A 44,791-nucleotide genomic window follows, 5' to 3' on the forward strand; every position below is an offset into this window, starting at 1 on the left:
GGGGTTTAACAAACTTTCACTGGTGGCCTCAAGTTCCAGTTGCTGCTTAATTATGGGTAAGCACCCGGACATGATATAACTTATCTTACTCTGTGGCGTGAAAACGGCTCCCCTGGAGAAATCCCTAACCTAGACTGGTTCAGTGGCGATGGGATAATTAAGCCCAAAGATCCAACTCCCGATGAATGGGGATGCCGTGCCTGGTGTCTGCAAGTTCTGAAATATAAAGGCTGGAAAAATCCTCTCGATTGCCCTGAGTATCCTCGAAACTGGGAAGGATACCAAACGCACAATCCTCGTCTGTGGATGCTCAACAACACCACCAGTCCTTCTCACCCATTCCAGAAAAACGGGTTTGAGCAACTAAAATCTGTGGGAATTGACGTAAATCAAGGCATCTTCCGCCCCACCAAAGAAATCAAAATCCTTGGCTTGCAACCTATTGTTGGTTGGGACTTTCCCCAAAGTGCTTAATCATTAGACCTCTTGCGAAAGTGCGATCGCTCGTCTGACTTGATAGGCTAGGCTTTATATTGGAGACAGCTCAAAAAAATTGCGTCCCAGCTCTGGCCATCTTTACCTCCTGTCGATAGACCAGGTGTTGTTTTTTATACTGATTTTTGGGAATATTATTCAAAAGTGCTACCTTTTAAAAGACATCGACCTGTAGGCAAAGAATCGGGAAAAACCAGTCATATTCAAAGACTTAATAATACTTTACGGCCGCGATTTTCTCGTTTGGTTCCTAAAATCTGGTCTTTCTCAAAAAAACTGCTTTCACCATAGGGTGGCAATGTTTAACTGTGTACCTTACTATAATTTTTGCATAAGAAAGCGATATCATGACTGTGCATAACTACCAAACCCTTTCAAGCCGAATAACTTCAGCTTGAAAAAATTTAATACTTGTGAAACCCGAGCGTTAATTAATGGGCATTTTCCTGATAATTTAGCATAATTATTCCGAGTAATTAACACAAGTTGCTATTAAAATAATTTCTGACAACCACCGTTTACCGAAACGCAGGTATTGCATATTTTTCTGCATCTTTACTACTTTGTTTTTGCTCCATAACGCGCTGCAAAATAGTCTCTACTTTCGCAGCAAATACAGCATTTCCTCTCTGCCTCGGTCGTGGGAGATCAATAGAACAGTCCATTGCAATCTGACCATTTTCTATTAAAATAACTCGATCGGCTAGCACCACTGCTTCTTCTACGTCGTGAGTGATCAGTAGCGCGGTAAACCCTTTTTCTTGCCACAAATTTTCTAACAATTGCTGCATCTCAATACGGGTCAAAGCATCTAACGCGCCGAGGGGTTCATCAAGCAGCAGCAAGTGGGGTTCGCAGGCGAGGGCTCTTGCTAAAGAAACTCTTTGCTTTTGACCGCCGGAGAGTACAGCCGGCCAATCGCTGGCGCGATCGCCAAGCCCTACAGCGTGAAGGACTTGCATCGCTTTATAGCGAGTGCTTTCTTTGGCATTGAGTAGCCCTAATTGCACGTTTGCCAGCACTTTTTGCCAAGGTAGCAGCCGTGCATCCTGAAACATCATTCTCACTTTGGAGTTAAGTTGTTTAGACGGCTTGCCGTCTAGAAAGACCGTGCCTTGACTGGGAGTTTCTAGTCCGGCGATTAAGCGCAGCAAGGTACTTTTGCCACATCCACTGCGACCCACAATTGCTACAAATTCTCCGGGATTTATTTCGAGGTTTATATCCCGCAAAATTTCAATATTTCCAAATGACTTCTGGAGTTTTACTAATTCTAAGCGGATTCCTGAGAGTGCTGATTCCATTCTAAAAAACCTCCATATATCTCACAATTCATTGCACAGGCTGATAACAATTAACAGTAAAAAGTTAAGTGTTAACTTTATTTCGCTTTCAAAAGTTGCTGTTAAGCAAATGTTAATTAGCCTGCTGCTCACCGATTCGGGTGAAGAGCAGATTAGCATCTCTAACTTTAATCTACTGTAAGTCAGTCGATTTATAGTATTTTATGATTAAACAAAAGTATGGCATAGGTATCTACAAAAAGCAAGAGAATTTTTTCCCAAAATTCGGGAACTTTGATAAATAATTGTTAAGAACAAGCAAACCCTGTTCCTGTAAAGGTTTTGCTTGTTCTAGCGACCCTCAGCGTTAACTATCCTTCCCTTACTTCTGGGTGAATTCGCATCCGGTGGCGAATCGGTTTCTGTTTTTGAGTCCGGTTAGAGTCTGCTGTCTTGGGGGGAAATAACCGGACAGTTGCTTTGGGCCGAGATTCGCGATCGCGCAAAATTTGCATAAGAGTTATCAAACTTTACATCTCAACTTACTTGCTTTTTAAAATTGACCGTGCTAGCTTACTATCTATAAAATACGCTAAATCTACAGACTTACCGTAGTTATGAGCGATTCCGTAAATCGTTCATTTTTAAATGAGTCAAAAATAGGAGGACTATTAAATGGCTAATGTTGTTGCGATCGCAGGTAGCCCGTCTCATCCATCCCGGTCTTTTGCGGTGCTGGAATACGCCCGCCGCGCTGTCGAGAAAGAGGGACTGAGTACGGCATCTATCAACGTCCGCGATCTCCCGCCAGAGGTATTAATTTACGGACAATTCGCGAACCCAGACTTAAAAGCAGTCAATGATTTAGTAGTAGAAGCCAAGGGCATCATCATCGCCACACCTGTTTACAAAGCAGCCTACACAGGCGTACTCAAGGCTTACTTAGATTTGCTCCCGCAGAAAAGTTTGGCTGGCAAAGTTATTCTCCCCATTGCTACAGGAGGTACTCTCGGTCACTTATTAGCAATTAACTACGCCCTCAAACCAGTGTTATCCGAGCTGGGCGCTAGTCATATCTTGGCTGGTGCCTATGTTTTAGACACGCAGATCCAAAGTTATGACGAAACAAGCGTACAACTTGAAGAGGAAACAGAACAAAGATTGCGATCGCAGTTGCAAGAGTTTGTTGGTGCCCTGCAAACTGGCAAACCCGAATTAGTTGGAAGTATCTGATCGGAAAGTTACCAACAAACAATATTATTGTTTATGCTCAAAAGACTGATTTCATTCCTTGCTCAATTATGGCGATCGCACCTTTCCCTAGCAGCGCTATTTCTATTGGGAATCAGCTTAAATTGGGCGATCGCCTCCTGCAATACTCCCACCCCTACGGGATCTGCAAGCCCCGCCGCTTCCTCCGCAGCAGCTCAAGCTCAGGTAGTCCGCATCGGCCATCAGAAATTAGACCCCTTCACCCTAGTCAAAGCCAGAGGCGGGTTAGAGAAACGCTTGCAGCCTCTAGGCATATCCGTTGAGTGGAAAGAATTTCAGGCAGGCCCCCCGATGTTGGAAGCGCTAAACGCCGGCAGCATCGACATCGGGCGCACCGGGGACGCTCCTCCAGTCTTTGCCCAAGCTGCTAACGCACCCCTGCTTTACATTGGCGGTAGCGCCCCCAAAGACCGCAGTTCAGGTATTTTAGTTCCTGCTAATTCGGCAATTCAAACCCTAGCAGATTTGCGGGGTAAGAAAATAGCTTTTACAAAAGGTTCAAGCGCCAATTACCTCTTAGCAAAAGCATTGAAATCCGCAGGGATAAAATGGAGTGAAATTAAGCCGGCCAACCTGACACCAGCCGATGCCAGAGCTGCCTTCCAACAAGGTAACGTAGATGCTTGGGTAATTTGGGACCCGTTTTATGCAGCAGCGGAAGCGCCAAGAGATGTTCGTGTTGTTAAAGATAGTAAAGGACTAGCAGCTAACCGAGATTTTTACTTAGCTAATCGCTCATTTGCTCAGCCGAATGTCAAAATCATTGACGCAATTAGAGAAGAAACTCAAGCAGTAGCGACTTGGGCTGATGCGAATCCCGCAGAAGTAGTCAAGATTCTCGCTCCCATTCTGAAAATTGATGTTTCTATCTTAGATGTAGTGACTCGACGGCGGAGTTATGGATTTGAACCGCTCCAAGCTGATATGGTGGCCGAGCAACAGGAAATTGCGGATACTTTTTTTGAACTCGGCTTAATTCCCAAGCAGCTCAAAGTTGAAGAAGTAGTTTGGAAACCAGGTAATTAAAAATCCCCGCTTGTGGGTAAATGTTGGATAAAGCAAAACACCTGATATCTTCTACCTTCCAAATAGCGGGGGTGAAGACGATGCTGGGGAACCGCGCTGGGATTACAGGAAAGGTCAGCCCCATTGGTTGCGTCACGCCCACGCTTCGCATTCACTAGACAGGGGCGCGCCGATTCATTTGGTGCAGCAGACGTTAGGGCATGAATCGGTAGCGACTACTTCCAGGTATCTACACGCACACGCCCAAACGACAGCAACAGCTTGTATGTGCCAGGGTAAAAGGTAACTTTCCTTGCATCTTTTTCAACATTATGGGATATTGAATTGAAAAAACTAATTCAAATAGAAACTTATGGCAACTGAGCAAGAGCTTCAATCTCTTTTTAATGCCTTGGATGGCGATCAAGATGGCAAAATATCGAGTAATGAGCTTTTTTTAAGTCCTGGGTTAAATGCAGTCATTTTAGCAGAAACAGGTACTAGCCCCGCGGAACTGCTAGCGACGTATCGAGATGAAGAGGGTAATATTACCTTTGAAGACTTGAAACAAGCTGTTAAGAAAGCAGGGAATTTAGTAGAATAAGCGCGATCGCCCAGCCAGCAGCGATTGAAATAAAATCATTTATCCAAGTGGATGAGTGTCTTCCCCTGGTAATAGTTGCAGTAGTTATAGGGCAAAAAGCGATCGCTGACTACCAAGGATAAGAACTTGCTTCTTATCCTTTCATCTGGCAGGGATTTAAGCCCCAGTTGACATTAGAGTTATAATGTCGGCAGTGGAGAACCTTTTTTCTTTGAGCTACCTCCGAAAATCCCCTTGACAACTGGCTTTGAGCCTTAACTTGTCACCAATGGGTGACTGTTTACAAAACTTGCTGGCGCAATTGGGGAAAAACCTTTGCAACTTTGTTCAGGACATAATCGCCGTAAGTGCCGCGAAACTCGTGAACGCTGGCTTTATCCCAGCGTTCGTTCAAGTTGTCATCGACGATCGCTCCCTTAACACTCATAGCTCGCCCTGTCTGTTGCGATCGAGTCTGAACTTCACTCAGGATTGATGCCATCTACACTGGATGCGTCAGCGGATAAATCACTAATCCAACGATCGCGGAGACTACAACGATGATAGGCTCTGGCAACTTTTTGCCAAATTTCCATAGCAGAGCCAGCGTCACCACAGCAATCAGAACGGTTGGAATATCTCGCAGAGATTGTCGTCCCAAAACCACAACGGCTCCAGCGATCGCGCCTGTTGCAGCAACCGTCACACCGTTGACAAAGGCAGCAATCGCGGGCTTCTTGCCATGCTTCTTAAAGTAAGGGGCGGGAATAATCGTGAGTAGATAACAGGGAATAAACGTTCCCAACGCCGCAATACAAGCGCCAGGAAAACCAGCCACCAAAAAGCCAATAAACCCAGTTGTGATTACGACAGGACCAGGCGTAATCATCGCCACTGCTACTGCATCGAGGAACTGTTGAGCATCAAGCCACTGATAATGCTTAACCACTCCACCGTAGAGGAACGGAACGATCGCTAACCCACTGCCAAACACAAATGAACCCGCCATACCAAAAAAGGTGAAGATTTGCCAAAGCAAACCAGAAGAGGCAGATGGCACAGATGCAACTATTGGTATCAGAGGTAAGCCAATGAAACTATTGAGCTTATTACCCTTGAACCAGTTTTTAGGCGGTGCTGCGATCAACCAAGTGAGAATTCCTCCTGCCAGGATGAGTTCGATTCGTTCCGATTGCGTGACGATAGTCGAGACAGCATTAACCACATAAATTGCCCAAAGTAGCCAATCTGTGCCAATGGTCTTCTTCGTCAATTTGTAGGCGCTTTGAGCAATGATGCCAATGACGCAAGCTCCAACCCCGTAGAATACTGCCTGCATCCAACTCAGCCCCCCATAATTGGTGTAAGCCCAGCCCAATGCCACAACCATAAAAAAGGAGGGCAAGACAAAGGCAATACCAACGAGGGTAGAACCAATAATGCCGTAATGGACATAGCCCATGTAGAACCCTAATTGGGCAGCCAGTGGACCAGGGGCAACCTGAGCTAAGGTTAATCCTTCTTGATAACTTGCCTCGGAAATCCACCTCCGATCTTCAACCAAGTCGCGGTGCATATAACCCACAAGGGCTATCGGTCCTCCAAATCCTAAGCTGCCTAATTTGAGGAAATACAGCGTCAGTTGCCAAAGTGAGTACGATGGTTTCGCAAGTTCGGATAAAGACGGTTCCTGTTTTTCTGTCGCATTAGTCATAGATTAAATCTCTACTCAATTCTCTAATTTGTTTGTTTCAGTTCACCAATTAATTTCTCAATGTCTTCAAGAATGACACCGCGTGCTGCCATCAAATTCTAGCTGGGAGGGCGTAGTCATCCCATCGATAGATCGCCACTTCAGGAGGAGCCAAATCACTCACATCATGGAACCTATAGCTTGCAAACCAAGCAAAACTGGACTTATTAATCTGACACTCCAACCACTAAAATTGGTCAAAAAACTTCCTGGCGCAATTGGGGAAAAACCTTTGCAACTTTGCTCAGGACATAATCGCCGTAAGTGCCAGGAAACTCGTGAACGCTGGCTTTATCCCAACGTTCGTTCTTGTTGTCATCGACGATCGCTCCCTTGATTTCGATCGGGTGGAGTTCAGCATTGAAATTGGGATCGAAGAAGAATGGAAATGAGAGGCGATCCTGTCCTGACACATTCTTGACTCGATGAGGAGTAGAGCGATAAAGTCCACCTGTGAGGCGATCGAGCATATCGCCAATGTTACAAACAAATGAATTGGCGATCGGGGGAGCATCAATCCAGCCTGATTTTGTCTTCACTTGCAACCCACCTAAGTCATCCTGCTTGAGAATCGTGAGCAAACCATAATCGGTATGCTCTCCCACTCCCCAGGATTGCCCTTGCAGATTGTTTTGTGGTGGATAGTTGAAGATGCGAAATAAAATCAGGGGATCAGTCGTATAGCGATCGCGGAAGTAAGATGCTTCTAAGTTCAAACTCAGGGCAATTCCAGCCATTACTGCGTGACCCAGTTGAGTCATCACCGCCAGATATTCTAGTATTGTTTCGCGAAAAAGAGGAATATCTGGAAACAGGTTTGCTCCGTGCATGGGAACACCTGCTTGAACAGCCGGATGGGTTTGATTTAATTGAGATCCGAAATAAATTCCTTCTTTCAAATCTGGTTTACCATTCGTCAGTTCACCTCCAACCGGAAAGTAGCCGCGCCATGCCCGACCTCCCAGCGCCATCCGAATTTGCATTTTGGTTTCTAAATCTTGAGCGAAAAACTGACGGCTCAGTTGCTCCAAACGGTTTTGCAAGCCTTTGTCTACACCATGCTCAACAATGTAAAAAAAACCTGTGTCGCGGCAAGCTTGTCGGATTTGGTTGGCAACAGTATCTAGGCGATTATCCGATACCAGCGAACTAATATCGATAACGGGAATCTGAGAAACATCTACTGTTAATTCAGTTGCCATAGAAATGGATTATAAGTGGTTGAGATTGAACGCTATTTATAATTTGAATTGTTCATCCACCGGAATTTGATAGCCATTGGCCAGTCGATTGGTAGCATTTGCGGTTGCCACGATCGCCATCAGTTCCCCAAATATGGCATCATTCATTCCCTTGGCTCGCGCTCCGGCTGTATGAGATGAAATGCAGTACGGGCAATTATTTGTAACGCTGACAGCAATGTAGATTAACTCGCGGGTGAGGGGATCGAGTTCTCCCGGCGCCGTCATCACCTCCTTCACATTCTGCCAGGTACGTTGCAGGGTAGGCGGATGGTTGGCGATCGCTTTCCAAAAGTTGTTGATGTACTCGGTTTTGCGTGTCGCACGAATGTCGTCATACACTGCGCGTACTTCATCATTTGCGTCTTCGTATTCAATCAAATGGCTCATAGTTGCAATAATGGTGAAAGCGTGAAAAGCACTAATTCATAGTTGAGAAAACCGCAAAGCATTCTGCATTTTTGCGATCGTCCATTACGATGACGCGATCGCTGGAACTGTTGCTCGACCGACTTCAGTTGCGCTGGGGACTTCAATCAATTGCCCTGTTTTCACATCGTAGATAAAGCCATAAATCGGAATGGTTGGTGGCACAAGGGGATGGTTGCGAATTCGTTTGACATCCACAAACACGCTTTCTGCCAAATCTTTGAACGTTAACCAATCGACAAATTCACCTTCCGTCGAACCCGAACCCTGCCCTACATCTCGCCAACCATTTTCGTCGATTACAGCGGTTTCCAGGCTGTTTGTCAATAGTTCTCGGATGATGCTGTCGGTAAACAGTTGCATTCCACAATCCGTATGGTGAATGACGAACCATTCACCAGTTCCCAATAGCTTGTAAGAGATTACGAGCGATCGAATTGCGTCATCGCTTGCCCGTCCTCCAGCGTTACGGATGACATGGGCATCCCCTTCTGCCACCCCAGCATATTTTGCAGGATCGAGGCGAGCATCCATGCAGGTCAGAATAGCAAAGCGACGACCCGGAGGTAGGGGCAAATTGGCTTTCTTGCCAAAGGTCGCAGCATATTCCCGGTTAGCAGACAGCACTTCTTGCAGAACTTGACTCATGCTTGAATTTTCCTCAATTGTTTGGTTGAAGGTTACTGACGCAAAAATGCAGCGATACAAACGTGCTTCCACGGTGGAACGTCGCTCGTTTCCCCAATGTTTTAACAATTGCCTCAAAAGGCTTACTCCTCCAATGGATTGAAAGAATCAATCTGGGAATTTGAAACCCGAGCAATTCATGAAGGACAGCATTTCTAGAGGAACTAAGAAAGAAAAAGGGGAGACTCTCATGTTTCTTTCTGATTGCTGGTTTTTTCTAGCTAAGCGGGCTGATAATTGGGATGCCAAGCAAGCCATTTCTCTTCTAACTTCCTGGCGATCGCATCTGCAAACTTACCCAACAAAGCATACATAATAATGCTCAACACCACAACATCAGTTTGCAAGAACTCGCGAGCATTCATTGCCATGTAACCAATACCAGAATCCGCAGCAATTGTTTCTGCGACAATCAGCGTCAGCCACATAATCCCCAATGAATATCGCAGGCCTACCAAAATTGAAGGCAAAGCCCCAGGCAAAATAATTTTCCACAAAAGAGACCTGGCACTCAAACCATAAACTTTTCCCATTTCAATCAATCCGGCATCTACGCTGCGGATGCCGTGAAATGTATTGATATACATTGGAAAAAACACACCCAAAGCTACCAAAAATAATCGAGCTGGATCGCCAATCCCAAACCACAAAATTACTAGAGGGATTAATGCGAGGTGTGGAATATTACGAATCATTTGTAGAGAAGTATCTAGGAGCTTTTCGGCGATGGGAAAAAGACCATTGAGGAAACCTAGAGTCAAACCAATTCCTCCGCCTATGATGAAACCAACCAGCGCACGCCAAGCACTAATCGCGATATGGTGAAACAGTTCTCCGCTAATTGCCAATTTAATTCCTGCACTTAAAACACCTGTTGGTGCTGGTAAAACTCTTGTGGAAAGCCAACCCACCTGCACCAATAATTGCCAGCTAACAATCAGCAGAATCGGTACAATCCAAGGAATCACCTGCTGAAAATAGGGATTTTTGAACCATTTTGTGTTCATGACGTACTTGGAGAAACAACTTGTTTTTGTTTGGGAAACTTTTCGTTGGCAACAATTTCGCCAAAAGGACTAAACATTTGTGGCTGATTTACAATCGGTTGGTTTTTTAAAGGTAAGCGGGGGAATAGCAATTCAGCCACTCGATACGCTTCTTCTAAGTGGGGATAACCGGAGAAAATGAAAGTTTCAATTCCCAATTCGGAATATTCCAACATTCGTGCAACAACGGTATCGGGATCTCCCACTAAAGCAGTACCAGCACCGCCTCTTACTAACCCTATTCCCGCCCACAAATTGGGGCTAATTTCCAGAGCTTCGCGGCTGCCTGTATGCAGTTCAGTCATACGTCGCTGTCCTTCAGAGTCCATCCTGGCATAAGCTTTTTGGGCTGCTGCAATCGCATCTTCATCGACATATTTAATCAATCGATTTGCGTCCTCCCAAGCTTCACCCTCCGTCTCCCGTACAATGACATGAAGACGAATCCCAAACCGCACAGTTCTACCCTGTTCTGCTGCTAATTTTTTCACAGCTTCAATTTTTTTTGCTACTTGTTGCGGCGGTTCTCCCCAAGTAAGATAAACATCAATATGCTTAGCCGCAATTTGTTGTGCTATTGGCGATGAACCGCCAAACCACAAGGGAGGATGGGGAGCTTGTACAGGCGGGAAGAGAACTTTACCGCCCTTAATTTGGAGATATTCACCGCTAAAATCGACTTCTTTATCTCGCACGTTAGTGGAGTTACTACCTTCAAGCATCGCTCTCCAAACTGTCAAGAATTCATCGGTCAATTCATAACGTGCGTCGTGACCCAGGTGCACTCCATCTCCTGCCAATTCCACCGGATCGCCGCCTGTCACCACATTAATCAATAAGCGTCCGTTAGATAACCGATCAAACGTTGCTGCCATCCGTGCTGCTACCCCAGGAGACATTAATCCCGGACGAATCGCAACTAGAAAACGCATTTTCTCCGTTACAGACATTAGGGATGAAGCTACTACCCATGCGTCTTCGCAAGAGCGTCCTGTCGGCAGCAGAGCACCCGTAAATCCTAAATGATCGACGGCTTGGGCGATTTGCTTTAAGTAGGAGAAACTGCAAGAGCGCCCTCCAATTCCTGAAGCTAAATAGTGTCCGTCTCCGTGAGTTGGTATAAACCAGAATAATTCCATTTTCCTTGGTCTCCATCACTATTTATTGTTTAGTTACCTGAGCCACTTCGCTAATTTTTACCGATTTGGGAAGCAGCTTCAAATCCAAGAAAGTATCAGCAACTTTTTGCTGGTAAGTAACGACTTCATCCGTAATTGGCTGCACACCGTAAGGCCGTCTCCGTGAGATTTCCTCTAAAGTGGGAACATCAATACCAAGCTCAGGAGACAGCAGTTTTGCCACTTCAGTTGGTTGAGCTGCCGCCCATTCATCTACTTTTTGAAGTTCCTCTAAAATTGCCTTAGTCCGGTCAGGATATTGCTCGTTAAAAGGTTTGGCAGCTAGATAGAATTCCCGATTAGCTACAAGCCCTTCTCCATCCTTAAGAACGCGAGCTTCTGTAGCTCGTTTCGCTACTGTAAAAAACGGGTCCCAAATTGCCCAAGCATCAGCACTACCTTGTTCAAAAACTGCCCGCGCATCTGCTGGTGGCAGATAAATAGGCTGAATGTCGCTATATTTCAATCCGGCTGCTTTTAATGCTTCTACCACGAGATATTGCACATTTGAACCTTTGTTAAATACAACTTTTTTGCCTTTCAACCCAGCCACATCCTGAATAGAAGAATCTTTCGGAACTAAGATAGCTTCACCTTTAGGATTAGGAGGCTCATTCGCAACATATACCAATGGTGCGCCAGCAGCTTGTGCAAAAATAGGGGGCGCTTCTCCTGTATGGCCAAAGTCAATAGTGCCTGCATTCAAAGCTTCTAGTAATTGAGGGCCAGCGGGAAATTGAAGCCACTGTACAGAAGTGCTTTGGGAAGCCAAACGTTTCTCTAAGCTTCCCCGTGATTTAAGGATACTTAGAGTTCCATATTTTTGATAGCCAATCCTAATTACATTGCTCTGTTGTGAGTTAGAACTAGCCACCGATGTGGCAGCAGAAGTCGGGGCAGTAGTTGTATTTGTTTGCTGAGTAGGAGTACAGGCAGAAACGGTTAAACTCAAACTGAAGCCAACTGCAAAAAGCAAAGCAAAGGTCTTGATTGAACTAGGCTTGAGTTTGCTCCCAAAATGCCTCAATTTAGCTAAAAATGGGTTTTCTCTTAATCGGGTTAACACTGTTCCTTCCTAAGCTTCAAGTATTGAAAACAAAAAAACGCAATAGCCATGTAAAAGCTGAACTAATCATTATTGATGAGTAAGCTCCGATAAACCGACCGACAAACCGTAGTTTGCGCTAACAAGCTCCTATTATTCCACAAAGGCCTTCAAAAATGCAAGCACATTGTGTAAATTTTTGCTGGTATGACTTATCTAGTTACTTGAATGATTAATATTTAGGGGTAATGTATCAGTTGCACGTGCAGAAGAAAAAGTAGCATCTAGCCCTGCTGCTATCTGCATAAAAGCCTTAGATCCCGCTGAGTGAAGATAAAACATCCTTTTTGAAGGATGTTTTTTACGTATAAAAGCTGGGATTGGGGAGCTGATCGTTGAGTACCCAGTTACCCAGATCGTGAATTTTATAGTCAACAGAATCATGTAGCGTAAACGTTCTCAGATTGCGCCAGTAGCGATCGAAACCATATTTACTGGTGGTAGCACGCGCCCCCATCACTTCAAAAATGCGAGTAGTCACATCTAAACCTATTTTTGTGGCAGCAACCTTTGCCGTTGCGATCGCGATCGCGCATTTTCCACGTTCTTCTGTTGTTAAATCTATGCCTTTTTCCCAAGCTGCTTGCAGAATGGCGGCGGCTCGATCGGTCAAACTGCTAACCGCTTGCAGATCGACCCACATTTCCCCGTAGTGTTTCAGAATGTAGGGATCTTGCGTCACACTAGGAGCATTGGAAGTCAACCAGGGTCGTCCTTCGGTGCAAGTATAGTCTTTGGCAGCAGCAAATGCTCCTTCCGCAATACCCAGATAAATATGGGCAAGATTTATTTGCGTCAAGCAAGCTCGTAAAGTACGGAAAGGAATATCAGCACGGGTGCGATCGCCAAACACTTCCGAGTCATAAACGCGCACTTGGTCGAAACTAATACTACCGCTATCGGTTTGACGTTGCCCGATGTTATCCCAATCGTCATGGATTTGTATTCCCTCTCTTTGAGTGGGAATTACAATAATTGTGAGTTCGGAGGTATCTTGACGAACCGCAGTGATGGGTAAGATATCAGAATCTTTAGAACCAGAGCAAAAGCTTTTTGTCCCGTTTAGTAAAAAGCCTGTACCATCAGGAGTTAAAGTGGCACGGCGATCGAGGGGATTGAGAGCATTGCACCAAAACCAATTGTTTGTCACCGTATCTTTGTAGAACTGCGCCTTGCGTTCCTCCGTGCCAAAAAGATGCGGGATAACAACCCCTAAATGGTGATAGGAGTAAACATGGGCTAGAGAACTATCAGTCTTTGCCAACTCGCGGGAAATTTGGAGTGCAGCGATCCATGTTTCGCCAATACCGCCATATTCTTTAGGAATAATCAAACTGAGCAAACCGCTAGAGCGAATGCGATCGCGTTCATACTTTGGCGTACCGCCAAGACGATCTCGTTCGATCGCAGTAGCAGCAAATTCTTGAGCAAGTGATTTCGCGATCGCTACATAATCTTGCTTGCTGTCTTGTTGTGCTGTGCTTTTCGAGTCTGCCAGGGATATTTTCATATTGATAATACAAAATTGAGGGAAGTAATGAGGTACAAATGATTTAGGATTCCTACAGGTTGGTCAGTCCTTAAAACCAAAGTACACAGAAATAGGTACATCTTCAACAAACTGACCTGAAGGTTCTGCACTGAGAATTGCTGCTTTAATTTCCGCCTCAAATACAGAAGTATCGCCATTAAAGTAATCGCGACGGCAGTAAGCGGTGGAGTAGAGATAACCAATAAAATTATCTATCGTCCAGTGTTTTTGAAAGTCAATCTTATGGCGTTTAATCCGAACGAATGGCGATCGATCCAAAACTTCTAAATCGGACTTGTAGAGCAAAGGAACGCTAATCGAACCCACACGCCGCTCTTCTCCTAGCCACCGTTTGATCGTAGCTAGCACATTTTGTGCCCAAACAGAGTCATTTGACCAAATATCTTTTTCAGTTTGAATAATCGCTATCCCCCTATTAGCGTTACTGGTGCGATCGAGCAGATCGTAGCTACGCTGTAGTACCAGTTCTTGATCCATCCAATGAAAAGCACGACCAATGGTGACAAGGGAAAATGTACCAATTGCCGGGGAAATATTTTCTGCTAAATCCCTTACCCAAGTGATATTTGAAGCATGAGCCAGTTTAGCTTCTTGCTTGGCAACTTCGAGCATTTCTGGATCGGGATCGATACCCAAAACAGATTGAAATCGATCGTGTAAGGCGATCGCTACCAAGCCAATCCCACAGCCGAGATCGAGAAGCTTGCCTTGCCCATCTAATTGAAATTCCTGTGAGATTAAATCGTAAAGAGCATTTGGGTAGCGCGGTCGATATTGCAGGTAATAAGAAATGGCTCCTTGAAAGAGAGTGGGATCGTAGCTTGGAAGTATTTTAGTAGTCATGATTGAAGTCAATTTTTGCTGAGTTAGGATTTAGGTTTTGAGATAAGCTGTTGGACATTTTAAAAACGATTGTCTGGTGCGTCATATCAATTCCGGTTGTATGGGAATGATTAAACCGCAGAGGGCACAGAGGACACAGAGAAAGAGAAGAGTGAGAGAATAATTCCGATGTCAACGGATTAGATATCAGCCCTTGGGTTTCGCTCAGGGCTAGAGATCGGAGTGGCGTTTCTCTTGCCTATATTTAGATGTTGATTGCGATCGCAGCCTGGGATTTAAACCTCTAAGGGAACTGTTTGCGTATTGGATAAATCCAAGGTACTCAATAATTTTTCTTTCCAATATTGCAAATCGCGATCGGTACGCCTGCGGGGACGGGGAAGATCGATATCTAGCTCAAGATGGATGCGTCCAGGGTTGCCACGCATAACAATCGCGCGATCGCTTAAAATCAGTGCTTCTTCAACATCATGGGTCACAAGAATCATGGTCTGGCGATCGGATTGCCAAATTTCTAACAGACGATCCTGTAATTGCATTCTAGTAAAGGAATCGAGAGCACTAAAGGGTTCATCTAGCAATAAAATAGAAGGATTAGTAACAAGGGCACGCGCGATCGCCACCCGTTGAGCCATTCCTCCTGATAGTTGGCGCGGCAGCAAACTAGCAAAATCTTGTAATCCAACCTTAACTAGAGCATCACTTGCCCGTGCCTTGCGTTCACCCTTCGGTAAATGATGCAAACCAAACTGCACATTTTCCCAGACGGTTAACCAAGGCATCAGCCGAGGTTCTTGAAATATTACACCAATTTCTGGATGAGGTTTGTTAATGCGAATCTCGTCAATTTGCACCTCTCCATAAGTTGGCAGATCTAATCCGGCAACGATCCGTAAAAGTGTACTTTTGCCGCAACCACTCGTACCGATTAAACTAACAATCTCGCTGCGATTAACAGTTAAATTAATAGACTCCAATCCTACAAAACCATTTTTAAATCGCTTATGCAGTCCTTCGATGAGTAGCATATATGTTTCCTCCTTGGCGCTTTGAATTAATGCTTGAAATTAATGCTTTAACTAATGGTTGGAAGCGTAAACATCCTGCCAATGGAGTAGCCAATGCGATGCAAGACCAATAATTGAGTCAGTCACTTTTCCGAAAATCGCAAACAAGAGAATGCTGGCGAGGGTGATGGCGGGTCGTCCAGTCGCTTGCCCGTCGATCAATAAGAAGCCTAAGCCCTGACTGGCTCCCATCAATTCAGCCGCCACGACAAACATCCAGCCCAAACCCAAGCCACTCCGCAAACCGACTATGTAGGCAGGCAATGTCGCGGGCAAGAACACACGGCTGATAAGCTGCCAATCATTAAGTCTATAGATTTTGCCAACCTCCACCAATTTGCGATCGACATTGTGAATGCCGCTCATGAGATTTAAGTAAACGGGGAAAAAGACTCCAACAGCAATCAGAGCAATTTTAGAAGGCTCATGAATTCCCATCCAGAGGATGAATAGCGGCACCCATGCGAGGGAAGGAATGTTGCGGAGTGACTGCAAAAGTGGGTCGAGTAAATCGCGAATTAGGCAAGAATAGCCTGTTAATCCTCCTAGAATAGTTGCAAAAAATGTACCAATCAAGAAGCCAACAAAAACCCGATAGAGTGTAATGCCGATGTGCTGCCATAGTTCCCCTGCTGCACCGAGTTGCCAAACTGTTATGACAATAGTTGAGGGAGCAGGTAACAAGTTAGGAGCAACAAAGCCAAACCTAGACAGACTTTCCCACAATATTAAGAGAAAGACTGGCAAGAGCAAGCCTTTTGCTCTGCCCAGACGACTGAGGAATTGCCAAATATTACTTCTTTGTGCGCTTGGAATCGCGATCGCCAGTCTTTGTTCCATAACTTAGTGTTTGCTGTTCTGCATAGATAGCTTTGGAGCGGAATTAAAATTTAAAAATGCAAAATTAAAAATGATGAATTTATTTTTTAATTTTCAATTTTTAAATTTTAATTTTCTGATATGCGTTGGTGAGTTAGTGTATATCCACAGGCGAGGTTTTTTACTTATGATTTGGCAACCTTTGCCACATACTGCGGATCGATTAGATTGTTAACTACTGTAATCACATCAACGGAATTCTCGATCACGCCGCTTTTTTTCAAAACATCCCCAGCAGCACTAATAACGGCTTTTTGTTCGTCACCAATCGATGAGTTTGAGAGATTGGTTCGCTCTTCTAATTGTTTAGTTGCTACCGCTTCTGTTAGCTTCGATGCTTTAATCACCACTTGCTTGAGTTCACTAGGATTTGCGATCGCCCATTTCCGTGCCTTCTCATAGGCGGTTAGCACTTGACTAACTTGTTCAGGATATTGTTTGGCAAATGCCTCGCGAACATTCAAAAAGCCTTGGCTAATTAGTTTAGTATCGCGGAAGAAAAGTTTCGAGCCTTTTTCTACTTCTGTCTGTGCCATAAATGGATCGAGACCAGCCCAGGCATCGACATCGCCTTTCTCAAGGGCAGCTTTACCGTCAGCGTGGGGCAAAGGCACAATTTCCACATCTTTGGCAGTCAAACCGACTTGATCCAAGGCACGCAACAAGAAAATAAACGGATCTGTTCCGCGCGTTGCTGCAACTTTCTTGCCTTTTAGATCGGCGACTTTTTGAATGGAAGAATTTGCAGTAGTTACTAATGCCGTCCATTCGGGTTTGGAGTAAACGTAAATAGATTTGATGGGATTGCCATTGGCTTTGGCAATCAGTGCGGAAGCACCAGAAGTCGAGCCAAAGTCAATGCTGCTGCCATTGAGAAATTCTAATGCCTTGTTACTACCTTGACTGAGAACCCATTCGACTTTGATATTGGCTTTTGCTAAGTCTTCTTCTAGCCAGCCTTTCTCTTTGAGTACGAGACTGACAGGATTGTAGTAGGCATAATCTAAACGTACTACTGTAGGCACTGCCGTAGGAGATGAGCCGGGAGATGCTGCTGTAGTGTTAGTTCCAGGAGAGGAAGAATTACAGGCATTGACTAATAGCGATAGAAACAGCCCAGAAATAAAAAATAGCAGTAACCTACGTCTGGCAATGGCAAACCACTGGCTCATGATTCGTTTCCTCAATTCCTTGGTGAATGTCTCGCTTAATTAGGACTTACGCAATTTATACGTTAAGTCAATCGATTTACCGTAGTATAGCTGAATTTTATCTTACAGCAAGGCACACTCAAGATCAATGGTCAAAGAAAAGCCGTCCTAGAAGGACGGGGCTTCAGACTCCAAATTTTGTGTGAAAGAAGGGAAAGAAGGGAATAGAATCAGCGAGTTTCAGGAACTCAGAACGTCCTAACTGCCAAGAAGGTTGCTATCAGTTCCGTTACGCTAATTGGGTAGCCGAAACAAAGGTCGTAACCGCACCCCGATCGCAGTTCCCAGGAGTGCAGCCACAATCCACAGCCAGCCGTGCAAACTGGTAGACGCGATCGCCCCAAAGAACCCACTCACATTGCAACCGTAGGCAAGAAATGCACTGTAGCCCATCAGTAAGCCACCTAATATCGCCGCCGCTAGAATCTGTTTGGAAGGCCCAAAAGTGGGAACCCATCGCCCTACTAACCCTGCCGCCAGCAGCGATCCTAGAACGATCCCACCATTCATCACCGAACTGGCATCTGCAAACACGCCATTCGCGAGAGCAGCCTGAGCGTTGGCAGTCTTCCAAAATGGGCTGCTGGTAGAGTCCCACCCCAAAAACGATGCAATCTCAGCCGCCCACAGCGCAAAGCCCCAGGTAATCCGCCAGGGTTGGCCAGACACGATCAGCGTCAGCCAGTTGAGGAGTGACAGCGCGATCGCACCTGTGAGTAGCGACCAAGGGCCGTAAATTAGCTGAGTTAGCGAGGAGGGGAAAAGCGGAGGGGAAGAAGTTAGGGGAGGAGAAGAAAGAGCTTTTGCAGAAGGGAAAATACGCTCCAGAGCAACAAACAAAGCAGCGAAAATTGTTAGTTGCAAAACCACTGCCCAAAACCAGCCAAGATTATCCGCCAAAGAAATCGCCGGCAAAGCAGGCAAATTCACCCACAACTGTCGGGTTAAGCTAGCTGCAAATGCCCCAATGCAAAATGTCACCAGCGTCACCAGCAGAGTGAGACTGCCAGAACCAACGGTATACAAAGTGCCACAGCCGCAGGCCCCCCCAAGCTGCATCCCAATCCCAAACACGAAGGCACCGATCGCCCCTTGAACGCCTACAGGAGAAACAGCACCCCGCACCTGCTGCCCAAATACCGTTCCGGCTGCCAGAGTCGGCGCAAACAGAACGGTAGCGATCGCCAGCATGATAATTTGTGCGATCGCTCCCCGCGCGTCTCTATGCACAAGTAACTTGCGGTAGGCACTGGCAAAGCCAAAGCTAGAATGGTAAAGTGTTAGCCCCAGCAACCCACCAATCAAGAACAGTAGGCTTTGCTGCCAACCATAACGATTGAGTGTAATTGCCCCAACAGTAAAAAGTGCTAAGGCGATCGCAATTATCAAGCGATCGGGACGAAAAGGAGCCCATAACGGCTCACCAGAAACTGATGAACTCATTTATTTTTACTACTTCTTAGGGGGGCTCTTCGGTTCTTCCGGTGGCGGATCGCAACTGCCTAAAGCGGGTTGACTTAGCTGTACAGAATCAAACCCAAATATTACGGCCACAGTAGCAAAAACAACAAGTGATGAAATCAAAACTTTCATACATTAGACCTTTAAATGTTGAACAGCTTAGCACCAAATAACTAAACTTTTTCCGGCCCAGTTTCAACTGGCAAATTAGACGTACTGTACTCAGTCCAAGAACCGTCGTAGATCCGAACTTTAGGATATCCTAAAAGATGTTTTAGGACGACATACTGTAATGTTGCTTCACGCCCCGTGCTGCATGACACAATCACATCATCTGAAGGCTTAATCTTCTTGTCCGCCAAGATTTTGCGAATCTCATCGAGTGACTTCAACTGATGAGGGTTTTTGAGAGCCTCCTGAGAGTTCTCGGCTTCCGTAAACGCAGGCCAGGGAATATTTTTCGCACCAGGAATGTGCCCATTGCGTACCCAGAGATCTTTCTCGCCTCGGAATAAATCACCTGGTCTAGGATCGATAAAAACAACACCTGGCTTACCAATTAATTCTCCAACCTGTTGAAGGTTAACGCGAATTGAGGGATTATCTTGAACCGCAAACTGTGTAAACTTGTATTTGGGGTATTCCTTAACAACAGGTTGTCCAGAGGCTTTGTATCCTGTATATCCCCCATCTAAAACTGCAATATCTTTTACTCCCGATCGCTCTAGTAAATAGGCAACCATTGTCGCTCCCAAAATATCTCGTGCATCGGAATAAACGAGAACGCGACTGTTACTGCTAACACCAGATCGAGAAAATATCGAAGCTAATTTCTGGGTATCCCAATACTGCACGGGCAAAAATCCGTCGGGGCCACGAAATGTAGTATCTGCAATGTGTACTGCGTTTGGAACATGCCCTCCAATATACTCCAGAGGCGCATTTCGCACATCCAAAATTCGCAAATTTGGATCTTTTGCGTTGGCTGTTACCCAATTGGGAGAAACAAATTGAATTTTGGCACTGGGGGTTGCAGTCAGCGGTGAAATCGAGAAGAGTGAAACTCCCAGAAAGGTTGCGATCGCTGCTATTACCAAAACAGAGGGCTTGAGGGATCTTTTCCAGATTCCCCGAAAAAATCTCAACTTCATAACTATAAATCTCCTGAAGAAGGGGCTAGGGGCTAGGGACTACGGGAAGAAGGGAAGAAGGAAATAGAATTAAGGATTTTAGTGATTTAGAATCGCCTAGCCACCTTGGCGGTTGCTATAAGTCCTAAAAAACTTAAAATGTGGCTTAGATCCAGAGGAAAGGTGGTACACAATCAATAAACAACACTAAACCGATAGAGATTTTGTGCTTAATTTTTAGAAGTATGACATAGCTTACGTTTTCAATCAAGCGTTTGTCATAGAAATCCAGCAAATAAGTACAGGACTTATAGCCTTTCTCAGTAACATGAGGTGCTCTCGCGGGCATCGGGCATCGGGCATCGGGCATCGGGCATCGGGCATCGGCATAGGACTCGCCCCCATACCTCACCACGCTTGAGAACCGCTATACGCACCCAACCAAAGAAACCGGGTTTTTTGACGAAAATACTTCGCCCGAACCCACAGATTCTCTCAAAAACCCGGTTTCTGGGACTCCATGCGTAAGTCCTAATGGCTAATTGCTAACTTCCCTATCTTCCTCATCTTCCCCATCTTCCCCATCTCCCCCTCTCTTTCCCTAGCCCCTAGCTCCTTCTAAATGTACATGGCAAAGTAATCCTCATAGATTTCAGTATTGGTTGATAGCGTCTGTTCCACTTTTTCGCGATCGCCATCGATCGTGGCACTCGTGTCATTATTTAGACTCGCTTCGGGGATGAAATCGCCACAGTATTCATTGGCGGGTACAGCTTCGTTCATCTTCTTGGGATAGCTAAAACCCAGATGGCTCATAATCTTGATAAATTGTTCGCCGCTGCGATCGGCAAATCGAGTATAGGGGCGCACCGTTTCCCCAATTGGGGAAACGGTGCGCCCTTTGTAATCATGGGCGGGATAAAATAGAGTCCCCTCTGGGAGGCAGGGGGTAAGTTCCGTTTCATTCCCCGATAGTCACGTTTCCATTTACAAATCCTGATTGCGGTCTCCTACACCTAGTCCGTCGCCTGCAGCGGCAATTCAGACCGCGCATCAAGCAGACGCCCAAAAGCTTCACGAGCCGGGGTCGGGTATCCCCTCGTCACGGGGCAGATTGAAAGTAATTGTCGATCGTACTCCGGTTTTAGGCTGGGGCTTTCTGAAAGCATTGAAAGCTTCAACGTGAGATCGGATTCAGAGTGGATTAACTTAACTAATTTTTCAAATTGGAAATGAATTTTAGTAAAAGGAAAGGGAGGTATCTTTGACCCCCAAGCATAAACCAATAAGCACAATCCACTCCCCACAGCCAAATCTTCGATTCTTTCAGGAAATTGGAGAAAAGCGTTATCAGTAAAAAATAAAGGGTCTTTTAGGACAGCAAAACTTTTCTGTTGGCTCGCTGTCCCATACCTCTCAAATACACTGCTAGGCTACAAAAATTGTTTGACCGTTGGTTAGACGGCTGAAGTCATAGGTTGTATTAGCAGCTATGACTTCTTCAAACGCAGAAGTATTCATGATAATGCTACCCTTAGTGAAGTTTACCGCTGTTCCCGATATTCCAACGGTATAACTTCCTGACGTTAATTCCAATGCGTCTTTACCGTTTCCGCCATCGAAATTACCGCTACCAAAACCCTTGAGATAGTCTTTACCATTTCCTAAAAATACGTTGCCGGTACCCTCAAAACCTCCCTCGGCAATAAGGGAGTCTTTACCATTACCCATATTAATAACACCCTCACTAAAAACACCCTCGTTGTAAATGACACCAGTGCTAGTGATTATGTCGTCACCATCCCCAGTATCAATGGCGCTGTAGTTGGCAAGGGCATGGTTAGGAAAGAATTTAGAGGGAGTGAGAGCAAGGGAATCGTTACCCTCTCCTAAAAATACCCCACCCGAGTTGTAAAGTCCTCCCTGTAAAATGATGGAGTCGTTACCACTACCAGTATCAATTGTACCGCCGTTGTTGCTGTTATATAGGGGCAAATTGCCATTGTCCTCGGCAATGATGGAGTCGTTACCATTGCCAGTATCAATGCTGCCGTTGTTGTAGAGGATATAATAATTGCCAGTGGCAGTTATTATGTCGTTACCATCACCAGTATCAATGCTGCCGTTGGATAGGTTTTCGATACCGCTGCCACTGCTGGTTGTACCAGTGATTAGGTCATTGCTAGCACCAGTATTTATAGGCCCGTAATTGAGGATGCCACCGAATTTGGTACCAATGCCAGTTATTATGTCGCTACCATCACCGGTATTGAAGGTATCCCAATTGTTTTCGATGCCGAAAAAACCAGTACCCGTTATTATGTCGTTGCCATTTCCAGTATTGAGGGTGCCAGACTGACCCAAAATGCCACGATCTATGCCAATACCCGTAAGTATATCGTTACCCTCACCAGTATCAATGATGCCTTCTACGTTGTAAATACCATAACCCGTAAAAGAATTGTTGGTTGGGTCATTGAAAATGCCCGTGAGTCTGTCGTTACCACCGCTGGTATTAAGCGTGCCAGTGTTGACGACGCCACCGGGGGCAGGAACCCCAACGTCGGGGATACTGTTCCCAGTCTCACCATTTATTATGTCGTCGCCACCAAGAGTATTAGCAATCCCAGTATTGAGTATTTGTTCCACCCCAGACGCGGGGACAATATCAGCCTGGTCAGTAAACGTTAGACTTGAAAGTTCGATCGCCATTGGAAGACCTCGCTATTAAGAAAAAACCGCATAAAAGAAGGTTAGATGTTACTGCTTATATTTGTATCCCAAGCCACAATATTCTATTCTCTAGTGTTTTATTTCTTAACACAGTCAAAGCTATTTTGATGAGACAGCTTGCTCCTACAGGTTTTTTGTATCAGCAACAATTAATAATTGACGACTATGATTATAATAGTGAAGGGTTTTAACAGAGAAATGAAAATTGGTGGCATCTTCAACTCCAAACAATAGTCTTAAAACTGAAGCTATGGTTTATTCGGACAACACAGATGGACAGGGTTGTTGCAAATTACAGAAACGGTTTCTCGCTCGGCAACAACTATTGGGGGATTTCCAGAAAAACTGAAACTTGCTCAGTTCGCTGTTGCTCTCTTGTAAATTAGCGGTAAAAATAGGTTACACAACGGCAATAACTGTGCCTATTAATGCCAAGGATTGTTTGCCAATTTTAATCATGTTCCCTGAGTAAAAATAATTTCACAAATGACCAATTTACTATCTCTAGACCGAGATGAAATCTTCAGAACCGATAAGATGGGGAGCAACGCCTGTCAAAGAAGCTAAAACTTCACCGCGGCCGGCTACTCTAATTAATGTGCCGTTAGTTCCAGGAGAAATTGATAGCTGTCCGAAGGTCAAGCCATTGATTAATTGCACGGTATCTTGAAAGTTGGTGAAATCAGCGATCGTATCAACTCCCAATCCGGCACCTAAAACAAATACATCATTGCCCGCGCCGCCGACTTGGATATCGTTTGCCAAACCGCCGTTTAGGGTATCAAAACCTTTGGCGACATTGAGGATATCCCTGCCGTCGCCCCCGACAAGGATATAGTTGCCCTAACCGCCTTGGCGGTTGCTGTACTATCGCCTTGGCATTGTAAATCTTAGCTTGTTAGCAATCTGGCGAATGTGTTCCTTGTCGGCAGACAGCATGAGGTGATTGTAGTTTGTCCCATTCAGGCGAATCGGTGTGGGATAGCGGACAATCAGCGTTGCCATTCTTTCCATTGTCCGATCTTGGTCAGAGGAAGGCAAAATTAAACACGCTGGGCGACCCTGGATTTGTAACCTCTGCATCTGGGGACGAGTACCGTAGGGATTTAGTCTATGATTCAGTGCATCCTTACAAACATTCTGAATCGTTGACGGTGGCGGTGACGACAACCCCGTTATCTGGAAGAATCCATCCACCCCGCTGAAACGTTCTTCATAGCCCTTTGTAGGTTGCCAATTGCTGGGGTAGCTAAAAGTAACACCATACGTCGAATTATTGTATAGCTTTGTACTGGGAGCAGGTTTACGTGAAACTTGCTTTTGACCAACTGATGGGGAAAGCTGGCTGCTACTGCTACCTGGGGAGAGTATTCCCGTTAGTGGCACGAAGATTAAAACTCCTAGGGTAAACAAGAGTGAATATCGATAAACAATGTTTTTCATGGATTTTCTTGAAATACTCTACAAGGCTTACGCAAACAGCCAGAAATCGCCCTTTTTTTAAGGACTGTTTAGTTATTCAACAATCTTTGTGAATTGGAACAATCCCGAACTGTTTTACTGATACCTTCCATTCGCATTTACCTAAATCCGGTTTTTATAACATTTCTCAGATAAATGAAGTATGTAATAAGGCTTGAAAATCTCGATATTCAGGTAATCTCGTATACCCCATCTTTTGAAGGAAGGCTATTAGGACGGTAGCCTTAGAAATTCGGTTTGCTAAACACCTACCAGATTCGAGCTGCGGTACTGCCAAATGTAAACTGAAAAACTGCCTCCTGTAACCCAAGAGGCAGTAAAAACGAGTGCGTGCAAATGCTTGAGATTAGGCAGCGAAAGCAGTCAGCACCAAGAACATCACCAACAAGACAGCACCAGCACCTTGAAGGGCGTACCGACGCTGCTGGCCGGGCGAAGGGTACTCGGCGTAAGACATTTTGGGTACGACGGCGTAGTTGTTGAGGGTTCCGTTTTCGTCGGTGGTGTACATCGCTTGTTCTTCCTTTGCTTTCTTATGTAAATCAATGTAACAAAGTGTTAAGTGATGTAACAGTGACTTGACACAAGCTCATGAGTGATGTTAGTCACCGACGATCGACAAGTGTGAAGATTGCAGGAGTCACTTGCCAAATGGCTGTCCCCACCACTGCCAGCATTCTTTGTTAAATGGCGACTTCCATTTATAGATAAGCTCTGACTCCAGTTGTAGTCGCTGTTTTCCATTAACTGGCGCTCCGTACCAAAACGCAATAGCCACAGCCACATCCAGGGAATAACGCCGATGAAGTTCGATGTAGTTGGCAACGTAGCGATGGCAATCATGGCTCATCTACCGTTGTTTGGGAGTGCGGTGCGTTTCTCCCACATATAGCAGCAAGGGAAGCAGGGTGGATTAATTGTCGAAAAAATAAACTAAGCCGATCGGGCAATTTGATGATGCTACGTGAAAGATTTAACTGGTTTGTCTGGACACTGAAAACCGAAAAGCAACTCACAAAGCTTTTCGAGCTGGGTGGCCATCAATCTTAAAGCTTGTGGAAGAGTATTTGTACCATTCATCCGAGCGAGCGATACTAAAAATTGTCTAACCGTTGCTCAATTAGCAGGTGAGTTGCCACCGCGATGAATACAGTTATCCTCATTTAAGGTCACCTCTTTAACCCAATGCAGTTGATTCTCAATTAGCCAGTGTCCCCGAATTGCGTCGGCAAATTGATGAGCCGACCAATCCAAACTACTTAAATAATAATGTGTTTCATGGAAATCAATCAATCGACGACGACTTTTTTTCCCTTACCATCTGCTGCCAGTTCTCTCGATCGCAATTATGTGTTTGGCGCCCGCCCACAGGGGTAATAATTGAGGAGCAATGGCATAAATTGTGGTGATTCGAGTTGTTGTGCGTCCATGTAGGTGTTCGTGGGTTTGATTTTTGTCGCTCTCACTCTGAAATTTGACGACGTTTTGAGCGGCTTTAAACAGATTTGATTGATTCTTTTTGGGTAGTGAAGCATAGTAATGGTAAGCTGGTAAGCGAGGATATTCAACCATTGCATTGGTAAATTTGGTAGTTTGTGCATCATTACAATGCCTCTCTTCGCTCTTGACCATTACTATTCACCACTACCAAAAAAATTAGATGTATCCTCCCCAACTTTCATATCTGCCATGTAAGGTATGCAGCCACTTCCCCGAAGATGATTTTTCAAAAGTAGAGATACGTTGCCCATAATAATGACATGAGGTTTGCTTTTTCCTGCTTTTGTATAGATTTTCCTGTGCCTGTACTCGTGTTCGATCGGATTGACTTTCTCGGTTGCTCAATAATCTTCAGAAGAGACGTAGGTGTCGCTTTTACTTGCAACCATATAATTGTGAGGTTGGTGAGGCACAATTATAGCCGTAGCTTGCGGGGCGGGACGCCATCGCCCTTTTTCAGCTTTCCCCCAAAGTTTTAACGTCGGCGCGGGGCCGGAAGCCTCGCGCTATTGCCATTGTGCGGTTGCGGTTTTTCTTGCAGCTTCATCGTCAAACTAACCCGCTTTAACTTCTCATTCACCTCCAAAACCCGCACTTTCACCACTTGTCCGACTTTGACAATCTGTTTGGGGTCATCTACGAAGCGATCGGCTAATTGAGAAACGTGAACCAAACCATCTTGGTGCACTCCCACATCAACAAAGGCTCCAAAGTTAGCTACATTCGTGATTATTCCTTCTAATTCCATCCCAACTTGCAAATCGGAGATTTCTTTGATTCCTGCTTGGAAAGTGGCATATTTAAACTCGGCTCGCGGGTCTCTTCCCGGTTTTTCTAGTTCGGAAATAATGTCTCGGAGTGTTGGTTCTCCCACTTTTTCTGTGACATATTTCTTGATGTTTACAGTCTTGATTTTTTCCGAAATTTGTGTTATTTCAGTCAGAGGCAAGTCTAAATCCTTGGCGATCGCCTGCACTACAGGATAACTTTCGGGATGAACTGCTGTATTGTCCAGGGGGTTTTCGCCGCCGCGAATGCGGAGAAACCCGGCTGCTTGTTCAAAAGCTTTTGGTCCGAGTTTGGGAACTTTCAGGAGTTGGCGACGATTTTTAAATGCGCCGTTTTCGTTGCGGTAATTGACGATATTTTTGGCAACTGTTGCCGTCATTCCCGATACAAATGTCAGCAGTTCTTTGGAGGCTGTGTTTAAGTCAACTCCGACATAATTAACGCAGCTTTCGACTGTTTCGTCGAGTTTCTTTTTGAGCAATTTTTGGTCTACGTCGTGCTGGTATTGACCGACTCCTATTGATTTCGGGTCGATTTTCACGAGTTCGGCGAGGGGGTCTTGCAAGCGCCGTCCGATGCTGACTGCGCCGCGGACGGTGATGTCGAGGTCTGGAAATTCGGCGATCGCCACTTCGCTTGCTGAATAAATCGATGCACCGGATTCATTCACCATGACTTTAATCGGTTTCCTGTCCATTTGGGCCAAAACTTCCGAAACAAATTCGTCTGTTTCCCGGGAAGCTGTACCGTTGCCGATCGCGATTAATTCAATTTTATATTTTTCAATTAAATGCTTGACAATTTTACCAGCTTGCTGTCGCTGAGCGGCCGCTTGGTGGGGAAAAATTGCTTGATATTCCAAAAATTGCCCGGTTTCATCGAGGGCGGAAACTTTGCACCCAGTGCGAAATCCCGGATCGATCGCCAATGTGGGTTTCATTCCCGCTGGCGCCGACAGCAGCAACTCGCGGAGGTTGGTTTCAAAAGTGGCGATCGACTCGATATCAGCGAGGGCTTTGTTGTGCGATCGTACTTCTGTAATTAACGAAGTCTTCATCAGTCGGTTGAAGGCATCCTTCAAAGTCGATCGATAAAACTCTTTAACTTCCGGTATCCTAGTTCTAATTTCCTGAGCTTCCAAATAAGCCATCACTGCGGATTCATCAAAAGCCAGTTCCAAATCTAAAACCCCTTCCGTTTCCCCGCGAAACAGCGCTAACATATTGTGCGACTGAACGCTTCTCGCTGCAACTTGGTAATTGCGGTACATTTCAAATTTAGTGCTTCCTTCCGGGAAATCCTCTTGAATTTTCGAGACAAAAACTCCTGTTTTCATCAAAAATTCTCGCAAATAAGCCCGCAATTCGGCTTTTTCCGAAACCGCTTCCGCCAAAATATCCGCAGCACCCTTGAGAGCTTCTTCTGCTGTTTTCACTCCCTTTTCTTCCGAAATGTATTTAGCTGCTTCCGCCTCAAAATCTGCTGGTTTAGCCGTCGGTAAGTTCAGACTTTTGATAAAATTCGCCAGCGGTTCCAAACCTTTTTCTCTAGCAATTGTCGCTCGCGTCCGCCGCTTTGGTTTGTAAGGCAGATAAAGGTCTTCGAGTTCGTTTTTTTGCAAACAGGATTCGATTTTTGCTTGCAGTTCTTCAGTGAGTTTCCCCTGAGAGCTAATTGTCTCTAAAATCGACTTTTTGCGCTCTTCAATTTCCGTCAAATAGGTGAAGCGATCGGAGATGTCGCGCAACTGAATTTCATTCAACAAATCCGTGCGTTCTTTGCGGTAGCGGGCAATAAACGGAATTGTTGCTCCCTCGGCGAAAAGTTCCAGAGCACTATTGACTTGAGACAGATTAATGGAAAGTTCTTGAGCAATCAGTTGAGGAATGTCGATCATAGTGCAGAATTTCGGATCGGTCAATTTTAGATTTTAGATTTTAGATTTTAGATTAACTTCACAGAAGAGAGGAAGAAAAGGGATCGTCCGGATTTTGTTAAAATCGTTTTCTAGGAGTGCGACCGTCGGGCACAGCAAAGCCGATATATCTCCCTTCTAGCTCTCTCGCTTGCACTCCTGTGAAAGCTCTCATTGAGATGCTCCCGTGATGTTAGCATAAATGCAGTCATTTCTCAATATTATATGTTGCCTTTTAAATATCCTGTGCCGCAAACAGAGCCGCTGCGATCGCCCAGAGAAACGCTGCCGACGATGTAGGATTTACCCAGCGAGGACCTGGACGAACCTGGTTTGCGGGATGAATTTCACGATTTGCAGCCGCAGTTGTTGAGCATGACGTTTCGGCCTCGGAATTATACAGCTTCTGACATATTTAGCGGCAGCGACATGAACCTTTATTATGACGTGCATCATACTCTCTCGCACAAGTGGCCGGATTGGTTTGCAGTTGTGGAAGTTCCCTGACTTGACGATCGCTCCGAACAGCGGATGAGTTACGTTATTTGGCAGGAAGGGGTGAATCCTTTTGTAATTGTAGAACTGCTTTCGCCGTGACCAGAAAAAGAAGATTTAGGCGACAATACGGATGATGAAAATTTGCCACCTCAGTCGGGAAACGCTGCGGGTCACGAGCCTGTTTTGGAGACAGAGACGAAGGAGGAACCGCCGATAAAATGGGCTGTTTACGAGCCAAATTTGTGGGTTTGTGTTTATGCTGTTTTCAGCCGCTATACTAACAAATTGCGAGTGTTTGAATTGAAGGGCGGACACTATCAAGAATTAGAACTGCCCGAGTCGCGAGTGTGGATGGCTGACCTAAGTTTGGGCTTGGGTTTGTGGCAGAGTTTCAGGAAATCGATCGACTGTGGTTGCGCTGGTATGATGTTGATGGCGATTGGATTCTGACTGAAGCGAAACAGCAACGGCAGCGGGCCGAGTCAGCGGAAGCTCAATTGCAGTCTTTAATTCGGCGGCTGCGGGAATCTGGCATCGACCCCGATCGCTTTTTAAACGGTTAGAGAGGACTGAAATCCTGACTACAAGCTAGTTCGCAGTCAGGACTTTAGTTTTTTTTTACTTCAACACAAGACTCAAGGCCTCACTATACACAGGCTTTAACCTTTGATCGAAACTTGATTGGTTGCGGCTTGTTTGTTTGTTGCGGGTACTCTTTGCGGTCAATTCATCCGTCTCGACAGAGTGATGCAAATAAGATTTACCGACAGAACCGAAAAGTTGCAGTTTGTCAGAAATGACCCATCGCATGGCATCGATAGCTTTTTCCATTATTTCCAACAAATCCGGATGTGCCTCAGAAATGCTACTTTTGAGCACGTCCATATAAGCTTCGCGAATTTCTGTGTTCACATTAAATTTCGATACTCCGAATTCAATACATTGATGAATCATTGATTCCGGCAAGCCGCTAGCACCGTGCATCACTAACGGCACTGAAACAGCAGCCCGGATTTTTTCCAAACGAGGAAAATCTAGTTTTGGTTCGCTGAAGTATTTGCCGTGAACGTTACCAATTGTTACGGCTAAAAAATCCACTTTAGTTTCTTTGATAAACTCTACTGCTGCCACGGGATCGGTCATCCTTGCAGCTTTCTCATCGATTGTCAAACCCTCTTCCCTGCCACTAATTCTGCCGATTTCTGCTTCAACTACTGCACCGTTAGCGTGGGCTAATTTAGTCATTTCCCGGCTAAATATTAAGTTTTGTTCGTATGGCAAAGGAGAACCGTCTGCCATAATGGATTTAATGCCGGCGGCTAGACCGATGTGAATGTCTTTTTCTGAGGTGCCGTGATCTAAGTGTACTGCGATCGGCACGAAAGATGTGCGCGCAGCTTGGAGGCACAGCGCGACTAAAGGCGATTTTCCATATAGGAGGGCGCTGGGGTGAAGTTGCAGTATAGCAGGACTGTGCAGCGCTTCAGCCGCTTTGATGACGGCTTTTACTCCTTCGAGGTTGTAGACGTTAAAAGCGCCGATCGCATAACCATTTCTCAAGGCTGTGTTCAGCAATTCGCTAGTTGAGGCGAGCATATAGTACCTACTTTAAAAACTTTTCTGAATGTCGATCATTCTATCAAATTTCTAGGGCAAGCTCAACTTAATTTGTGTTTATTTTAATTGCGAATTCTTCCGCTAGTATTTATTCTTAATGTCGATCATTCTATCAAAGTTTTAGGGCCAGATCCGCTTAATTTGTGTTTATTTTAATTGCGAATTCTTCCGCTACTATTTATGTTGTGAAGTGCATTTATTCTTGGGTAAGCTGCGCCTAGCGCACCAAACAAATAGTAGGGTACGCTAGGCGCACCCTACTAAGTGATTTACTATTTTTGAGCGTTACCTGCGTGCAAACCGCACTCTTTTACGGTCGCTTCTTCCCACCACCAGCGACCTTCGCGTTCGTGTTGGTTGGGCAATATCGGCTTCGTACAAGGTTCGCAACCAATACTTACAAAACCTCGTTCGTGCAACTTGTTGTAAGGCACATCCAAAGCGCGAATGTATTCCCAAACCTCTGCGGAAGACCAGTTTGCTAAGGGGTTGAATTTAATTAATTCATGGTCGGGAGTGGAGAATGCAGTGTCAACTTCAATAACTGGAATACCGTTGCGGGTACTCGGACTTTGGTCTTTCCGCTGACCAGTAATCCAAGCATCGAGAGTATTCAGTTTGCGGCGCAGCGGCTTGACTTTCCGCACGCCGCAGCATTCTTTGTGACCGTCTTGATAAAAACTAAACAATCCCTTTTCTTCTACTAGGGCTTGTACTTCTGCTGCATCGGGAAACATTACTTCTAATTTAATGCCGTAATGTTTTCTGACTTGATCCAAAAATTGATAAGTTTCTGAGTGCAGCCGTCCGGTGTCTAGCGTGAAAACGCGGAAATTTTTTGTAATTTTTGAGGCCAGATCGATCAGAACTACATCTTCAGCCCCGCTGAAAGAAATGGAGATATTGTCAAAATTTTCTAGGGCAAATTTGAGAATGTCTCGCGGTGTTTTTTGACTGTATTCTGCTTCTAGCGCGGCAATGTTGAGATTTCTTTGGATGGCAACCATATGTTCGGGTTTTCGGTGTTCTTTTCCTCTAGCCCTTTATTATAGCCGATCGCCGTCTCTCCCTGACCGACTAATTTGACAATCAAGCAATGTCATCCGAGGCCGCCGAATTCATCCGTGAAACGAGAAAACAGCTCCGACTGCTCATCACCCGCCACCGGATTTATCAGTGGGAGCGCTTTCTTCAATTGTAAAATCTAAAATCTAAAATCTAAAATCTAAAATCGATTGACCGCATCTTGCAGCAGTCTTTGCTGCTGGGCCCACGATCGAACTCAAGGATGGCGATCGCCTGCTGGTAGTAGTTTTGGTGAACGCAACACTCCTCTGCTGGGTAAAATGGGACTGCCGCGCGATCCATTGAATTTGCCCCCCAATTATAAATCGCACACAATAAAATTCTTTAAATGTTTTTGTTATCCTCCTCAATTTTGACTGGTCTCATTAATAAAATAATAGCGTTCACTAAGCGATATTGTGCTGTATTTTAACTAAAAAAATATTTTAATACCAGTAATGACATAGGTATAACTACTTTTAAGTTGCTGTTAATGGCGCTAATTAAAAAAAATAGACTGCCTTATTTAAGCAATGATCTAAACTAGGTGAGTGGGAATAAACCTAAAACAAAATCATAGAAAATACGGCTTGGATCTTCCCATCGATCCTTCTACTAAGACCTGTGGGTTTCCCAACCGCAAATTACCAACGATCCATTACTAATTGCCGATTAATTTATTCAGAGTAATGCCGTTAGCGAAGTAAATTTTTATCGTTTTTTATCGCTGACCGCCAACCTTCAGCCATACGATCGGCTATATTGTATTTAGAAGTACATTAATTTGTCCGCAAAGCGGTCTAGTCTCATCGCCGCCGGTCGCGCCAGCTTCTGAATAAAGGTAGTCCGCTGTCAATAACAGCAAGGAAGTGTGGAATATGTCAAAAATTTTAGTCGTGGACGACGTTAAGAGCGAACTAGAAATCATCTGCCGCATTCTTCAAGATGCCGGAATGGATGTGATCCGGGCAGGCGACGGCGAAGAAGCGATCGCCATGATCCGCACAACCCGTCCGGCTCTGGTCGTTTTAGATGTAGTGATGCCACGAATGAACGGGTTTGAAGTGATCAGAGAATTGCGGGGCGATCGCGCAACTGCCAAATTGCCCGTAGTATTTTGTACTCATAAAAACACCGAGATCGATAAAGCTTGGGGAACTGATTTAGGCGCCGACGCTTACGTTAGCAAACCCTTTGAACCTCAGCAACTCCTCCACATAGTGCAGCGCCTGCTTTCCGCGTAATCCGAATATAAAGCGATCGGCAGCTTTCCAAAAAATATTATACCGACAAACCCCGTTTTTTTTAAGAAACTGGGTTTTTGAAACCCATAAAAGTTTTATATTTAATGATAGCAACCTGCTTGTTGGCTAACCGGCGATTTATTTAACAGAAACATTTGACGCACCAAAACTGATGCAGAAAAACTAGATCGGCGATCGACTTTAGGGTCAAAGCAAAATTCTAATTCGTAAGCTACACTATAAACAAAAAAATAAGCCATGAAAATAACGGCTCCCACGGCAGGGGGGAATCAGACAAGTATAACAAAGCAATTTCTCCTGTTCGGTCAGGGAGGCAGTCTGTTCGGCATAGAATTAGAGGCAGTGCGGGAAGTCCTTTCCCTCAAGGAACAACCGATTTCCCTGGTTCCCAACACCCTGCCATTTTTGCTGGGATTAACCAACTTGCGGGGCGAAATTTTAGCAGCAGCAGACTTCGGACTGTTCGTCGGTATTGAGTCGGTTGACATCTACCACCCAAACAGCCGCATCTTAGTTGTAGAAGCGCCCGATCCGCGAGACGTGAGATTGTTGTCGAGAATCCGCCTGGGATTAGCCGTTTCCCGCGTCGAAGGAGTTTTACCTCTCCATCCCGATCGCATTGTCTCAGCACTAGATGTGAGTCCCGACCTAGCTCCATTCTTAAAAGGTCTGTACAATTCCGAAGGACGCTTGCTAATGATTGTCGATGTAGAAGCGATCGCCCATTCCGAACGCTGGTAAAACTTCACCATAAACGTAAGTCTGCAACTGCTTTGCATCAATACATTTAACTAACGATCGCCCGCATCCGATTTGCCCATCCTTAAATTTTATGATCGAAATTCTCTATACCTGGATCGCAACGACTTTAACCCTGACGTTGCCTGACTTCTCCCCATCGCTGCTAGCTGGGGCTGCTAATGTCATCATTTCTGGATGTTACTTTGCCATCGCTTGGCTAATCAGCTTAGCTATGTGGCGAAACCGTCAATTCGGGTTCGACATCTTCGCCACAGTCACAGCAGGCATATTTTGGAGCTGCGCTTTCGGCCACAGCGGTCACGCTGCCGAATACCTAGGACTGCCGCACTCTGCGGTAGTGCAAACTGTGTTCGATTGGATCACTGTAATTGCGGCGATCGCTTTTTTGAGTTTGTCCAACCGCTACGGCTTCTTAGTAGGTTCCACCCGCATCCTTAATGCTAAAAAACAAACAGAACAAGCGCTGAGCGAAACAACCCAGCGATTTCACGCAATCTTCGATCAAGCTTTTCAAGCGATCGCATTATTGGAGGCAGACGGTACTCTGATCGAAGCCAATCAGACAGCGCTAAAATTGGGCGATTTCCCAGCATCAGAAGTGCAGGGGCTGAAATTTTGGCTGACACCAGGGTGGGCATCATCCCCAACCAACCAGCAGCGCCTAAAAACGAACATTCAACAAGTTTCTGCCGGAAATTTTGTCCGGGAAGAATACGAAATCACCGGAGCTAACAACCAGGTAACAGTAATTGACTTGTCGTTTAAGCCGCTGTTAAATGCAACAGGAGAAGTATTTCAAATCCTCGCAGAAGGCCGGGAGATTACCAAGCGCAAACAGGCAGAAGCAGCATTGCAGAAGCTAAGCGCAGAACTAGAGCAGCGAGTGAATGAAAGAACCGAGCAGATCCTGCAAACTAACGCACAATTGGAACAGGAAATTCTCGATCGCACCGCAGCCCAAGAGCAATTAAAAACCTCAGAACTATTCTTAAACAACATCCTCAACAGCATCCCCGACCCGATTTATGTCAAAGACCAACAGCACCGCTGGATTATATTAAATAATGCCTTTTGTCAATACATAGGTCACAGCAGAGAAGAACTAATTGGTAAATCCTACGACCAGTTTTTGCCCAAAGAGGAAGCACAGAGATATCGAGAAAAAGACGAATTAGTTTTATTGACAAATACCAGCAGCGAAATCCAAAAAACCATCACAGACTCAGCAGGAAACACCCGCTTTCTCTCCGCCAAAAAATCTACATTTGTAGATACAGACGGCAGGAAATTTCTCGTTTCCGCGATGAGAGATATCACCAAGCGCGTGCAAATGGAAGAACAAATGCGGCAGACGCTCGCTGAAGTAGAAAGCTCCCAAAACTTGCTGCGGACAGTCATTGACGCTACGCCAGACTGCATATTTGTCAAAGATCGAAACTCGCGCTATACCCTAGTCAATGCAAGTTTCGCCACCGCCTTCGGCAAAACTCAAGCAGAAATTATCGGCAAAGACGACGCAGAAATAGGCATATCGGTCGATCGAATCTTTGGCAGCTTCCAGGCCCAAACCGATTCCCAGAACCAAATTCAAAACTTCCGGGCAGACAACCATCTCGCCCCGAACTCCAACGACTCAGCCACCTTAGCCGACGGCAAAGTACACAGCTTCGACACCCTGAAATTGCCCCTCACAGACGCAGAAGGCAACATTTTAGGAATGCTCGGCTTGGCGCGCGACATCACACAGCGCCGCAAATCTGAAAAAGAACTATTGCGGTTCAAAGCAATTTTAGAAACCACAACAGACTGGGTAGGCATCGCCGACTCCCAACAGCGCACCATTTATCTCAACCGCGCAGCCCGAGAAATGTTGAGAGTTGGCGAAAACGCAGATTTAGCCGGATTCAGCATTTCCGACCTGACATCGCCCAAAAGTATCGACACTCTTCTCAACGTCGGCATCCCCGCAGCTTGCCGGGAGGGGACCTGGAGCGGCGAGGCAATGTGGCGAACTTTAGACGGCCAAGAAATACCAGTTTCTCAAGTAATTATTGCTCACAAATCCGAGAAGGGAGAAATTGAATTTCTGTCAACGATCGCCCGCAACATTACAGAAAGCAAGCGCACAGAAGAAGCCTTGCAGCAGAACTTGCAAATGCTTGACCTGGCAAGCGACGCCTTGATCGTTCGGGATATGGACGGCACGATTAATTATTGGAATCAGGGAGCCGAACGGATGTACGGCTGGACAAAAAAAGAAGCCTTGGGGAAACTCACCCATATTCTATTGCACAGCATTTTTCCCCAGCCTTTAGCAGCTATAGTGGCACAGTTAGAAGAGCAGGATTATTGGGAAGGAGAAATAATTCACACGACCAATTATGACACTAAAATCACCGTATTCAGCCGCTGGAATTTGCAGCGAGACGAACAGGGAAAAGCCAAAGCAATATTAGAAACTAACAACGACATCACAGAGCGCAAGCAAGCAGAAATCGAAAAAGAAAGATTGATTTCGATCGTAGAAAACAGCTCGGATTTTATCGGCACGGCAACCATGGAGGGACAGGGAACATACCTGAATGCCGCTGGACTTAAACAAGTAGGATTGCAAAATATTGAACAAGTCAAAAGCAAAAGTATGTATGACTTCTTCTCAGTAGAAGATGCTAAGATTTTCAAAGAAGAAATCGTGCCGGCTACTGTACGAGACGGTTTTTGGCAGGGTGAATTCCGCTTGAGGAACTTTCAAACCGGCCAAGACTTTCCGGTTGACTTTACCCTATTTACAGTCAAAAACCCAGAAACCGGCGAGCCTATGGGGTTCGCAACAGTTACTCGCGACATCAGCGATCGCAAACGCGCAGAAGAGATGCTGCGCGATCGCGAAAGACTATTCCGAGCCATTTTCGACCAATCGTTCCAATTCATAGGTCTGCTCAAACCGGACGGCACCGTTTTGGAAGCCAACCAAACAGCCCTGGCAGCCGCAGGGCTGCGAAGCGAAGAAATAATAGGCACTCCGTTTTCCGAAACCCTGTGGTGGCAGATTTCCCCGGAAACCAAGCAACAGATACGAGAAGCGATCGCCCTCGCCGCAGCCGGCGAGGTAGTCCGTTACGAAGTGGATGTGCTAGTTGCCAACGGTGCAGTGGCGACCGTTGACTTCTCCATCAAACCCATCACAGACGAGAGCGGCAAAGTCTTGATGCTAATTCCAGAAGGCCGTGACATCAGCGATCGCAAAGCCCTAGAACGAGAATTAGTTTTGCGTCAAAGTCGCTTTGACGCATTTTTCGCAGCCGCCCCCACCTCAATGTGTATTTTTGACGACCAGTTGCGCTTCGTGCAAGTCAACGAGAAATTAGCGGCAACCACCGGCGTCTCAGTTGCCGAACACCTCGGTAAGACGGTGAGGGAAGTTATACCCGAAATGAGCGATACCCAAGTGCCGATGTTGCAGCAGGTTCTCGCCACCAACCAACCGTTGTTAAACCTTGAGGTGTCGGGATCATTCTTCAACGAACCGGGCGTCCTGCGAGATTGGCTGGCGTCATACTTTCCTTTGCCCGGGGCTGACGGCAAACCCATCGGTATCGGGGTTGTGGCGATCGAAATTACCGATCGCAAAAAAGCAGAAGTAGAGCGCGATCGATTTTTTACTCTTTCCCTAGACTTGATTTGTATTATAGATTTTGAAGGCAAATTCAAGCGCCTCAATCCCGCTTGGGAAAAAACCCTCGGCTACACCCTAGAAGAAGTGGAAGACCAACATTTTCTCAACTTCCTCCATCCAGACGATCGCGAAGCAAGCATAGCCGCAGCAAAAAGAGTAAACGAGGGCACCGAAATAAAGTTCTTTGAAAATCGCTACCGCTGCAAAGACGGTTCCTACAGGTGGCTGTCGTGGAAAGTGCGACCTGAAACCGAACAAAAGCTCATGTATGCAGTGGCTCGCGACGTTACCGAAAGCAAACAGGCGATGGTGCGACTGGAAACAACAACAGCCCAATTAGCCAGTTCCGAAGACCAATTTCGCCAGCAAAGCAATCTCTTGCAACTGCTCATAAACAGCATTAGCGACGGCATAATTGCTGCCGACGAAAATAACAATTTTCTTTTGTTCAACCCCGCCGCCGAAGATATGTTTGGCATGGGCGCGACCGATTCTATTCTCAACGAATGGTCGGCAAAATACGGTTTATTCTTGCCCGATACCGTAACTCCCTATCCCCCAGCCGAAATACCTTTAGCGCGCACGGTTCGAGGAGAAGTAGTTGACGACGTAGACCTTTTTACCCGCCACCCAGGCAAGCCAGAGGGCCTGTGGGTGAAAGTTAACGGCCGGCCGCTCAAAGACGAAAGGGGGGCGCTTAAAGGCGGCGTAATCGTTTGCCGCAACGTCACCGAACAAAGAGCATCCCAGCAGCGAATGCAGCAGTTGGCCGAGGCACAGGAACGCTTGCTGCAAGAACTCAAAACTCGGCAGAATGCTCTCGACGAATCGGCGATCGTCAGCGAAACCGATCTCCAAGGTATAATTACTTACGTCAACGGCAGATTTATTGAAATCTCCGGTTACAGCATAGGAGAACTCCTGCACCGCAACCACCGCCTCGTCAATTCCGGCTACCATCCCAAATCATTTTTTGAAGAAATGTGGGTGACAATTTCTCGCGGTTTGGTGTGGAAAGGGGAAGTCAAAAACCGACGCAAAGATGGCTCGTTTTATTGGGTAGATTCGACGATCTCTCCCATTTTTGATACCACCGGCACAATAGTTAAATATATCGCCATTCGCTTTGACATCACCGAGCGCAAAGAAGCAGAAGAACGACTAGAAAAATTGGCAGCCGAACGTAAAGCTGAAGCTGATTGTCTGACGCAGCAAGTCCTTAAATTGTTGGGAGAAATTAAAGGCGCGGCTCAAGGTGACTTGACAGTCAGGGCGGAAGTGACTAACGACGTTTTAGGTGCTGTCGCCGACTCTTTCAACTTCTTAATCGGTTCTCTGCGGAAAGTGGTAACGGGAATTCAAACTTTAGCCGAACAGGTAACGTGTGCCACCGACGAGTCAATTAACAATACCAGTCAACTCACCCAACAGGCAGAAATTCAAGCAGCCAAAATATCTGCCATCATGCGCGAAATTGAGCGGATTGTGAATTCGATCCGCGACGTGCGAGATGTTTCCGTGCGGGCGGAAACAGTGGCTCAGCAGTCTTCTCAAACGGCTGAAGTCGGCGGTATGGCGGTCGATCGAGCTGTCGAAGGCATTAACGGACTCCGGTTGACGATCGCCTCTACCTCGAAAATGATGAAGCGTTTGGGCGAATCTTCGCAGCAAATTGGCAAAATTGTGACTTCGATTTCTCAACTGGCTTCGCAAACTAATTTATTAGCTCTGAATGCTACTATTGAGGCGGCGCGAGCCGGCGAACAAGGTTTAGGCTTTGCAGTTGTTGCGGAAGAAGTGCGGAAATTAGCAGAAAGATCCGCCGGCGCTACTGAGGAAATCTCGGAAATTGTCGGTACAATTCAAGAAGAAATCAGCCGCGTGATGAAGGCAATGGAATCCGGGACGCTGGAGGTAGTGGAAGGCACTAAGCTGGCAAGCGAAGCTAAAACTCACCTCAATGCCATCATCGAAGTTAGTCGAGAAATGAATGCTTTGGTGCAGAATATTACTATCGCATCTGCCAAGCAAACTGTTTCGGCTGAGGGGATTGCTAACAGTATGCAGCAAGTCAACGAGATTGCTAACACGACTGCACAAAAAGGTGCGGATGTCAAAGCATCTTTGGACGAGCTGTCTGGTTCTCTGGGCCAATTGCAAAAGTCGGTGGCGAATTTTCGCAGTTAGTTCAGTTGACTGTTGACGGTTGACTGTTGACTGTTAACTGTTCACTGTTGACAGTTATACGAATCACTAACAACTATCGTTGTTGCCGGGGCGGGTTGACAAATATCCTGAATGCGAATTTATAGATAATCGTGAACCCACCCTGACAACAATTACAGTTAAATAACGGGACATATAAAAAGAAACTGCCAAAAGACAACAGTCAACTGTTAACAGTCAACAGTCAACAGACAACAGACTAATATGAATGATGACGATTTAAACGAATTAATAGATGCTTTTACCGCAGAATGCGAAGAGTTTCTCCAGTCGATGGAGGCGAACCTACTGGCGATGGAATCTGCGGGTTTGAAAGAGCGACAAGCGGCAGTTAAAGAAATGTTTCGGGCGGCTCACTCGATTAAGGGTGCGGGTTCGATGTTGGGCTTTCAAAACGTGTCTGTCGCAGCTCACACGCTGGAGGACTGTTTTGTGATTTTGCGCGATCGCACAGACTTGTCAGCCCTGGAACCGACTACTGTGAGTGTTTTGCTGCAGGGGGTGGATGCTCTCAAAAAGATTACGATCGAATCAGTTCAACACTCCGATGTCACAACTCCGGACCAAACGGAAAACTTGGACGCGATCGCCCAAATTTTCGCTCAGTTCCAGGCCAAGTACGGCAAGTCAGAACAGCCGCCAGTCCCCGCAGCCATCCAATCCCCCTCCCCGGAAACCCTGAAACTGATTTTTGAACACGAAGTGCCGCCACTCTTCAATCGCCTAGAAACCGAGCTTTCCCAAGCTTCCGAGGCAGATTTGGCAAAAAGCGTCACCGCCCTCAACCAGGTTTACTACCAACTTTCCGGTTTGGCTGGAATGCTGCTATTGCCGGAATTTGGGGAAATCGCCGCAGCCCTCAGCGCTTTGATCGACTCTCCCGACTTGACTCTACAGCGGCTGCAATCCGAGGGTTGGGCGATCGCCCAAAACTTGCAAACCGCACGCCAACAAATATTGGAAGGAAGGGCGATCGACCTCCCCGAAATCTCCCCCTCCCCGACTCCCGCCGACTCCCCCCAACTCCCCGACTCCCCGACTCCCGCCGACTCCCCCCAACTCCCCGACTCCCCGACTCCCCCGGACATCTCCCCCTCCCCCTCCCCCACAGTCCCCCCCTCCTCGACTCTCCCAGTCCCCAACCCGCAAAGGCCGACAATCCGGGTAGACTTAGAACGCTTAACTGAATTGGTGAATCTAGTCGGGGAATTAGTCATCAACCGTACAAATTTAGAACTACAAGAATCCGAACTGCGCGGCGAAGTCAAGCGCATCCGCCGCAATATCGTAGATTTGAGCCAATTCGGCGGTCAGTTGCGAGAAGAATACGACAGACTGAGCTTTGCAGAGTGGAGGGGGGGAAACGGGCACTCTGGATTGGGAAAACTTGCAGCAGCAGAAACAGAATTCCCAACGATCGCTAACGGCAAATCCTCTCCGGCCCATGCTCACTTCGATATCTTAGAGATGGATCGTTATACAGAGTTCCACTCGACAGCCGCAGAAGTCATCGAAACTGCCCAAGCAATTTCTCACTCCGCCACCAAATTAGACACCTTGGCGATGAAATTCGAGCGCAGTACCGATCAACTGCGCCGCATTACCGAACAACTACGCAGCCGCGTCATGCAGTTGCGAGTCGTGAGTTTCAGTCGCGCCGTCGATCACTTGCCCAGAGCCCTGCGGGAGATGTGCCTCACATACGATAAGGAAGTCAACCTGCTGCTAGTGGGAAGAGATACCAAAATAGACGAAAGTTTGCTCGACGCTTTGCGCGACCCCTTAATACACTTAGTGAGAAACGCTTTCGACCACGGCATCGAAATGCCCGAAGTTCGGAAAGCAAGCGGCAAGCCGGCCAGCGGTCAAATAGAAATAGAAGCCCGCCACCAAGGCGGCCAAACGATTATTACTGTCGCCGATGACGGCAGAGGCATTGACCCGGAAATGATTCGCCGTAAAGTTGTCACAAAGGGTTTGGCTACGGAGGAACAAGCTCAAGAATTTTCCATTGCCGAACTCTACGATTTTCTGTTTTGGTCGGGTTTCAGCACTGCAGAAGGGGTCAGCGACCTTTCGGGGCGGGGAGTCGGGCTCGACGTGGTGCGAACAAATTTGCGGACTGTGCGGGGGACTGTGAAGGTAGACTCTCGCCTGGGAAAAGGTACGAGTTTTATTATCAAACTGCCGCTGCTGCTGTCGATTACTGATGCACTGATGGTGAAGACAGATCACAATAAAATAGCAGTGCCGCTGGATGCAGTCGAGGAAATTCTGCACATTAAAGCCTCGGAAGTTCACATCGCCGGCAATCAGCCAATGCTGTGGTGGCGAGAGGAATTTATTCGTTTGGTGAGGATGCAAGATTTGCTCGAATACAGCGTCGTCGGGCCGGATGCCCCCTCTCCTGACCCTTTGGCCCAAGACGAAATTCCCGTCCTGGTTTTGGCTTCTACCGAAGGAATGCTGGCGGTGGCCGTGGAACGGCTGATCGGTCAGCAGGAAATAGTGGTTAAACCTTTGCCGCCGCCTCTATCCAAACCTCGCGGCGTTTTGGGGACTACGATTTTGGGGGACGGGCGCGTGGTGAATATTCTGGATGTGGACGATTTGGTGGGCCAACCTGGGGTAAATAGTTCGATCGCCGCTGTCTCCGGTAAAGTGCAGGAGATACCGCCGAGTTCGAGTCAGTCACCGCAGATTTTGGTAGTGGATGATTCCTATACAATTCGCCAGTTGCTGTCTATGACGCTGACTCGTGCTCGCTACCGGGTGGTACAGGCTAAAGACGGTGTGGATGCCCTGGAAAAGTTGCAAAATGGTCTTGATTGCAGTTTGGCGATCGTCGATATTGAAATGCCCCGGATGGATGGATTTGAATTGTTGCGCTCGATCAGATCGACCGAGCGCTTTGCTAAGATTCCTGTAGCCATGCTGACATCCCGTAGCGGGGAAAAACATCGGCAAATGGCAATGGAATTAGGGGCAAATCAATACTTCACCAAACCTTACAGCGAAGCCCAACTTTTACAAGCTATCCCCAAATTGATCCACCAATCAATAATTTAATCCACACTCTCAAATTTCCCATCAAATAATCCCTAATCTCAAACAAAACTTAGGTAAAAAGTAATTAAACACGGGAACTAGAGAGGAAATATACGCAGCAGAATCACCTACTAAACTCCAATAGTTTTCAATTTTCAATTAAATAATTTTCAATTAAATAATTTTCAATCTAAAATCTAAAATATACAATCTAAAATCCAATGACTCACGCCAATTACAATCGCAGATTTCGGAGTAAGAAACCAGCCAGTGTTAGAATTGCTCCTAAAAAAATTGTTTCCTTTGAACTAGGAAATATTTACTATGCTGTTCCTATTGAACGAGTGGAGCGCATTGTTAAAAACTTTAATGCCTACGGTATTTTACCTAACGGTAATAGTTTATTGCGGCATCAAGAAGAACTGATTACCATAATTAATTTATCCACAATATTTCCCAGCAGTCCGAGCTTGGCTGAGTGCAAATACTTGATTATTTGTACCTTAAATAAAAGCGATCGGTTGGGGATTCCCATTCCTGATATGCCAAAAATTTTGGAAATTACCGAAGAAAGCTTCTGCGAGATTCCCGAATTGTACCGTCAACAGCAACTGCCTTCGGTAATAGAAAAGTTAATTCGCGCACCTGATGGTTCCGAAGTTTTTTATCTGAATTTTGATCTACTTAGCGAAATGTAGGGTGTTCACTTTTCGAGGTAATATACCATATAAATGGTATTTTTGCAAACAAAAACTTATTGATTTATGAAAAAACTCACAATCATGTCGATCGCCCTACTAATTTTTGCAGCCACTCTGGAACTGCCGAAGGTGGGGCTGCAACTAAGTGCGATCGGGCAAATAGAAACGCCCCAACCAATCCCAACACCCCAACCCATCCAAACACCCCAACCCATCCCAACACCCCAAACAATCCCAACACCCCAACCCATCCCAACACCCCAACCACAAACACCCCAACCCATCCAAACACCCCAACAAATCCAAACACCCCCAATCCAAACACCTCAACCAAAACCAGCCGACCCCAAAAACCTCGGCTACGTCTCCCCAGAATTTGCCGAAAATTTCTCCCAGCAACAAATCGACCAAATCAACGCCAACGTCGAAATGCTGCTGCTAACTCAAAGCTGCTCCCGCTGCGACCTCCGAGCCGTAAAATTAGTTAACATTAACTTAAAAAATCCCATCCTTACAGGAGCAGATTTATCAGATGCCAACCTCAGCGGTAGTCGCTTCGAGATCTCAGATTTTGTCAACACCAATCTAGCTCGCACAAACTTAAGCGGAGCCGAATTAGTGGGAGCGAGAATCAGCAACGCTAACCTCAGAAAAGCTAACTTGACAAAGACAAATTTAGACGGTGCAGACCTGCGATTTTCCGACTTGAGAGATGCCGATCTTTCCGATGCCAACCTCCGCAATGCTAATATAGATGGCGCTACTATCGATCGAGCAAGTATGGCCGGCACCACAATGCCCGACGGCAGAAAAAATCAATAATAATAGAGGTAGTCTTATGTCGCCGATTAAACAACGCCTTCTCGAAGCGATCGAACGGACTCCTGAGCCACTTTTAGAGCAAACGCTGGCATTTCTGGAATTTTTGACCAGTCGGACACAATCGGCGATCGCCCCAGACTTCGACTCAGATTTTGACTCAGATACCGACTCCAACGAGCAAATCCTCGCCGATCTGAAAGCCTCCCTCCACCAAGCCAAAGCGGGACAAACCTTTCCCATATCGGAACTCTGGGACGGTATCAATGTCTGATATGTCAGTCCAAGTCACATTCACGGCACTCTTCAAACGTCGCCTCAAAGGACTCGCTAAAAAGTATCGCCAAATTCAAACCGATATTCAGCCAGTCCTTGATGAGCTTATCCAAGGAAACTTCCTGGGGGGGTGACAAAGAGGTCTAGGAGATAGACCGAATAAGGGTTGCAGCCCGCATACCTTGTTGATAAAAGCGAC

General features: G+C 46.0%; 45 protein-coding genes. 16 read left to right on the forward strand and 29 right to left on the reverse strand.

From position 1 onward, the window contains the following. The first annotated feature begins 306 nt into the window (after positions 1–306). Positions 307–474: a hypothetical protein gene (locus QUB33_RS20010; RefSeq protein ID WP_333353134.1), complete on the forward strand. Its 168-nt coding sequence runs from the start codon at positions 307–309 to the stop codon at positions 472–474. Between the two features lie 539 nt (positions 475–1,013). Here QUB33_RS20010 and QUB33_RS20015 read toward each other — a convergent pair. Both QUB33_RS20015 and QUB33_RS20020 read right to left on the reverse strand, forming a co-directional pair. Beyond that, entirely contained in the window at positions 1,014–1,799 is a 786-nt protein-coding gene (locus QUB33_RS20015; RefSeq protein ID WP_333353137.1) for an ATP-binding cassette domain-containing protein, read from the reverse strand. Between the two features lie 350 nt (positions 1,800–2,149). Further along, complete coding sequence (locus QUB33_RS20020) at positions 2,150–2,293, reverse strand: hypothetical protein (protein WP_333353142.1); 144 nt, start codon at positions 2,291–2,293, stop codon at positions 2,150–2,152. A 160-nt stretch (positions 2,294–2,453) separates the two neighbouring features. Here QUB33_RS20020 and ssuE point away from each other — a divergent pair, with 160 nt between their 5' ends. The 4 genes from ssuE to QUB33_RS20040 all read left to right on the forward strand — a co-directional run bounded on the left by ssuE (position 2,454) and on the right by QUB33_RS20040 (position 4,659). Then, positions 2,454–3,011: an NADPH-dependent FMN reductase gene (gene ssuE, locus QUB33_RS20025; protein WP_333353145.1), complete on the forward strand. Its 558-nt coding sequence runs from the start codon at positions 2,454–2,456 to the stop codon at positions 3,009–3,011. A 33-nt stretch (positions 3,012–3,044) separates the two neighbouring features. Continuing rightward, a complete protein-coding gene (locus QUB33_RS20030; RefSeq protein ID WP_333353149.1) occupies positions 3,045–4,076 on the forward strand; it encodes a sulfonate ABC transporter substrate-binding protein in 1,032 nt (343 codons plus the stop codon). Between the two features lie 127 nt (positions 4,077–4,203). Further along, positions 4,204–4,362: a tyrosine-type recombinase/integrase gene (locus QUB33_RS20035; RefSeq protein WP_333353153.1), complete on the forward strand. Its 159-nt coding sequence runs from the start codon at positions 4,204–4,206 to the stop codon at positions 4,360–4,362. A gap of 66 nt (positions 4,363–4,428) precedes the next feature. Beyond that, positions 4,429–4,659, forward strand: coding sequence for an EF-hand domain-containing protein (locus tag QUB33_RS20040; protein WP_333220482.1), 231 nt, complete (start codon positions 4,429–4,431; stop codon positions 4,657–4,659). 280 nt (positions 4,660–4,939) lie between these two features. Here QUB33_RS20040 and QUB33_RS20045 read toward each other — a convergent pair whose 3' ends face one another. The 24 genes from QUB33_RS20045 to QUB33_RS20160 form a co-directional block, all read right to left on the reverse strand. Further along, positions 4,940–5,140, reverse strand: a complete 201-nt coding sequence (locus QUB33_RS20045) for a hypothetical protein (RefSeq protein WP_333353156.1) — start codon at positions 5,138–5,140, stop codon at positions 4,940–4,942. Then, positions 5,141–6,352, reverse strand: a complete 1,212-nt coding sequence (locus tag QUB33_RS20050; protein WP_333353160.1) for a chromate transporter — start codon at positions 6,350–6,352, stop codon at positions 5,141–5,143. A gap of 236 nt (positions 6,353–6,588) precedes the next feature. Further along, positions 6,589–7,593 carry a 2-oxoglutarate and iron-dependent oxygenase domain-containing protein gene (locus QUB33_RS20055; RefSeq protein ID WP_333353163.1) on the reverse strand — a complete coding sequence of 335 codons (1,005 nt, stop codon included), beginning with the start codon at positions 7,591–7,593 and terminating at the stop codon, positions 6,589–6,591. A gap of 36 nt (positions 7,594–7,629) precedes the next feature. Then, positions 7,630–8,022: a carboxymuconolactone decarboxylase family protein gene (locus tag QUB33_RS20060; RefSeq protein WP_333353166.1), complete on the reverse strand. Its 393-nt coding sequence runs from the start codon at positions 8,020–8,022 to the stop codon at positions 7,630–7,632. 84 nt (positions 8,023–8,106) lie between these two features. Beyond that, entirely contained in the window at positions 8,107–8,826 is a 720-nt protein-coding gene (locus QUB33_RS20065) for a carbonic anhydrase (protein ID WP_333353170.1), read from the reverse strand. 143 nt (positions 8,827–8,969) lie between these two features. Further along, complete coding sequence (gene ssuC / locus QUB33_RS20070; protein WP_333353174.1) at positions 8,970–9,755, reverse strand: aliphatic sulfonate ABC transporter permease SsuC; 786 nt, start codon at positions 9,753–9,755, stop codon at positions 8,970–8,972. After that, positions 9,752–10,933, reverse strand: a complete 1,182-nt coding sequence (ssuD, locus tag QUB33_RS20075; RefSeq protein WP_333353177.1) for an FMNH2-dependent alkanesulfonate monooxygenase — start codon at positions 10,931–10,933, stop codon at positions 9,752–9,754. The genes ssuC and ssuD overlap by 4 nt, the downstream gene beginning before the upstream one ends. Positions 10,934–10,955: 22 nt before the next feature. Further along, positions 10,956–12,038, reverse strand: a complete 1,083-nt coding sequence (locus QUB33_RS20080; protein ID WP_333353180.1) for a sulfonate ABC transporter substrate-binding protein — start codon at positions 12,036–12,038, stop codon at positions 10,956–10,958. A 340-nt stretch (positions 12,039–12,378) separates the two neighbouring features. Beyond that, the gene (locus QUB33_RS20085; RefSeq protein WP_333353182.1) at positions 12,379–13,587 is read right to left on the reverse strand and encodes an acyl-CoA dehydrogenase family protein; all 1,209 of its coding nucleotides are present in this window, start codon (positions 13,585–13,587) and stop codon (positions 12,379–12,381) included. A gap of 63 nt (positions 13,588–13,650) precedes the next feature. Then, positions 13,651–14,472, reverse strand: a complete 822-nt coding sequence (locus tag QUB33_RS20090) for a class I SAM-dependent methyltransferase (RefSeq protein ID WP_333353186.1) — start codon at positions 14,470–14,472, stop codon at positions 13,651–13,653. A 275-nt stretch (positions 14,473–14,747) separates the two neighbouring features. Then, positions 14,748–15,500: an ABC transporter ATP-binding protein gene (locus QUB33_RS20095; RefSeq protein ID WP_333353189.1), complete on the reverse strand. Its 753-nt coding sequence runs from the start codon at positions 15,498–15,500 to the stop codon at positions 14,748–14,750. A gap of 51 nt (positions 15,501–15,551) precedes the next feature. Beyond that, positions 15,552–16,379, reverse strand: coding sequence for an ABC transporter permease (locus QUB33_RS20100; protein WP_333353192.1), 828 nt, complete (start codon positions 16,377–16,379; stop codon positions 15,552–15,554). 164 nt (positions 16,380–16,543) lie between these two features. Continuing rightward, positions 16,544–17,590 (reverse strand): aliphatic sulfonate ABC transporter substrate-binding protein, encoded by a 1,047-nt coding sequence (locus QUB33_RS20105; RefSeq protein ID WP_333353195.1) that lies wholly within the window; start codon positions 17,588–17,590, stop codon positions 16,544–16,546. A 273-nt stretch (positions 17,591–17,863) separates the two neighbouring features. Then, the gene (locus tag QUB33_RS20110; protein WP_333353198.1) at positions 17,864–19,072 is read right to left on the reverse strand and encodes a YeeE/YedE family protein; all 1,209 of its coding nucleotides are present in this window, start codon (positions 19,070–19,072) and stop codon (positions 17,864–17,866) included. A 191-nt stretch (positions 19,073–19,263) separates the two neighbouring features. Beyond that, the gene (locus QUB33_RS20115) at positions 19,264–20,241 is read right to left on the reverse strand and encodes a sulfurtransferase (RefSeq protein WP_333353200.1); all 978 of its coding nucleotides are present in this window, start codon (positions 20,239–20,241) and stop codon (positions 19,264–19,266) included. A gap of 597 nt (positions 20,242–20,838) precedes the next feature. Continuing rightward, on the reverse strand, positions 20,839–21,090 hold the full coding sequence (locus QUB33_RS20120; protein ID WP_333353203.1) for a hypothetical protein: 252 nt from the start codon (positions 21,088–21,090) through the stop codon (positions 20,839–20,841). 558 nt (positions 21,091–21,648) lie between these two features. Next, complete coding sequence (locus QUB33_RS20125; protein WP_333353206.1) at positions 21,649–22,932, reverse strand: hypothetical protein; 1,284 nt, start codon at positions 22,930–22,932, stop codon at positions 21,649–21,651. A gap of 525 nt (positions 22,933–23,457) precedes the next feature. After that, complete coding sequence (locus tag QUB33_RS20130; RefSeq protein ID WP_333353258.1) at positions 23,458–23,787, reverse strand: hypothetical protein; 330 nt, start codon at positions 23,785–23,787, stop codon at positions 23,458–23,460. A gap of 33 nt (positions 23,788–23,820) precedes the next feature. After that, positions 23,821–24,396 carry a hypothetical protein gene (locus QUB33_RS20135; protein ID WP_333353209.1) on the reverse strand — a complete coding sequence of 192 codons (576 nt, stop codon included), beginning with the start codon at positions 24,394–24,396 and terminating at the stop codon, positions 23,821–23,823. A gap of 385 nt (positions 24,397–24,781) precedes the next feature. Further along, complete coding sequence (gene psb34 / locus QUB33_RS20140) at positions 24,782–24,946, reverse strand: photosystem II assembly protein Psb34 (protein ID WP_333353212.1); 165 nt, start codon at positions 24,944–24,946, stop codon at positions 24,782–24,784. 47 nt (positions 24,947–24,993) lie between these two features. Then, positions 24,994–25,278, reverse strand: a complete 285-nt coding sequence (locus tag QUB33_RS20145; RefSeq protein WP_333353215.1) for a hypothetical protein — start codon at positions 25,276–25,278, stop codon at positions 24,994–24,996. A gap of 273 nt (positions 25,279–25,551) precedes the next feature. Continuing rightward, the gene (locus QUB33_RS20150; RefSeq protein WP_445299542.1) at positions 25,552–25,728 is read right to left on the reverse strand and encodes a transposase; all 177 of its coding nucleotides are present in this window, start codon (positions 25,726–25,728) and stop codon (positions 25,552–25,554) included. A gap of 21 nt (positions 25,729–25,749) precedes the next feature. Beyond that, positions 25,750–26,007, reverse strand: a complete 258-nt coding sequence (locus QUB33_RS20155) for a hypothetical protein (protein WP_333353218.1) — start codon at positions 26,005–26,007, stop codon at positions 25,750–25,752. Between the two features lie 403 nt (positions 26,008–26,410). Next, a complete protein-coding gene (locus QUB33_RS20160) occupies positions 26,411–28,621 on the reverse strand; it encodes a Tex family protein (protein ID WP_333353221.1) in 2,211 nt (736 codons plus the stop codon). Between the two features lie 351 nt (positions 28,622–28,972). Here QUB33_RS20160 and QUB33_RS20165 point away from each other — a divergent pair, with 351 nt between their 5' ends. Together QUB33_RS20165 and QUB33_RS20170 are read left to right on the forward strand one after the other, a co-directional pair. Then, a complete protein-coding gene (locus QUB33_RS20165; protein ID WP_333353224.1) occupies positions 28,973–29,146 on the forward strand; it encodes a hypothetical protein in 174 nt (57 codons plus the stop codon). Positions 29,147–29,517: 371 nt separating this feature from the next. Next, positions 29,518–29,700 (forward strand): hypothetical protein, encoded by a 183-nt coding sequence (locus QUB33_RS20170; RefSeq protein ID WP_333353227.1) that lies wholly within the window; start codon positions 29,518–29,520, stop codon positions 29,698–29,700. 55 nt (positions 29,701–29,755) lie between these two features. Here QUB33_RS20170 and QUB33_RS20175 read toward each other — a convergent pair whose 3' ends face one another. Further along, positions 29,756–30,733, reverse strand: coding sequence for a class II fructose-bisphosphate aldolase (locus QUB33_RS20175; RefSeq protein WP_333353230.1), 978 nt, complete (start codon positions 30,731–30,733; stop codon positions 29,756–29,758). Positions 30,734–31,026: 293 nt separating this feature from the next. Next, entirely contained in the window at positions 31,027–31,761 is a 735-nt protein-coding gene (locus tag QUB33_RS20180; RefSeq protein WP_333220839.1) for a phosphoadenylyl-sulfate reductase, read from the reverse strand. Positions 31,762–31,989: 228 nt separating this feature from the next. Between QUB33_RS20180 and QUB33_RS20185 the strand changes: the two genes are divergently transcribed. Together QUB33_RS20185 and QUB33_RS20190 are read left to right on the forward strand one after the other, a co-directional pair. Beyond that, positions 31,990–32,196: a hypothetical protein gene (locus QUB33_RS20185; protein WP_333353233.1), complete on the forward strand. Its 207-nt coding sequence runs from the start codon at positions 31,990–31,992 to the stop codon at positions 32,194–32,196. 501 nt (positions 32,197–32,697) lie between these two features. After that, positions 32,698–33,063, forward strand: a complete 366-nt coding sequence (locus QUB33_RS20190) for a response regulator (protein WP_333287695.1) — start codon at positions 32,698–32,700, stop codon at positions 33,061–33,063. A gap of 101 nt (positions 33,064–33,164) precedes the next feature. Here the strand turns inward: QUB33_RS20190 and QUB33_RS20195 are convergent, their stop codons facing one another. Beyond that, complete coding sequence (locus QUB33_RS20195) at positions 33,165–33,323, reverse strand: hypothetical protein (protein ID WP_333353237.1); 159 nt, start codon at positions 33,321–33,323, stop codon at positions 33,165–33,167. Here QUB33_RS20195 and QUB33_RS20200 point away from each other — a divergent pair. The 7 genes from QUB33_RS20200 to QUB33_RS20230 all read left to right on the forward strand — a co-directional run bounded on the left by QUB33_RS20200 (position 33,322) and on the right by QUB33_RS20230 (position 44,726). Continuing rightward, on the forward strand, positions 33,322–33,825 hold the full coding sequence (locus QUB33_RS20200; RefSeq protein WP_190662981.1) for a chemotaxis protein CheW: 504 nt from the start codon (positions 33,322–33,324) through the stop codon (positions 33,823–33,825). The two genes, QUB33_RS20195 and QUB33_RS20200, sit on opposite strands and share 2 nt — an antisense overlap. 91 nt (positions 33,826–33,916) lie before the next feature. After that, positions 33,917–39,709 carry a PAS domain S-box protein gene (locus QUB33_RS20205; RefSeq protein ID WP_333353240.1) on the forward strand — a complete coding sequence of 1,931 codons (5,793 nt, stop codon included), beginning with the start codon at positions 33,917–33,919 and terminating at the stop codon, positions 39,707–39,709. A gap of 243 nt (positions 39,710–39,952) precedes the next feature. Then, a complete protein-coding gene (locus tag QUB33_RS20210; RefSeq protein ID WP_333353243.1) occupies positions 39,953–42,817 on the forward strand; it encodes a hybrid sensor histidine kinase/response regulator in 2,865 nt (954 codons plus the stop codon). Positions 42,818–43,017: 200 nt separating this feature from the next. Further along, positions 43,018–43,494 (forward strand): chemotaxis protein CheW, encoded by a 477-nt coding sequence (locus tag QUB33_RS20215; RefSeq protein ID WP_333353248.1) that lies wholly within the window; start codon positions 43,018–43,020, stop codon positions 43,492–43,494. A 66-nt stretch (positions 43,495–43,560) separates the two neighbouring features. Beyond that, complete coding sequence (locus QUB33_RS20220) at positions 43,561–44,319, forward strand: pentapeptide repeat-containing protein (protein WP_333353251.1); 759 nt, start codon at positions 43,561–43,563, stop codon at positions 44,317–44,319. Positions 44,320–44,335: 16 nt separating this feature from the next. Further along, complete coding sequence (locus QUB33_RS20225; protein WP_333036453.1) at positions 44,336–44,590, forward strand: hypothetical protein; 255 nt, start codon at positions 44,336–44,338, stop codon at positions 44,588–44,590. Further along, positions 44,583–44,726 carry a hypothetical protein gene (locus QUB33_RS20230; protein WP_333353254.1) on the forward strand — a complete coding sequence of 48 codons (144 nt, stop codon included), beginning with the start codon at positions 44,583–44,585 and terminating at the stop codon, positions 44,724–44,726. The genes QUB33_RS20225 and QUB33_RS20230 overlap by 8 nt, the downstream gene beginning before the upstream one ends. The last annotated feature ends 65 nt before the right edge of the window (positions 44,727–44,791 follow it).

This window comes from Microcoleus sp. B3-A4 (genome assembly GCF_036705385.1).
In the GTDB taxonomy this organism is placed as follows: domain Bacteria; phylum Cyanobacteriota; class Cyanobacteriia; order Cyanobacteriales; family Microcoleaceae; genus Microcoleus.

Coding starts and splice junctions, on each gene's coding strand:
- QUB33_RS20010 (WP_333353134.1), top strand. CDS start 307: ATGCTCAACAACACCACCAGTCCTTCTCACCCATTCCAGAAAAACGGG.
- QUB33_RS20015 (WP_333353137.1), bottom strand. CDS start 1,799: ATGGAATCAGCACTCTCAGGAATCCGCTTAGAATTAGTAAAACTCCAG.
- QUB33_RS20020 (WP_333353142.1), bottom strand. CDS start 2,293: ATGCAAATTTTGCGCGATCGCGAATCTCGGCCCAAAGCAACTGTCCGG.
- ssuE (WP_333353145.1), top strand. CDS start 2,454: ATGGCTAATGTTGTTGCGATCGCAGGTAGCCCGTCTCATCCATCCCGG.
- QUB33_RS20030 (WP_333353149.1), top strand. CDS start 3,045: ATGCTCAAAAGACTGATTTCATTCCTTGCTCAATTATGGCGATCGCAC.
- QUB33_RS20040 (WP_333220482.1), top strand. CDS start 4,429: ATGGCAACTGAGCAAGAGCTTCAATCTCTTTTTAATGCCTTGGATGGC.
- QUB33_RS20045 (WP_333353156.1), bottom strand. CDS start 5,140: ATGGCATCAATCCTGAGTGAAGTTCAGACTCGATCGCAACAGACAGGG.
- QUB33_RS20050 (WP_333353160.1), bottom strand. CDS start 6,352: ATGACTAATGCGACAGAAAAACAGGAACCGTCTTTATCCGAACTTGCG.
- QUB33_RS20055 (WP_333353163.1), bottom strand. CDS start 7,593: ATGGCAACTGAATTAACAGTAGATGTTTCTCAGATTCCCGTTATCGAT.
- QUB33_RS20060 (WP_333353166.1), bottom strand. CDS start 8,022: ATGAGCCATTTGATTGAATACGAAGACGCAAATGATGAAGTACGCGCA.
- ssuC (WP_333353174.1), bottom strand. CDS start 9,755: ATGAACACAAAATGGTTCAAAAATCCCTATTTTCAGCAGGTGATTCCT.
- ssuD (WP_333353177.1), bottom strand. CDS start 10,933: ATGGAATTATTCTGGTTTATACCAACTCACGGAGACGGACACTATTTA.
- QUB33_RS20085 (WP_333353182.1), bottom strand. CDS start 13,587: ATGAAAATATCCCTGGCAGACTCGAAAAGCACAGCACAACAAGACAGC.
- QUB33_RS20090 (WP_333353186.1), bottom strand. CDS start 14,472: ATGACTACTAAAATACTTCCAAGCTACGATCCCACTCTCTTTCAAGGA.
- QUB33_RS20095 (WP_333353189.1), bottom strand. CDS start 15,500: ATGCTACTCATCGAAGGACTGCATAAGCGATTTAAAAATGGTTTTGTA.
- QUB33_RS20100 (WP_333353192.1), bottom strand. CDS start 16,379: ATGGAACAAAGACTGGCGATCGCGATTCCAAGCGCACAAAGAAGTAAT.
- QUB33_RS20105 (WP_333353195.1), bottom strand. CDS start 17,590: ATGAGCCAGTGGTTTGCCATTGCCAGACGTAGGTTACTGCTATTTTTT.
- QUB33_RS20110 (WP_333353198.1), bottom strand. CDS start 19,072: ATGAGTTCATCAGTTTCTGGTGAGCCGTTATGGGCTCCTTTTCGTCCC.
- QUB33_RS20115 (WP_333353200.1), bottom strand. CDS start 20,241: ATGAAGTTGAGATTTTTTCGGGGAATCTGGAAAAGATCCCTCAAGCCC.
- QUB33_RS20125 (WP_333353206.1), bottom strand. CDS start 22,932: ATGGCGATCGAACTTTCAAGTCTAACGTTTACTGACCAGGCTGATATT.
- QUB33_RS20135 (WP_333353209.1), bottom strand. CDS start 24,396: ATGAAAAACATTGTTTATCGATATTCACTCTTGTTTACCCTAGGAGTT.
- psb34 (WP_333353212.1), bottom strand. CDS start 24,946: ATGTACACCACCGACGAAAACGGAACCCTCAACAACTACGCCGTCGTA.
- QUB33_RS20145 (WP_333353215.1), bottom strand. CDS start 25,278: ATGATTGCCATCGCTACGTTGCCAACTACATCGAACTTCATCGGCGTT.
- QUB33_RS20155 (WP_333353218.1), bottom strand. CDS start 26,007: ATGGTTGAATATCCTCGCTTACCAGCTTACCATTACTATGCTTCACTA.
- QUB33_RS20160 (WP_333353221.1), bottom strand. CDS start 28,621: ATGATCGACATTCCTCAACTGATTGCTCAAGAACTTTCCATTAATCTG.
- QUB33_RS20175 (WP_333353230.1), bottom strand. CDS start 30,733: ATGCTCGCCTCAACTAGCGAATTGCTGAACACAGCCTTGAGAAATGGT.
- QUB33_RS20180 (WP_333220839.1), bottom strand. CDS start 31,761: ATGGTTGCCATCCAAAGAAATCTCAACATTGCCGCGCTAGAAGCAGAA.
- QUB33_RS20190 (WP_333287695.1), top strand. CDS start 32,698: ATGTCAAAAATTTTAGTCGTGGACGACGTTAAGAGCGAACTAGAAATC.
- QUB33_RS20200 (WP_190662981.1), top strand. CDS start 33,322: ATGAAAATAACGGCTCCCACGGCAGGGGGGAATCAGACAAGTATAACA.
- QUB33_RS20195 (WP_333353237.1), bottom strand. CDS start 33,323: ATGGCTTATTTTTTTGTTTATAGTGTAGCTTACGAATTAGAATTTTGC.
- QUB33_RS20205 (WP_333353240.1), top strand. CDS start 33,917: ATGATCGAAATTCTCTATACCTGGATCGCAACGACTTTAACCCTGACG.
- QUB33_RS20210 (WP_333353243.1), top strand. CDS start 39,953: ATGAATGATGACGATTTAAACGAATTAATAGATGCTTTTACCGCAGAA.
- QUB33_RS20215 (WP_333353248.1), top strand. CDS start 43,018: ATGACTCACGCCAATTACAATCGCAGATTTCGGAGTAAGAAACCAGCC.
- QUB33_RS20220 (WP_333353251.1), top strand. CDS start 43,561: ATGAAAAAACTCACAATCATGTCGATCGCCCTACTAATTTTTGCAGCC.
- QUB33_RS20225 (WP_333036453.1), top strand. CDS start 44,336: ATGTCGCCGATTAAACAACGCCTTCTCGAAGCGATCGAACGGACTCCT.
- QUB33_RS20230 (WP_333353254.1), top strand. CDS start 44,583: ATGTCTGATATGTCAGTCCAAGTCACATTCACGGCACTCTTCAAACGT.